The sequence below is a fragment of the Novosphingobium lindaniclasticum LE124 genome (assembly GCF_000445125.1).
GTDB classification, from domain to species: Bacteria; Pseudomonadota; Alphaproteobacteria; order Sphingomonadales; family Sphingomonadaceae; genus Novosphingobium; species Novosphingobium lindaniclasticum.
Genome location: NZ_ATHL01000113.1, coordinates 1 through 57671, shown reverse-complemented (window position 1 = coordinate 57671; position 57671 = coordinate 1). Strand labels below are relative to the sequence as shown.

Sequence of the window (57671 nt, the reverse complement as noted above, 5' to 3'; positions counted from 1 at the left end):
AGCCCATCATGGTGCGTGCCCGTACCGGGTCCGATATCGCCGCAATCGCCCGCTCAATGCTGCGTTCGCTTGGCACTTCACTGGCTTCAAAACGATAATCGCCGTTGTCGGCGATTAGGAGTCCGCGAACCTGACGAGCAGTTTCCTTCATGCTCGCGCCGGCCTTGCGCAAGTGAATCTCGCCGATGAGCGTGTCGATCGCAGCCAGCACGGTTGGGCCACCACGTCGGCTTCCTGGTTTGGGTCCTTTGGGCAACGACGCCAACGATTCTGCGACGGGGTGATCTCGGAATCGCCGGGCGAGTTCGCGAATTCGTCGTTCCTTGAGTCCGGTTACGGTCGAAATTGCCACGACTGCCTGCGCCGTCAAAGGCGCATCAAGCGGAACGTACTGGCGAAACGCTGGATACAGCGCCGTGCCTGTTGCCAATGCAGCTTCTGAACGACGAGCCGAAGGCGGCGGCTTGCGTGCAATCATGGTGCTGAATTCCACCAGAAATTTCACGCTCAATGTCATCTATTATGGCACAGTGCGCAAATAGATTCGCACGTGCGTCATTGAATGCTGCGATACCTTTGATGTATCTGGTTGTTTTTACGTAATTTATGCTGCTTGCAGCCTTCTTTGGCCGGCGACACTAAACCACAGCGGTTGGGCACCGATGGCCGAGTTGGCGCGCGCTATGTTGCCGGCCCTGCTTGCGCCCGCCGATCATTTCGAGACGGCAACCTCGAGCGAAGATGCCCATCAGGAAGTCCACGCTGTCCTCGCGGTCGCCCGATCTCTTCTGACCAGCATTGGCGTTCGGCAAGAGCCTGACCCCAGCGCGGAACTTTGCGAACTTCACGACGCGATCGGAGCCGATGTGACCTTCACACATCAGGAACCAATCTTCTCTTCCCTGCCTCGCGGACCAATCGGAGCGAAACCGCGACACTTGGTCTCGCGTCCACCGAGACCTCCATTTTGGGCGCTCGACCTGCTCTGGGGTGAGCGCCTGTTCGCACAGGGGTTGATGTCGGTGCCCCTGCCCTTCCCCGGCCTCGTCAAGCCCATGACCGAAAACGTGGACGATTTGGATCAGCCCGATCCGGTCTCAGAGGTTGCAGCAGCGTTACGCCACAGCGCTGAGCGCCTGATCGCCGCATTGAAGGATGCCGACGTGGCCGTTCGGACCATAGTCGATGGACAGCTATGTCATCGCAACACGTCCAGAGCACCGACGATCTTTGGCATTCTTGCCGGGTTTGGACAACTGCGCGGGGCTCAGCTCGAAGCGATCATCGGCGCCTCACGGCTCGGAACCCGAAAGATGCTTTCCACGCTTGAGAAGAGTGGTTTGCTACATCGGACCAGAACGGCCGGCGCAGATCTTTTCTCCGTCCGCCTCAAAGCGGAGGCTCGCTCTGTCGTTGATCGAGGCAAGGACACCCCTGCCCTTTCTCGGGAGGCGCTCGACGATTATGATACTTCCATGGCCGCCATCGACGCCTTGCTCGCTCGCACTGGCGCTCATTGAGCATGCTCACAAACGAAGTGAACGCGCTCCAAGTGACGGGCTTCCAGAGCCTGAACCTATCCGTTATCAGGCCAAGCCGGCGACAAGCCGCAAAATATCGATCGCCGGAAAGGCCCCCTACAGCGCGCCGACGACGTCCGCCCTACCCACGGGGTGGTCCGCATGCAGGATGGTGCTCCTGAGCGCTTACAGGGCAAATCTCTCGCGATCCGAGGTCCGTTCCCGTTGGTGATGCTGAAATTCGCTGCGAACTGCGCACCCCTGCACACGAAACGAACGAGTTTCGAACTGCCGAAAAGAAACGCTGTGAAATTTGCAATGCACCGCGGCTGAGCGAGAAAGCCTGGTTGCTTCAAAACCCGGGACAATCTCGGTGAGCCATCGTCCGGCCCTCCTGATTGATGTACTCCACCATGGCGTCTTGAGTGGCACGATGGATCAGTGGAAATATTCGGCCGGGTCGCGTGCGTGAAGCCGTACTCGTTCGAGCTCCTTAGCGATGAGGTTTAAAGCCGGTCGTCCAAAAGTCGGCAACAGAGATCCTTGGTGGGTCGGTCTGCGCGCGCAGTGAGAATAAAAGCTCGGCCTCTAGCACAGCCTTCAGCAAGAATGACCTGAGCGGTTGATCTGACGATCGCTCGCCTGTCCCCTCCCCTTCTTCTTCTTCTCCCAATAAAATCAATCGATATCCGCCGCAGGCGTGGGAGTTAATGGGATTAGATTCTAAAGTTAAAGAAGTTAGTGCCTGTGCAAAATCGCTTAGAGCGAGAGATGAGGGCGAGTCGCGGCCTGTGGATAAAATCTGATAACACGCGAATCTGCATCTGATACCACGCACCCTTGATTCTAAAAACACGATGATCGCGATCCGATAGTACGTATCGCTTCGCACATGCCCTGTGGATAAGATTGCCGTCCACCACCATGGCTTCATCTGCAAGGCTTGGTTTTCTGCCTCTTTCTCCGGATCGAATCTTCGAAAACGCTGCCGCTAGGTGAGGCGCTAGCCCCTGGCGAACTTGGCGAATGGACGCTTCTCGAACGTGCTTTCAGTAATGTTGGCGCAGGCCGTGTCGTGTTATCGGGAAGCGCGGATGCACGGCGGGCCGAATTCATTTGTCAGCGGTGGACAGCCGTTACCCCGCGATCTCAGCCGTTCCAGCGGTAGATGGCTACTCTGTCTGACAGTCGCATGCGGTGCGAAAGTACTGGCGACCGCGATCACCGCTCAGTCTACTCCCCTGCCCCTGCCCCTTTCCCTAGCGTTGGTTGCAGGAGCGTAGGCATGCGTTGCTGAAGAACTTCGGCGCTGAGGGTTTACATCATCCTGCCCGGCACCGACCGGGATTACCGTGAGACAATGACCTCATTCGGACTGAGAAATGAGGGGGTTCCTCTGCGGAGACAGCCCAGCTGCCCAGTTCGGTGATCAGTCGGATCGACGTGCTTTTAGAATCACCGGGTCCGAGGGATTGCTACGGCGCGCTGGCTGACTTCTCTGCGAAGTTAGCGGGGTCTAGGGCCGCGCCAGCAGCTTAAAGCCGGATTTCCGAAAACACGTCGTACACGCCGTCTCGGCTCAATCAGCCTGAAAGCCGTTGTGAGGTTCGTTCATGACAATTGGCATCCAAGTCGCCACGCGATCTTACGGGCTGTCGAATTTCGGGCTCAGAGCTTTCTGATCGAATGGCGAACCCTGTTGCCGGCCTCGCGATCGAGCCGACAGGTTCACTCAGCGCAGATCTCACTCGATCGCCGAAAGCGATCACGCTGGCTGCACCAGCGGGTATTGGCCCGGTTATCGGTTGTAGATGGCGTGAAGGGCATCCTTATCGCCGCACCAGCGAGAACCAGAGCCTGGTGATAGGCTTGTCATGCATCCGAGCGGTCGATCGGCTTACCGTGGAGGAGCGCCCTTCGCGGTGGAGGTGAGCCACTGCCGACGCGATGGCATGGTTCTGTTCAATTGCGCGGGCCGGGGGCCACTTAAACCAGATGGGGCGGGGAAGGGGGCGCCTCGCGGTGGGGGCGCGCCCTTGCAGAAATCGGATAGGGCAGGGGTGTTGGTGCGAGCTTCGCGCCGACATGCGTCTGCTTAGCGCCCTGGTACGCAAGCCCTTGCGGTCAAAGGCCGCGCAGCTGGTACTTGTTGCGCTCGTGGTGCTTTTTCATGAAACCGTAGAAGCGCTTGGAATAGTTGCGTGGAATTTCGTTCGGGTTTCGATTGAGAAACGCATCAAAGGTTTTCATCAGGACATCGAGATCCCATCCGGGACATTCGCGCATGATGGTGGCGTACGTCTCCGGGTCGAGCACGTCGGCTGCCCGATCCCCACGGCGAGGTCTCGGCGCCTCTTCAGCGGCTCGCGCGAACTGAACATCATGCGGATCTGTATGTGGCAAACCAGCATCGGCGCCGTGGTCATACTTGAAGCGGGCGGCTGTCCGGGCAACCAGGCTGAGGGCGAGGCTGGGATCAACTAGGTCTGGCTGAGCCTGTTGCGAGCGAGTGGCGTCGCGATCGTGAGAATGCCCCGATGCCGGGGAGGGCAGGGGGGACGCTACTGGAGAGGGCTCATTTCGCTGCCCGATGCGCTTCTTAGTCGACGGCGCCGAGGTGCGATCGTCGAGAAACTTGCGCATGACCATCTTGAGCTTCGGTCGCGGGCTTTCCGCGTCGATCGCCTCGAGGTGAATTTCCGGCAGGTTGTTGGCCCGAGCGAGTTCAAGGATCTTGTTCTTGAACGAGGGGAGGGAGCTTTCGCTTCCGCTCTTTTGATGGAGCGTCTCAAAGCCGATAGTGAAGCCTTCGGCGCCGTTTCCGCCTGCGTGCTTGCGGCTTGCACGGTAGAGCCATTTCCCGAGCCCGCTTGTGATCTCGAAATAGAGCGGTGAGATCGCAAGGACGTTTCTCTTATCCATGACCCCATCGAAGAACCACCGCGATAGAGTTATCTCCATTCCAAGCGATCGCTGGGTCTTTTCGTCGACGAGATGCGTGTAACTGTCGATCCAGGAGAACGTCGTCTCGCGGGTCTTGGAGTTCGCGCGGATGTTGGTCTTGATCGTGGTTGCCTGCAGACGATCGAGGGCAGCTATGAGGCGTTCGTATGCGCGGCCGCTGACACCCCAGCATATCCGGCGAAGCAGGTCGCCGGGCTGTAGCCTAATGGTCGGTGAAAGATCATTGTCGCCGCGCTCTCGCAGCTCGTTGAGGTGCGAGGCCAGGTAGATCATGATGTCGGCATCCCAGATCGTGGCCATTCCGTACTCGGGATTGGCTGATACGTGAACACGCACGCTTTTGTCCGGGCTCGTATATTCGATTGGTTTGAGGCGCTTCTTCTTTGCGAGGCTGAAGAACGGGCGCTGCATGGTTTCCTGATAATCGCGCAGGGAGATGTCGCTGAAATCGGGCAGCGTGAAAAACATCTCAAATTGTACCTTGCGACCATTAGTGGTCGTCTGCGGCGTATCAGAGGCCACGCTTCTCACCCAACTCCGTTGCTGTGTCCCACGCGTGGGACTGTACGATTAAGATATTGATATAATTCGATAAAAGAGGTTTTTAAAGTTTGCAAAAACCTATCCGATGCTAGGTCACCGGGCCCGTCCCTTCAGAATCTTGGCGTTCTCGATCAGCGGCCGCAGAGCTTCGAGAATATCGTCGGCGGACAGGTCGGTAGGGGTGAGGGTGAAGGTCAATCCTCTGCCCTGATCACGATCGATCTGTCCTATGGTTGAGCCATTCGCCTCGATGACCAGCTTGCGAGCCCGTCCGCGCCGGGGAGAGCTGGCGGCCTTGACGAGGCGGGCGACAACCTCCGCGCCGCTGATCGGCTCTTCGTCGCCCGATTGGCGGAAACTTTGCTCGCTGGCTATATGCGCGGCTGCCTCTTCGATCTGCGGCCGGGTCGCAGCGTTGCGGATGAGGGGCAGCAGCTTGTCGCCATGGCGGACCTGAAGGTCCATCGGCGAATGAAATGCGCTGACGACTGACTTCGGGATTTCGGTAAGGCCGATATAGCGAGCGAGAGTTGAGGTCGAGAGTTTGACACGCTCCGCCATCCGGGCCTGGATGCCGTCATAGTAGGCTGCGACAGCCGCCCGGTAATTTTCGCCACGCTCGAGATCCGAAATGTCCTCCCGCTCGCGATTTTCGATATCAGCAAGACGGAAAGCGGCTTCATCGTCGATATCCTCGATGATCGCCACAAGTTCGATATCGGGGTAATGGTTGGCGTTTAGCCAGCTCACTGCCCAATGTCGGCGCGTACCAATGAGAAGTTCGTAACGCTTTTCGGCGTCTGGCGTGCGCCGAACTACGACAGGAATCCTGTTGCCGTTCTCTGCCTGAATGGAGTCGATGAGGCTGCGCAGCCGCTGCTCATTGAGCAGTTCATAGTCGCGCGCATTGCCCGACCAGATCGAGCACTCGGAAGGCTTGAGCCGGATGGAGGGCTTCTTCACCATCCGCGCCGACTCCCCGAATGCATCGAGGCGCTTCGTCGTGAACGTCGTGCGCGGTTTTGCGACAGCGACATCCTCAACGGCGATGACTGGCTCGGCCGGGGTGGAGGCTAGGGCCTCCGAAATCAGTGACCGCCGGCTCATGCTGCAGCACTCGCAGGTGCATCATGCCCAACGATGCTGGCTGATGGCCATTGCTGTCGCATCTGCTGGACGACCTCGCCGAAGACGAGATCGAGATTCTCGCGGCACCGGTTATACGTCGCGTGCGAGGCCGAGGGCTTGCTCTCGTAGACCGAGCGGAATGCTTGCGTGGCATTCTTGATTTCCTCTGAAGCCAGGATGGGCTGGCTCAGCAGGAAGTTGGCGTACGTTGCTTGCATCATCTTCCACATATCGTGCTCGCCAGGCTTGCTTGGCGTGTAGGCCGAACAGACGACGCGGATGAACCCATAGTCGACAGGCGTGCCGTTGGCTTCGAGCACTTCGATGTTCTCTGCGATCGTGTCCATGAAGTGAATCGTGGAGAGATAGTCCAACTGGCGGGCAGGTACCGGGATTAGCAGGCCGGTGGCCGACGCCATGACGTTGAGGCCGAGAAAGCCCATGGCTGGCGGAGGATCGAGTAGGATGACATCGAAGTCTTTGATGATCGTTGAAATCCCGATGCGCAGGCGCTGCAGACCTTCGCGCACCGCTTGGCCTCCCTCCCTGAGGGTGGATGTCAAATCCCACTCCGCATCCTGCAGGCCCAAACTGGACGGAATTATCTTGATCGTCGGCCAGGCGGTGTCGTGGATTGCCGCAGCGAAGTCGTCGAATGTGCTACGCGGAGACAGGAAATGCCCGAGCGTCTGCTCGTCATCAATCAGCGTTTCGGGCTGGATGTCGAACATCGTTGTGGTGGATGCCTGCGGATCGCAGTCGATCACCAGGACCTTGTAGCCGTGAAGAGCGAGATAATCCGCAAAGTGCTTGGTGATGGTCGACTTGCCAACGCCGCCCTTGAAGTTCTGAACGGCGATAACGACCGCATCTTCATCTTCGGCCTTGCCCGGGTGGATGCCGAGGGCGTCACGGATGCGGGTCAGATCTTCCAGATCGTAATACCGGCGACCATTAGCCTGCTGCTTGGGTGGTTCGAGCCGCCCGTCTTTCTCCGCCTTCGCCAACGCTTCGGGCGTCCGGCCAACCAGTTCCGCCGCTACGCCCGGGCCGAAGGTCAAGTCCAGAACCTTACGATCCTCCGGCTTGAACACGATTGATTTGACCCGGTCACGCATTTCCCCGCACGACCGCGTTATGGCTCGAAGGGTATTTACGGTATACGACATCTCTCGCCGGGCCCTTAGCTATGTCAGCGGAATCGGAGTTGGTTCGTGATTTATGAGCAGAATCGGCGCTAAAAGTCAAACCAGCCGGTTCGGCGTTGTCCGATTGCTAATGGCTACCTCGCCTATGTAACCAATTGCCAACTCGACAAGATGTCAGCGGCTGAAGCGCTCGCAGGCTGATTGGAGGTGGAATGCGGGTTCTGCGTGGCCTGTATAGATTTCCTGAAGCAACCAGTTCCGTTCGCTTTCCATGTCATTGGCAGCAATGGTCTTTGACCAGTAGCGCATGGCGGCATCCCATCGATAGCCGCGCGCCTTAAGCGCATCTTTGCCGTCGAACGGTGCATCCACGGCATTGACTTTGTAGCTTATGCGATCAGAGGCGGCGATGAGCTTTGCCAGTATCGTCTCGCCATCTGCGGCGGCGTGTCCAAGCAGATAGATGAGTGCCAGGATGTCGTTCTGGGCCCGGTGGCCTTCGAAGAACCAACCGCACTGGACGACGAGGTAGCCAAGCGCCCGGCCGTCGAAGCCTAGCTCAAGCCAATCGATTTCGGCCATCGAACATGCCCAGGGCCTGCCAGCGACGGCGGGCAGACGCCGATCGACGAATGGTCGGTCGAAGGCAGCGTTGTGGGCGACGATGATGTCGGCCGAGGACAGAAGCCCGATCGCCGCCTCGACGTCGATCGTCTGACCGGCAAGAATGTCATCGGTCAGCCCCGTCAATCGGGTGATCTGGGGGTCGAGCGGCACCCCGGGGTCTTCGCGCCATACGCGCGGTGTGCCGATCTGCACGATCCGCCCGAGCGCATCGAAGCGGAACCTCTGGATGGCCAGCTCGATGATCTTGTCGGCACTGTGATCAAGTCCGGTCGTTTCGACATCGATGGCGACGCCGACCCGCAGTGGAGGCTGCGGCTCGCCGAAGTACAATCGCTCCGCCGGCACCAGGCGGCGCAGCACCCTGAAGTCGGGATGGGCGCTAAGGAGGTCTGCCGCCTCGTGGCAAGCGGTTTGGGAGGCCGTCATGCAGCCCCCGATGAAAGGCCTGCGCGCTACAGGCAAGGCGCCCCGGGCGAGAAGCCGGGGACAGTCCTTCTCCAGAAGGCGCGTAGAACTGCTGTCGAACATCGGCAGGGCTGCGATTGCGTCCGAGGGGCAGAGGCACCGCGCACGCCGGATTCTGGGGGAGGCATTGCCGTAAGTTTGAGGCTAGCCGTGATAGGCAGTTGCATCGATCTGCTCGGCGACGTCATCGCCCGGAGCGCCGTACCCGTCATCGCCCGCCTCCTGCGCATGAGCGCGCACTTCCTCGATGCGCCGGGCAATCTCGCGCTCAAAGACCTTGAGCATAAGGCCAGAGCCCGCAGGCATGGCGGCGACCTCTTCACTGGCCCCCGGCAGTTCGCGCTGCAAACGGGCAGTCATGGCCTCCACGCGCCGGACTGTGGCCCTAGGAGAAAGGCCTGAGGCTTCGGCCATGCGCTGCCAGTGCTTTGCGTAGATGTGCCGGCCCCGACGCTGCCCGCCGATGGCCTGGGCATGGTTCTGGGTGATGTTCGCCCAGCCAAGTCCCGACATGAGATCGTAGAGCGGAGCAAAGCGGGGAGCGTGATGCGTGAGCAGGACCGAATAGTTCTTTGCGTGGGAATCTACATTGCCGATGGCGATATTGAAAATCACGGCGTCGAGCAGCTGCGTGATTTCCCGTGCAGTCATATGCGCGCGCACGGTCGCGAAAAAATCCGCGATCGAAGGGCCGCGCGTGCCCGTGCCGTTGTACTCGTACTTGGCGACGGGAGGGCGGCCCAGGGCCTGGCAAAAGTCCTCCTGATGAATTCGTCGCACCCCATCCGGCTCACCTTCACGGTCGTAGCGCGTCACCAGGAGATAGGATCGCTGACCAGCAACGCCTGTCGTTACGGGCGCTGTGAGGAGCCCAGCGCGCCGGGCCAGAACCATGCACAGCGCCTCGTTCTGGACGCTGCCCAGAAGGCGCGGGTTGTCGGGTTTCAGGATATGTGTGGAGGGCGCGCCATGGACTGGCACCGCGATCGCGTCGCCGAGCTTTGCCACCGGAAGCTTGTCCTGCGCGCCGGCGAGGCTCATCGAGACGCCTTCTTCGTCTACGAGAAAGGGGCGGGCAGGCAGATCGTTGATGATCCGCTCCAGAGCATCGCTGCCCGTGATCTCACGATAGCCGGGCGTCCCGCCCGATGCATCAAGGCCAATGCTGAGCGCGCCGGCAAGATCGGTCCCGGTACGCGCGATCAGCCCGAGAACATCGTCTGCAGTCGCACCCACGACGCGGGTCATTGCGCGCAGCGGATCGCCTTCTGGAAGCAGGTTCATGAGCCAGGGAAGAACGACACCGCCTGCATAGGTGCTGCCATCGACGGGCATCCTGAGCGAAATCGGGAAACGGTCCGGGGCTGCCTGCCAGGCGGCGCTGTAGGAAAGCCGGACCTCGTCATTCGCCGCCACGAGCGTGGCAAGATGACGACCCTCGAAAGTGATGGGAAGTTCCATTTGCCGCCTCAGTCAGACGAGCCCAAAGCCGTCAGTCGAAGTCCGACAGCCTGCGCAGCAGCAAGAGCCTTGCCCAATTGGGCAGTGGCCTTGCCCGCCTCAAGATCCACAATGAAACGCTCGCCGGTATTGATTGCAAGCGCGAGCTCGCGCTGGGTGAGGCCGAGGCTCTTGCGAGCGGTCGCAATCGCTGTGCCAAATTGTTGAGCTGTGTGTATCATGTCTTCCCGCTCGGTAAGATGGCATCTTTATCATCTGGAGGCAAGGTCATATCTTCCCGATCGGTAAGAATACTAGCGTTGGCTGAAGCGCGCCGACGGCATCTTACCGAACGGGAAGATGAAATTCAGTCAAACGTCGGACGAGCCTGCAATGGAGCGGTGTAGGCGCGCTGCAATTCACAGTGCTGCATGTGTCGCGAGGATGGCCATGCAGCAGCGCGATATGCGGTTATTTCATGCTGATGCCCGTCATCGATGTATCAGCATGAAAGCCTGGCTAGCGCGGAGTTTGAAAAGCAGGGTTACCAAACCCTTCAATCCTAAGCGAATGGTGGGCGATGCGCGGCGGGTGCAAAAAACTGCTCAAGGATCGTGTTAGCTGAGCCGACCTCAGTGCCGGTATACGCATGCATCTCGGAAAGCACACTGGAACTGCTCGGACTTGTCCGGCAAAGGGGCGGATACATATGCCTTGCATGGTCTCGCGAACGAGACTTCAAAGACGAGTTGACGACCCAAGTATGAGCAGAAGCGAACGCGGCAAAGAAATGGAAGAGCCAACCATTGAGGCGAGCCGAGGTTCAGTCGCCAAGTTCATCGCCTATGCCAAGCGTCGCGGTACGATCACCGTCGACGAGCTGAACCTCGCGCTGCCGCAGGACCAGATGACCGCCGACCAGATCGAGGACGTCATGGCGGCGATGTCGGAGATGGGCATCAGGGTCGTCGAGAACGAGGACGATCCGGATGCCGATGACGCGCCCGCCAACGCTGCCTCGTCGGACGACAGCGACGAGGATCGGGTGCCTGCCGACGAAGGGGCCGATGATGGCGCCGACGATGGCAGAGAGGGCGTTGACGGCGGCGCTGTCTTCGAGAGCCGTGAGCCGCGACCGAAGAAGGCCGAGAACCTCGGCAGCACGGACGATCCGGTGCGCATGTACTTGCGCGAGATGGGCGCTGCCGAGATGCTCACCCGCGAGGGCGAGGCCGCTATCGCCAAGCGAATCGAAGCCGGCCGCGACATGATGATCCAGGGCCTTTGCGAAAGCCCGCTGACGTTCCATGCGATCATCCAATGGTCCGAGGCGCTCAACGCCGGCCACATGCAGCTGCGCGAAATTCTCGATCTCGACGCGATGCTGGCGAAGGAGCCGCAGGTCGAGACGTTAGGCGAAGACGGCGGCGAAATCAGCGAGAAGACCGCAGGTCCCTCGTTCAGCGATGACGAGGAGTCCGAGGAGCAGGACGCCGCCGAGGTGGACGAGGATGGTAACCCGATCGCCGGCCCGCGCCGCGAAGAGGCGGATGCGGAGGAGGGCGGCATTAGCCTGGCGCAGATGGAAGCGATGCTGATGCCCGAGGCGCTGGAGAAGTTCGCGCTCATCGCCGTGCTGTTCCACAGCTTCGAGCGCCTTCAGGCCGACCGTACGGAAGCGGCGGGGCTGGGTATCGTCTTCCCCGAAGCGCGCGAGGAACAGTACCTGCAACTGCGTGCCGAACTGACCGCCGAGGTGGAATCGGTCAAGTTCCATGCGGCCAAGATCGAGCAGTTGATCGACAACCTCTACGTGTCCAACCGTCGTCTGACGACGCTGGGCGGCCAGATGCTGAGACTAGTCGAGCGCCACAAGGTGAAGCGCGCCGATTTCCTCGAAGCCTATGTTGGCCGTGAGCTGGACGAGACCTGGGTCGCCGAGATGGCGGGCCGGGACAAGAAGTGGGCCGCGTTCGCCGCCGCCGAAGCCGGCCCTGCCGAGCGGATCCGCAACGAGGTTTCGGAAATCGCCGCGTCTATCGGCATGGCGCTCCCGGAGTTCCGCCGCATTGTCAACATGGTCCAGAAGGGCGAGCGCGAGGCGCGCATCGCCAAGAAGGAGATGGTCGAGGCGAACCTGCGTCTGGTGATCTCGATCGCCAAGAAATACATCAATCGTGGGCTGCAGTTCCTCGACCTGATCCAGGAAGGCAACATCGGCCTGATGAAGGCGGTGGACAAGTTCGAGTACCGCCGCGGCTACAAGTTCTCGACCTACGCGACCTGGTGGATACGCCAGGCGATCACGCGCTCGATCGCCGATCAGGCCCGCACCATCCGCATTCCGGTCCACATGATCGAGACGATCAACAAGCTGGTTCGCGCCAACCGCCGTTTCCTGCATGAGCATGGCCGCGAGCCTACGCCCGAGGAAATGGCTGAGCAGCTCTCGATGCCGCTCGAGAAGGTCAAGCGGGTGCTAAAGATCGCAAAGGAGCCGGTGTCGCTCGAAAGCCCGGTGGGCGACGAGGAAGACAGCTCCCTGGGTGACTTCATCCGGGACGAGAACGCGGTGATCCCGGTGGACGCGGCGATCGAGGCTAACCTCAAGGAGATGATCACGCGCAGCCTCGCTACGCTCACGCCTCGTGAGGAGCGCGTTCTGCGCATGCGTTTCGGCATCGGCATGAATACAGACCACACGCTTGAGGAAGTCGGCCAGCAGTTCTCGGTAACCCGTGAACGCATCCGGCAGATTGAGGCAAAGGCACTGCGCAAGCTAAAGCACCCTAGCCGCTCGCGCATCATGCGCGCTTTCCTCGACTGATAGCGCCGTCGGCGTTTGGTGAGTATGGGAAGAGATGACGTCAAGATTCAGAACGCCGACCGAGAAAGTCGTACGCGATGTGCTGGAGAAGCACGCCTGTCCGGTTCGTTACCATGAAGTGCGCACCCGGTTTCTCGGAGCAATCGCCTCACCACTGATGGGGACTTCGCCGCTTCCGGTGGTGAAAGGGCTGTGGGGCGGCGAATTCCCGCCGTTCGATTCCATGGATGATCTCAATCATCTGATCGATGTGCTGATCAATCAGCTTTGGAACAGCCTGACCTGGCACAATAGCCGTACAGCGTCCTTCAGGCTTTATCGCCTTGAACTCGATCCGTCGGCGGAGAATCTTGCGAGGTACGCCCGAGTGCGCCGACAGGAGCTGGAAGGCTTTGTTGAAGGTCTGTTCGGTGGTCATGAAGCCCTAGAGTTGCCGGAGCGAGCCCATATGTCCCTGGGGCACCTTGGTGAACTTCGCGCGATGATGGGCGGCATTGAGGACCTGGTTGCGCGTGACATCCAGGCGGAAAGCCGAACCCAGCTCGAAACGACGTTCAGACACGTGCGAGAACTCACCAAAATCATGGAAACCGAAATCCATGAGGCTGTGTTGTCTTGCGCCCGGGCTCAACATCAGATGCTCGAGGGATTTACGATCACAAAACCCGTCATGCACTGACCGTGCAACCAGCCCGGATCGAGTTGAGACTTTGGCTTCCAAGAAAACTCTGAACGCGAAGAACCTTGAGGACTTGGGGGCGACTCGCCTCGCCCAATTGCTGATCGAAATCAGCACGGGAAATGCCCTCGCCAAGCGTCGCCTGCGCCTCGAGCTTGCTGGCGCACAAAGCCCGGGGGAGGTGGCGCGTGAAGTCGACAAAAGGCTCAGCACGATCCGTCGATCGCGATCCTTCGTCGACTGGCAGAACCGTAAAGCCCTTATCGCGGATCTTCAGACGCAAAGGAAGGCCATTGTCGAGCAGGTCGCTCAATCGGACCCTGCCGAGGGTCTGGCGTTGATGTGGCGTTTTCTTGGCCTGGCCAATTTCATCTTCGGGCGCTGTGATGACAGCAGCGGGCTGGTCATTGCCATTTTTCACGAGGCTGTCGCGGATCTGGCGGAGATCGCCGTGCGGGCAAATCCCAGGCCGGAGGCGGTGGGTGACGCGGTCTATGATGCTTTGAACGCCAATGAGTATGGCCAGTACGACGGCCTGATCGGCACCCTTGCTCCCGTTCTGGGAGAGCGCGGGCTTACCTATCTGCGCGGTCGCATGACTGCGCTGGCAAAGACGCCTCTCAAAAGGCCGGCAGGCAAGGATCGGGTAGCCTTGGCTTGGGCATCGAGCTGTGCCATCTACCAGGATGAGATTGACGAGCGCAGCCGTGATAGCATGGTAAGGCTCGCCCTCATGGAGATCGCTGACGCATTGGGCGATGTCGATGCGTTCATCGCGCAGTATCACGAACCCACTCGCAAGGTGCCCCGGATCGCGGCTGAAATTGCCAATCGCCTCGTCGCCGCGGATCGTGCTGCGGATGCCCTTCAAATCCTTGATGCGGCAACGCAGAGCAATCCCGGTCACTCCAGCTTCAATTGGCCGGACCTCAAATGGGTTGATGCAAGGATCGCCGTCTTGGGCGCGTTGGGCAGGGGGCGTGAGGCACAGGACATGCGCTGGTCCTGCTTCGAAAGTTCGCTGTCGTCCGGGCACTTGCGTGAATATCTTAAGCAGCTGGCCGATTTCGAGGACATCGATGCTGAGACGCGTGCCTTCGACCACGCGCAAACCTGCAACAGCGTTCTTGGTGCACTGTCGTTCTTCGTGGAATGGCCGAAGCTTGACCGTGCCGCCGGCCTTGTAATCGGTCGTTTCGAGAAGATCGACGGCGACCATTACGAAATCCTAACGCCTGCCGCTGACGCGCTTTCGGCGAAATATCCGTTGGCAGCAAGCCTTGTGCTACGCGCCATGATCGATTTCACCCTTATCCATGCCCGGTCAACGCGTTACAAGCACGCCGCTCGTCATCTCCTCGAGTGCGCCAGTCTCTCGCGACAAATCTCCGATTTTGGCGCGCATGAATCTCACACCGATTATGAAGCGAGATTACGCAAGATGCACGGGCGCAAGAGCGGTTTCTGGGGCCTGGTCGATTGACATACCGCCGCCCTGGATTGGTTCTCGACCTTCTTGTGAAGCCCGCGTTCGTGACTGCTCATCCTCTTGGATGACCGGCCCCGACCCTTAGTGGACGCTCAGCACCCAAATTTTCTCTTACAGGTGCGGCCGGTCTGCTTTTCCAACTCGGATGCCAAAGGCTGGCCGATAGGCGAATGTCCGCTCAGGAGCCAAGTCGTCGGAGTAGCTGACCTTCAAGCGGCACGAGTTGAGGGCCCATAACGCGAGGTTCGATTGGTAGCTATTATGAAAGAGAGTCAAGATATCACCATCGCCGATACCGAAGGAATGCTAGCACACCTGCATATTCCTGAGAACCAATCCATTCTACGTTCCGACCTCACGACAGCAAATCTAGTTTCCCCCCAACGGGTTGCTTCGCAGAGGACATTTGAAATAGCCTCCACTCACCTCATGGAAGGAAAGCCAAAGGCTCTCAGGTACTGGCAAGCGGCCGACGATAGCCATCAAAAAACCCGGTAGCGAGTGTTCAGACGCTTGAACGGTCTCGGTGATGTTACGGACATCGGTATGCGACGGCGACGGGACGTTTTGAGGGTGGGTATGCCAATCGCCCACGTAATGGAGGCCTTCTTGGAAAAGAGCCAAGATTTCAGCCTTTTCTGCTTTGCGATCGGGACGGAAACCAAATCGTGACCGGAAGTCGGTAGTACGAGGACCGGTGGCTTTCGCGACAACCCAACGTTTATGCGTGATGAAAGCGAATAATTGGCCGCCGGCCTCGCGAGACCAACATTTATGTTGGGCGTTGCGATAGAGATGCTCGAGCACCGACTGCTCGACATGTATGATAAGTCCGCTCGGACCTTCGTAAGTAGCTGCTTGCGCAACGGCTTCCACCATCTCACTCCGTTCGCCATTGAGCAGCCATCATCTTCCCACCTTCAGCAGGATCGCCGACGATAGACTTGAAAGCAGCTGACCAAAAGCCTCCAGCTTGCTCAAGATCAGAAGAAAGTCCCACCCATACTCGCCATATCGGCGCAACGGCACTCCCGGATGCGATATCGAGCGCTGCCCGAGCTACAAGACTCTGTCCGGCTGCAAGATCAATGGCGCCATAAGGTGATGCGGCGCCTCCGCAACGAGGGTCTTGATCCTCCGACCACCAAGACGCGGCCGCTGTGAGTGGCCTGCCGGTATTATCAAAACCGTTGCGCAGGCTCACCGTTGGTCCTTGTAATACAACAACATGGGCTGCGATCGCATTGCGCTCCAGCCAAGTGTAAATCACCGGAATCTTCAACACACCAGCGGCTTGGAGATCGCTTAATGCGGCACTGGCTCCCCAATCGCCGGTTGCACTTATAATCACCGATACATTTTCAAATACCGATTGATCATTGTCGATAATGTTTCGCCAATCTGTCCCATAACTAGCTATATCTACGATGTCGGGTAAATCCGCGAGTAGCGTAGCCTTAAGGGCATCCGCCTTGTTGGCGCCGACGTGTCTGGCCCCCAGCTCATGTCGACCGATGTTTTCCCAACCAAGATTATCTGGGTCAAATAAGCTAAAATGCTTGATACCCTGCTGCGCCAGTAATTTTGCTGCTCCCGCACCTAACGACCCGCATCCAATTATCGCGATATGTGCAGAATCCGCGGCAGTTAATTGTGATAACGGGATTCTAGAAGCAGCAGCGTCAACCGATCTGATGGAGGCCCGATTAAGCTTCAGCGCGAATGGAAGAAGTGCGGCGGGTGTCCTACCGGGCCTGAAACCTTTATTCTCTCGGCGTTTTTCCCCAGACGATAGGATGACGGCACCACCAGCTGTGCGTCCTGGCGAGGACGGGCCACCTAGCAATACTACACCACCCGAACCAATGATGGGTTGCACCTCATCGAACGCCGAGGCCTGATCGGCCTTTTCAAATAAAGTGCGCAAATCTGAATACGATTTTGGGTAAGCGGAGGGCACAGGAAGGTTATCCATCCACAAAAAGAGTGAGCGGTCAAAGTCCCTCTTGTAAACCTCGCCTAACCTATGCTGGAGCCATCGGCGCAGACGTTCTTCATCGTCCGAGACAATTCGCTGACTGGCGTAGGTCCCGAGGAACAGCGATCTCGTAGGCGGTGCGATATCGAAAAGCGTCTGAACTGATTGACCCGTTGTCCTGCTGCGGGACCAATAAGCCTCGAAATCGACGACGTAGTCTTCTCCCAACTCACCGCGGTCTAAGGCCACTAGCAAGCTAGACGCTTTGGCTAGAAAATGCCCCACTACTCCTGCTGGATCGAGACTGTCCGTTGTTGTTTCAGACGCAACCAAGCACAGACGCCCATCGGCCTCAATATGTGGACCGTGTCTGGGTGCGCCAGGCCCAAAGAAGGCAGTAACCGGCTTCGTGTAAGGGAAGAACTGATCAACTGCGATGAGCAGTGATACGTCCTTCCGCAGGCGTAGGCACCAACCTATGAACGCCGAGCTGAAGCCGCTCCTATTAAGCTGCCAAGTATTAGCTCGGACCGCCTCTGGGAAGGCGATCCGAAGCCAATCATCGACGATCTTTACGGCATTAGCGCGAGTATCCATAACTGCCATCTAAATATTAGCGTACGTCCCGCCTCCGCTCTTATTTACAGGAGACTTCGGCTCTCCGTCATCGTCACTGCCTTCCGGCGGTTGCTCAGAAAACCAGCTTGTGCAAAAAACCTTATCCCAGGCCTTCATCGCCTTTTCATGAGTGCAATCGACCTCATCCAGTACGTCCAGATGACCGAGGTTCTCGTTCAAGCGATCCATAAAATACGTAGGCCGGGGATCGTCGTCTGATATGAGGTATTCATCCACTACCGGATGCTCCACGGTCTTATTGTATACAAGTCGATCCGCGATAGCCTTCATTGTACTGCGAAGCGCCTCGTCGTCGCGGTTGAGCCTGCTACCGAAACACTCCGACGCCAACTTCGTAAGCGCAAACCCACTTGGATTTTTCCCCTTCCACGAAGTCCGGCTCTTGCTGAACATCTTTAAGTATCGCACGATACGCCGAAACTGGCCTTCGCCAACCGATTCCGGGCTCAACTCCTTGTTTGTCTCCCGAAACCAAACGGTGACCTGCTTCGCGTCAGACTTTCGCCAGCTAGCTCCCGCTAGCTCGTAGCTGTATTCAACTTTGTTAGTCCAAATGTTGGTAGTCTCGATCCGTCGATATGTGGGAATATCGACGTGATATCCAGCATCGTAATAGACTCGCACGCAATTAGTTCGCACATCTGGCGGCGTGTTGAATTTGTCATCTTGCACAGCCGCACAAACCATCTTGCGCACGTCAAGGGCGGACATGGCGGCACCCTGAGCGCCGACTAGATCGCTAGCTTTGAAATACAGACCGTCATCGATATCATAATCAAGGTCGTCATCCTGGACCATCGTATGCATCGCATATGAACCCTGCGTATGCGATCCGAGCGGTTTTGGCTTTCCGTCTCTGACTAAGCCGGCCTTCAGGCGGTTGCGGTTGCTGTTTCGGCGGGTGCGCATATTGGTACGCTCATCTCCGACGATGGCGATCTTTTCATTATGAAATCTGCGCACTTGCTTCGATGTATTAAACATTATTTGCGTCACCCCCCCTGCACGGCATGCTTTCAAAAAGGCTCTTGATGATCTGGCCGGTTGCATTCGCGTTATCATCACAGGCACTTTTTGCCAGATTAACATCGGCGCGTGCTTGATCGATTAATGCGGTCATCGCCTGATCGGATGAATTGTCTAACTCGAGGTACGGGACAATATCCGGTCGGAGATCGCCTTTTGGGAAACGTATAACGTTTATGCTTCGCCCCAACTTCGTAAATTCTTCCGCGAACATGCGTGCCATGTTGTCGAATGCAAATTCCTGCGCAGCGATACTAAGGGAGGCTGCTTTAGCGCCGAACTGCCAGTCCACATAACCACGATCCAAGTCCGCTTTCGCGATACGTTCTCCGTCAGGCTTCGGATAGCTGCCAAGGGCAAAAATCTCTATGGGGCGGGTGCTGTCCATCTTAATGGCGTCGAGTAAGCCGACTAGTACGGGATTGTTGGCCCACAGTCCGCCGTCCGCAAAAACTCTGTAGCCGCCTAGATCGCCATCGGCATCAATTGCGGCCAATGAACGAAATATCGGGGCTGCACTTGTTGCCATGCATGCGTCGACCAGTGTCGTGTCATCATCACGCGTCCCTCCACAGTGGCTTGTCTTGAATACCCACGCTCTTTGCTGGCTCATCTCAACAGCTGGTATCGACAAGGCGATACCCCGCAGAGTTTCAATCTCTTTAAATGTTTTGGTGCCGAGCACAGCCGTAAGCGCTGCTTTCAACGCTGTGGCACCGCGCCGATTTATACCCGCGCGGCGTGGCATCTGGCTTAGCACCTTCGTCGTCGAGGAAGGCACTCGCTCTGGAAAAATTTTCGGCCCATTTTTACGGTACAGGTCGACGACTTTGGGCAGTGGCTCACCGGCAGCCAATGCGCAACCAACAATAGCCCCCGTGCTGGTGCCAACAATGAGGTCGAAGCCCTTACCAACATCCAGCGACTTACAGCCTATCTTCTTCGCGAAAAGCGACGAAAGCTCATGGAGAAACGCTGCGGAGTATATACCCCTCATTCCTCCTCCATCGATGGTCAGTACGCGCAGCGGCTTTTCTTCATTCATATTTTTCGTGTAACAAATTTATATTTGCGCGCCAAGGAGTAAGACAGCTTCCATGACGAAAAATGCCGTTTGGCGCATTTCCGACAAAGGACAGGACAGCTTGAGTATCGGTCATATTCGGGCCTCCGCTTTGAGTTTCAATCGAAAGGCACAAAAAAGGGGGGGGCGCATTGCCGCACTGCCGCAGCAGCCTACAGCATTTCCTTGGATGACCGTTTTCCTAAGTTTGCTTCCTCGAAGTCGACTTTCGCGATTGTCCCATTCTAGGCCGTTGACTTGGGCGCCCGCCACCGCTGAGCCAACGTCGGCTTTCCTTGGCTGGCCGCCAATAAGCCGACAGACCGGAAAGTCCCACACCCGCGTCAGTCCTGAGCAACTATCCGATCGCGCTTCACAGGCCGACTATACCTTTGGCTGTTTGCGATCTTCTGACTCCCAGCGTTCGCCACGTCGTCTGGGTCATCGCGCCCCAGGCGTTGGTTTCTCGCCCACTGACCAAATGGAAGGGTGGGAACGTCTTGGGCAAGGCCAACCAGGCCAGCGGGTCCATCCAGTTTCGATAGCGTTGGCATTGTCTGACTTTGCTCCAAGCCCAAGCGTGTGATGCTATGCTTCACGGACACTCCCCACAATCCTGCAGGATGGTAGTGAGCCCGGTGATTGCGCCGTGTGCACAGGGTTGTCCTCATGCAGGGCGCTAGGGCCGATTTAAACTGGTTGACCGCGAGGGGTTGAGAATGAGAACATAAAAGGAACAAGTTCGAGTCTCAAGAATCACCATGAACCCTGTTTCATCTCATGCGCAGATGGGCATTGATGCCCTTCGCGCCATGGCGACGCCGCTCGCCGACTTTCGGATCATGCCCTTCGGCGCCGAAGCGCTGGACGCGCGTTTGGCCAGTGGTGGTCTGCGGGCCGGCGCTTTGCACGAAGCGACGGCGCTGACCTGCTCGCTGGTCGACGACGCGGCAGCTACGTTGTTTTTTGCCGGCATCGCCGTGCGGGAAGCGCGCTTAGCGTCAGCGCCGGTCCTTTGGGTCAGTTGCCGCAATGACCTCTATGCGCCCGGCCTCGAGCAGGCGGGCCTTGCCTCGGCCGATGTGATTCATGCACAGCCGCGCGACGATGCGGCGCTGCTCGCCGTGGTCGAGGACGCTGTGCGCGATGGAACGCCGGCCGCCGTCGTCGCTGAAGCCAGCAAGGTTTCGATGGTCGCCACCCGCCGCCTGCAGTTTGCCGCTGCCGAGGCGGACATGCCGGTGCTCCTGCTGCGGCGTCACCGAGGCCGGGACCGCGACCCGCTCTGCGAACCGTCGGCGGCGTGGACACGCTGGCGGATCGCCAGTGCGCCCTCCGAGCGGCTCGGCGTAGCCGGCGTCGGACGCCCGCGCTGGCTGGTCGAACTCGCACGCCAGCGCGGCGGCGAAGGCTTTTCCCTGATCGTGGAGGGCTGCGATGCGACGGGTCGTCTCGCTGTTCCTGCCGTTCCTGGCCATCGAACGGCTGAGACGGCAGGATCGGTTCGCCGCGCCGCGGCCTGAGCCGCGCGTCCTCCAGCTTCCCGTCGACGACAATCCTGGTGCCTGCTCGGTCCCTCGCGGCGGCGGATGGCGGCCGGGCGCACGCTGGGCACGCCAGGCGCAGAGCGGGAGCGGGAAGGGCGCTGCTGCGGCCGGGGCTTCATCGCGTTCCGATGTCGAGCGGCAGATCGCTGGCTTGCCGCTACATGCCAAGCCGCCGATGCGCGAATTGGGTCGGCGCTCCGAGATGGCAGAGCATCCGTTCAAGCGGATGGCCTCGTCAGCAGCGTCGGAACAGATGCGCGACGTGCCGCAGGTCGCGGTCGCTCCGCTGGCGCTCATCGGCAAGGTCGGCCGCCGCGACGAGATCGTTGCGGCCTGTCCGGCGGCGAGAGCATTGGGCATCCATGTCGGCATGGCGGCAACCTATGCCCGTGCGCTCGTCTCCGATCTCGACTTCCGCCCGGCGGAGCCGGAGGCGGATGCTGCGCTGCTCGATCGCCTCGCCCTGTTCGGCATTCGCCGCTGGTCACCGATCGTGGCGGTCTCGCCGCCCGACGGAATCTGGCTGGACCTCACCGGCGCCGCGCACCTGCATGGCGGGGAGGAGCGCTTTTGCCAGCGGCTGCAGTCCTTCTGTCGTCGCGCCGGGTTCACCGCGCGCATCGCGATAGCCGACACGCCCGGCGCCGCGCATGCGCTGGCCCGCTACGGCCGCCATGACATTGCCATCATTCCGCACGGCGGCGTGCTGAAGGCGCTGTCGCCGCTTCCGGTCGCCGCGCTGCGTCTCGAAAGCGGCGCACTGGCCGCTGCGCGCAAGTTCGGCTTCGAGACGATCGCCGACCTGTTGCCTGTCGCGCGCGGTCCGCTGGCGAGGAGACTGGGGCTCGCCACCATCGACCGGCTCGACCAGGCGCTGGGAGGCAACGCCGAACCGATCACCCCGCGTGAGGACGTGGTTATCCCTGCGGTCGAGCGTCGGGTGCTCGAGCCGATCGGCACGGCCGAAGCGATCGCGCAAGTCATGCACGACCTGCTGAAGGACTTGGCCGAGGTGCTTCAGCGCCGGGGGCTGGGTGCGCGCTCGCTGCGCCTGATTGCTTTACGCATCGATGGCGGTGAGCAGGTGGTGGCTATCGGCACTTCCCGGCCGAGCCGCGAGGTGCCGCACCTGCTGCGCCTGCTGAAGCTCAGAATCGAGCGCATCGATCCAGGCATGGGTCTTGAACAGTTCCGGCTGCTGGCGCCGCATACCGAGCCGCTTGACGCCGAGAACCTGGGGGCGATCCTCGCTGGGGAAAGTACGCTGCGCGATCCGGCGCGCCTGGTCGACGTCGTGGCCGGCAGGATCGGACCGGGCGCGGTGTTCCGCATTGCGCCGGTCGAGAGCCATGTGCCTGAACGTGCCGTAAGGCCGACCAGACCAATCGAGACCGCCGGTTCCTGGCCTGCCTGGCAGCGGCCGGTGAGGCTGTTCGCGCGGCCCGAGCCCTTGTCGCGCGTCATCGCGCTGTTGCCCGACCAGCCTCCGCGCCGTTTCGAATGGCGCGGCCGGTCCTACAAGGTTGTCGCCGGCGATGGGCCAGAGCGCATTCATGGCGAATGGTGGCGGCGCAATGCCGAAGTCTGGGCCGTACGCGACTACTACCGGGTCGAGGACGAGGAGGGTGGGCGCTACTGGGTGTTCCGCCGCGGTGATGGCGTTGCGAGCGAGACCGGCGATCTCTCGTGGTGGATGCACGGGGTCTTTGCATGACCGCCTATGTCGAACTCCAGGTGCTGACGCACTTTTCGTTTCTGCGCGGGGCTTCGAGTCCGGACGAGCTGTTCTCGGTCGCAGCGAAGCTGGGATATCCTGCCATGGGCATTGCCGACCTTGGCAGTGTCGCGGGCGTGGTGCGCGCCTGGGAAGCCGAGAAGGCGACCGGCGTGCGCCTCATCGCTGGCACCCGGGTCGATCTGTCCTGCGGTCGGCGCCTGCTGCTCTATCCGACCGACCGGCCCGCCTGGTCACGGATCACGCGCCTCCTTACCATCGGCAAGCGCCGGGCGGGGAAGGGGGCCTGCCTGCTGCACTGGCCCGAGCTCGAAGCCTGGTGCGAGGGCGTGATCGCCATTCTCCTGCCGCACGAGGCCGACGCCAAGAATGCTGCGGCGCTGGCCGATCTGCGGTCCGTCTATGGACGGCGCGCGCATATGGCGCTGTTCCAGCGCCGTCGCCCCGACGATGCCGTGCGCATCGATGCCCTGGCGCGCCAGGCGAGGGAGGCCGGCGTACGCGCGGTCGTCACCGGCGACGTGCTTTACCATGCGCCCGATGCCCGGCTCCTGCAGGACGTGGTGACCGCGATCCGGCACAACTGCCGGGTCGATGACCTTGGCTATCGCCGCGAGGTCAACGCCGACCGCGCGCTCAAGTCTGCGGAGGAAATGCAGCGACGCTTTGCGGCCTATCCTGATGCCCTGTGCGCCAGCGTCGATATCGCCGAGGCTTGCACCTTTTCGCTGAGCGATCTCACCTACCACTACCCGCAGGAGAAGGTGATCGAGGGGCTGACCGCCCAGCAGGCGCTGGAGGCAATGGCGCACGAGGCGCTGGGCGTCATGTTCGGCGGCGATCCGCCGCAGGACTACCGCGACCAGATCGCGCATGAGCTGAAACTCATCGCCGAGCTGAACTATGCGCCCTACTTCCTCACCGTCCATTCCATCGTCGCCGAGGCGCGGCGGCGCGGCATCCTGTGCCAGGGGCGCGGATCGGCAGCGAATTCCTGCGTCTGCTTCGTGCTGGGCGTCACCTCGATCGATCCGCTCAAGCACGAGCTGCTCTTCGAGCGCTTCGTCTCGGGCGAACGGCGCGAGCCGCCCGACATCGACGTCGATTTCGAGCACGAACGGCGAGAGGAGATCATCCAGTGGATTTTCGAGACCTACGGGCGCGACCGGGCGGCATTGACCGCCGTCATTACCCGCTTCCGCGCGCGGGGCGCGGTGCGCGATGTCGGCAAGGCCATGGGCCTGCCCGAGGATCTGACCTCGTCGCTCGCAGGTCTCGTCTGGGGCTGGTCGGCCGAAGGCGTCGGTGAGAAGCAGGCCGAGGAACTCAATCTCGACATGTCCGACCGGCGTCTGCGCCTGACACTCGATCTTGCACGCCAGCTGATCGGCGTGCCGCGTCAGTCGAGCCAGCACCCCGGCGGCTTCGTGCTGACCCACGATCGTCTCGATGATCTGGTTCCGATAGAGCCTGCCGCCATGGTCGATCGCCAGATCATCGAGTGGGATAAAGACGACATCGATGCCCTCAAAATGATGAAAGTCGATGTTCTGGGGCTCGGGATGCTGGGCTGCATGAACCGCGCCTTCAACCTGCTCGAGGAGGTGAAGGGGCTGAAGGTTGGGCTTGCAGACCTGCAGAGCGACGACCCCGACGTCTACGGGATGATCCAGAAGGCCGACACGCTGGGCACCTTCCAGATCGAGAGCCGGGCGCAGATGTCGATGCTACCGCGCATGAAGCCGCGCCGGTTCTACGACCTGGTGATCCAAGTTGCGATCGTGCGGCCCGGCCCGATCCAGGGCGACATGGTCCATCCTTACCTTCGCCGCCGCGAGGGGCTGGAGAAGCCGGAATACCCGCGCCCGGAACTGCGCGCTGTCCTGGAAAAGACGCTTGGCGTACCCCTCTTTCAGGAGCAGGCGATGAAGGTCGCGATCGTCGGCGCTGGCTTCACCGCCGTCGAGGCCGACCAGCTGCGCCGGGCGATGGCGACCTTCAAGATGACCGGCGGCGTCTCGCATTTTTCCGAAAAGCTGATCGAGGGCATGGTGGCGCGCGGCTATCCGCGCGACTTTGCCGAGCGTACCTTCCGCCAGCTGGAAGGTTTTGGTTCCTACGGCTTCCCGGAAAGCCATGCGGCAAGCTTTGCCAAAATCTCCTACGCCTCGAGCTGGATGAAGCATCATCACCCGGACGTCTTCTGTGCCGCGCTCATGAATGCGCAGCCCATGGGGTTCTATGCGCCTGCCCAGATCGTCGGCGACGCGCGCCAGCACGGGGTTGAGGTCCGGCCGGTCTGCATCAATGCAAGCCGATGGGATTGTTCGCTGGAGCCGACACGGGGCCGATACCATGCGGTCCGGCTGGGCTTCAGGCAGGTGCGCGGGCTGTCCAACGCCGATGGCGCCAGCATCGTCGGTGCGCGTGGGCAAGTCCCGTTCGAGTCCGTCGAGGACGCCTGGCGCCGCTCGGGCGTGCCGCGCGCCGCGATAGAGAAGCTGGCGGACGCCGATGCCTTTCGCGCCTTCGGATCCGACCGGAGGCAGGGGCTATGGAAGGTGCGGGGCCTTGGCGAAGCGCCCTTGCCGCTTTTTGCTGCGGCGGATCGTGCAGCAAAAGTGATCAGCGCGGAAGGGATCGAACCCGACGTTGCCCTGCGCCCACTGACCGATGGCCGCGAGGTGATCGAGGATTATCGTTCGCTCCAGCTGTCGCTGCGCGCCCATCCGCTCACGTTCGTGCGCGAGGACCTCGCCCGGCGCGGGGTTACGCGCTGCGCCGACCTTGCGAACATCCGCGATGGCCGCAAGGTCGAGGTCGCCGGGATCATCCTGGTCCGTCAGAAGCCGGGCTCGGCCAAGGGCGTGCTCTTCATCACGATTGAAGACGAGACCGGCATCGCCAACGGGATCCTCTGGCCCGATCGCTTCGAGGCCCAGCGCCGCACCGTGATGTCCGCCTCGATGGTGGGCCTCAAGGGGCGGGTGCAGAAGGAGGGCGAGGTGATCCACGTCATCTGCGACCGGATCATCGATCATGCCGATCTGCTCCATAAGGTTGGCGAGATGGCCTTCCCGCATCAGACCGGCAGGGGAGACGGAGCGCGCCATGCAAGCGCGCCGGATCGCGGCGACGTTACCCGCGGCAAAGATCAATGGAGCCCAAGGCCGCATGACAGCTACTGGCCGCCGCACGCAGAGGGCCGCGATCCCGAGGATGTCGTGCGTTTCAAGTCGCATGATTTCCACTGAGATGGATGCAAGCCTGCCGAAACATCAGCGCATCGTCATTGCGCTTTCAGTGCATATCCTGCGCAGCGGTGTAACCCGCTGCGGTGAAGCGCGGGTCGATACGGTCGAAGTCCGCCTGGCGCTTCGTTGTCTGCTCCCGCATTGCCGCGAGCGTTGGCCGCTTGAACTGTACTGGGATGCGGCGCGTCAGGAGAACGAGATTGGACGTGCCCAGGGTGTGACTGCGGCGTTCAACGGAATTGTGCGTCAATTGCGGCTTGCCGGACGGTATGAGGATACGGCGTCGTCATAGTCGCAGGAACGATACCGGGCCTTGTGAGCGGAACAGCCCTGGCGCCCTACAGCGCGCTGGATCGGAACCGCAAACCAATGCCAGTAAAGTCACCGGTCCTTGTGACCATTGTGATCCTTGTGCGTTGACGGGAGCGATGCCTGAAATCGAAAGCTCCCTCCTGATTGCCGCGAATCGCCTGCACCATCGCGGGTTCACGACCCCGATCATGTATTGCCGAAACGACGACGTTCTGATCGGCAGGATCGAGGGCATAGCGCACGACGTTTCCTGGCGCACCGTTGACCTGGTGGCTTTCAAGAGCGCGTTCATGGCTCACGTCGACGCTTACCTTAAGGGGCCAGGCCGACCGGTCTACGCAGATCGAGGGGCTGGGCCCGTTCGTTTGATGTGAGCGCCACGCGCAGCGAGCCAGCCGCGAGGCGGGAAGGCGCATCACCCGGTGTGGAAAGGATCACGAAGTGCTCGAACACGTACCTGCCTGGCTGGGCAAATTGCTCAAGGATGTCCGCGCCGGACACTCGAAACTGGCAATTGTTCGTGAAGACATGGGTGACCGCCTGTTTCCCTTGTCGAGCCCCGCATTCGCGGACGGTCAGCGGCTCCCGATCAGGTTCACTGCCGACGGAGAGGGCATTTCCCCGCCGCTGAGCTGGGGACCTCTTCCTGAAGGGACAGCCTCATTGGCGCTGCTCGTCGAAGATCCCGATGCACCTGCCCCCCATCCCCTCGTGCATGCCCTTGTCTGGAATATCCCGCCCGATGTTGGAGGATTGCCCGAGGGGGCGATCGTACCTGACGGGGACGGAGCGGCGGACGGCAGCGACGTCGGACGAAACAGCTATCTAGCCGAAGGCTGGTTGCCGCCCGATCCCCCCAAGGGCCACGGTGCGCATGATTACGTGTTCCAGCTTTTCGCGCTCTCCGAGGTTCCTGTCATCGAAGCCAACCCGGGGCGCTCCGCGTTTCTCGAGGCGATACACGGTAAGGTCCTTGCCGCCGGCTTCCTCATCGGGACCTACTCCCGCGATGAGCCGGCAGGTTCGAGTACCGCCGGGGCAGGGCTGCGGCCTGCGGGCGTCTAGGCCGCCATGATCGACGACAACGACAGGGCCTGGATGCGTGAGGCCATCAACTTGGCGAAAACGAAAGGCACAGCGCCGCAGGATACGCCGATCGCGGCCATCATCCTGCTGAATGGTCGCGAGCTCTCCCGTCCGTCAACAAGACCGAGGAGACTTGCGACGCAACGGCGCATGCCGAAATGATGGCATTTCGCGGAGCAGGACCGGCGCACGGCGACATGGACCTTCGCGGCGCGACGCTCTACTCGACCCTGCAGCCGTGCGGCATGTGCACGATGGCCTCGATCTGGGCCAAGGTGGGTCGCATAGTCTACGGTGCGGGTCGTGACGACGTTCACCAGATGTATTTCGAAGACCGACACCTCGACACCATGGACTTCATCAAGGACGCATTTCGTGACGACCTTGCGCTTGAAGACGGATGCTTGCGGGCGGAATGTGCCGCCCTCTACTTCGCGCCGGGCGACGAGGTTCTGGTGGAAGAACAGGGCAATCTCTGAGATGCCAAGCTGGGAAGGACCAGCAGCCGGACATAGAAGGCTATCGTCTCGCAGGAGTTGAGCAATGTGTAACCGCGCCCGCATGAAAGGTGAAATCGAGACGATCTGGGGATCGGTCGCCCAGCTTTTCAGCGAGCGCCCGCGCGACAATCGCTTCGATCCCCATGAGCTTCGGCCCAAGGGGAGAGCGTACGTTATCCGCGAGCAGGATGGCGGTCGGGCATGGGACATAATGAACTGGGACGTCCTAGGCGGCAAAGCGCCCTATCCGATGACCAACGTTCGCAACCTTTCCCTCCCGCAATGGAGGCGGCTTGCCGACCAGCCGGAAAACCGGTGCGTCGTGCCGCTCACCGAGTTCTGCGAATTCACGCCCCAAAAGCATGACCTTGGCGATGGCAAGCCGCCGCTCAAAGGCGAGATGTGGTTTTCGGTGATCGACCAGCCTGTCTTCGCCGTGGCCGGGTTCTGGCAGGGCACCGGACAGGGGAACGGCTTCACCATGGTGACGTGCGATGCCAATTCGCTGGTCGAACCGGTCCACCCCAAGGCAATGGTGACGATCCTCGATCCTGACGACATCGATATCTGGCTCCGGGGCTCCTACGACGAGATCCGGTTGCTTCAGCGCCCCTTTGAAGCTGAGAAAATGACAGTGCGTGGCCCGGTTTTCCCTACACGGGAACCCGCGACCACGCTGCCAGACTAAGCGAGCGTGCGATTTTTTCGACCGTAGGGCCGTCCCGACATCAAGTCGCCGAACGCGAAAGAGCCCGCATTACCGGTTCGGTCACGACATAGACGGCCTGTCGCTTCGCGCCTCGATTATGGTGATCGACCCGAAAGCCCTGGTAGTGTCGCTTGACCAATCCGGCTCGGACCAATTCGCTCACGGCTCGGCTTACGTTTGTACGGCCTGAGATGCGAATACGCTCAAGGACCATTTCATCAACCAAATGTTGTGCGGCAACGGGATCCGGCGGGAGTGCAGACGCGTCTTCGAGCATATGACGAACGCGACCTTCGATCGAAAGGCGACGCGGATCGCGTTGAGCGACCGGCATCAAAGCATCGCAAAGCCAGTCGCGAACCGGCACTCGCAGATCACCCACGAGCACATAGGGTCCAGCAGAACCGGTCCGTTGGCTGGCTTCGACAAGCAGGTTGAGCACCATGAACGCGTAGCGCGGACGTTTGCAGGTGCTGGAGAGGCGTTCGAGGATGGAAACCGTGGTGGTCGGGGGCGGCGCAGCAAAACGTCTCGGTTCGGAAGGTGTGCTATCGCTGAAAAGATCGGCCTGGAACATTTCATGAATCAAGCACGACCGGTCCGAGATGTGAATCCCTTTTCCGCGCAGTAAGGCAGATGGGCCATTCGTGTCACTTTGCCGCCGGCAAAGTGACACCAGCGTTTCTTAGTTGGCGCTTTCGCCTTGAGAGAATCGCGTTGATATCGCGGGGTGGAACAGTCAGCACGCTCACATCTGCAATGGCGTGCCGCTCATACCAGATGCGCCTAGCGCAAAAGCCTTGGCGCATACGGTCCCTCAAGCAACCCTTATGCGCCATGCCCAAAATGCCCACAATTTCCGCCTATTGAACCAATGCTCGACAGGCCAAGGCTATTAGGTCATGCTCTTTCTATGATTGCTTCCATGGCCTTCATTCTGCTTGCCAGCACATCGCCGGAAGTCGACCAGGCGGCACGCAATCACTGCGCCGCCGTCTCGAAGGCGCAAGTGGCAAGATTACGAGCAATGGCTGATGGGATCGAAGCCGATGCCCAATATACCGAGACGCATAACAACGAATTTTCACCGGAAATGATACAGCGATACGTTGTTTGGTATCGCAAACGACAATCAGAAGGCGCAAAATATCCAGCTTTGCACCTAACTAAACTCTCCGCCAGCGAGCGAATTGCTCGACAGAAGTCAATTGATGATTTTCTGGATCATGAGAAGGCGGAGAGAGATAATATTCTAACTGACTTTAGAAACACCCTACTTCAGGCTTGCCCTTGGCGAGCAGCGGAAATTAAAGCAAGAAGCTGGCCTGAGGGACTTTAGGCCCATTTTGCGTAGCGCAATCGCACGTCCGGCCCCTAAAGCAAACTGAAGCCTTTTGCGGCAATAGGCGGTCGCGATCAAAGTGGAAGGCTTGGCTTTCTGCGGGAGCACTTAAATCAGTGTGGAGCGAGAGAGATCAAAACCATCGCAAGCGAGGCACAAAAAAGGGAGAGCCAGATCGCTACCTGACTGTAGATGTGCAGTGCGACCCCAATCCAGGAATATCGACGCCGTAAGATAGCTCCGCTGCCCACTGCAATAAAGAAGGCAGCGATGACCGGCGCCGTGATGGAAGGGGAGCGCTGCAGCGACGCCTCCGCTAGCGGAAGTAGGCCCAGCACTGACACTATTAGCCAAGAGAATCCAAGCGTGCAGAAGCATACTGGATCATTGATCACTTCTGAGGAAGTGGTGTCAGGCTTCAAGGTTGCCAATTTTGCACCTTTGTGAGATTCATGGCTAGAAGGAACAAGCCATGAGTATGATCGATCTAAATCTATATAGTGCGACCTCAAGCCGTGAAGAGGGGCCATTGATCACTTATGATCTAAGTGCCCATGATCGGGTGATCGAACCCTACACGGACGAAGAGGGGAATGAAACCCTTGGTGGTCAAATCGGTTATGTAATTGCATATCTACTGATGGTCGCATTTATTCTTTTCGGATTTGTATTTTGGTAACTATTCTCTCAGTTTTGGGTCGTTGAAAAATCCCTTGTCCAAATCATGATTGACAGAGGTTTGGACAGCGGCCGCTTTACCGACATGGCCTTGGCGCAAGACGCGCTTCGCTTCCCCGATAGCCTCCACTTCCTGCCTACCAGCCTCGATCTTTGCGCCCACATCCCCAGGCACGGCGGGGCCCGATAGGGTCGGCACGGTTCCTAGACCATGCGGTTGGTAATGAGCACGAACGTCATCAGCATCCGGAATTTCTGAAGCAGGATCGACCTCATTCAACGGAGACGCCGCAATCTCTGGGCCGACAGATTCCCAAATCGCCTGGCTCCGTTCATCGAGGAAGCGAGAAATCATCGCATCCCTCATTTTTCTTTCGTCATTCGAGAAAACCGTTTGATGAAGTTCAGGGACCAGACCAGGCGCCATGGTAGCAGCTTTCTGTCGATACCATTGTGCAAGTTCCTGACTTAGGTTCTCGCTGAATTGCATATTATGACTTTCAGCATAGCTGATGTCGTTGGAAAGCTGCTCGGCCAACTCATTGAGATGACGCAATCTGTTCTCATGAGAATATGCGTCAGTTAGTGAATCTTCGCTTGCAGCATAGCGGCTGTTAGTCATCGACGAGCGTGCGAACGAGCCGCCGCGATTATAGGAACCATCGGTCGCGGCGTAGTTTTCTCCGTTTCCATGATCGTTACGAATGCCGTCAGTAGCCTGCGAGTTCTCATCGTTAGTTACTGTTCTGCCTGAGGCATGCTTCAAGTCCCAGGTCTGATTAGCAGCCCAGGTTTTAGATCCACTCACACCGGGGAGAGCGTCCACAACCTTTCCAAGCATACCCTTCTTACCGCGGCCTGCGCCTGCGTCCGCACTATTGCCTCCGGCTCCGGCTCCGGCTCCAGCCCCAGCTCCGCCCTGATCCTTGCGACCACCGTTACCTCCAAGGGCGGCATTAAAACCGCCAGTAACGCCGTCAATTTCCTGCGAACCACGAACGTAACTGTTATCAACCTTCAGCGTATCTGCAATGCCAGATCGGTTTTCTATTCCATCGTGAACACCATGAGATGTACGATCAAACAATTCATGGCTCGTGCCCGATTGGGTTCCACTTGCACTTTCGGAACCTCGCGTGCTTTCTACTGACGCATTTGCGCCGGACCTGTTTGAATGGGCCGCAGTTAGAGTGTGTCCGTAGCTCTCTTCTTCGCTCTGAGCGGCGCGACGAACGGCACTAAGCTGCTCACGCATTTCAGCAACGCGGGTACTGTTCATGGTCGCACCGAACGCCAACTTCGACATGGCCCCCGACGTATCAGTGACGATCGACCCGTCAGCTTGGTAGGTCTCTGTCGCACCATTGGCCATGCGGTTCGTGACCGACGACGCGCCCGTTGAATACGTAGGCGCATCTGACCATTGATTGCTCTGACGCATGTTCGACGTCAGGTTCGCAAAACTGGTATTCCCGTAGGAATAGTTGCCGGTGGTCTGCTCGACGGCTGCTGCTTCGGCCGCGTTCTGCGCCGGCGCAAGGATCGAGGTTGCCTGCCCGGAAATACTCATAGCACCGCGGGCCAAGCCCGCTGCGATGAACGGCACACTCATGAGCATGAAACCGGCGATCGTCGCCGTCTCGGCATTCACCGCGCCGATCCCGGCGAAACTCGAGAGCGTGAGCCCGCCTTGGGACACCGCATTGGAGGCGCTCTCGGCGCGCGTCATGCAGATCATGTGCAGGATGACGTAAAGCGGCCCCCAGGCAGCGAGGTAGAAGAATCCCGTCACATACCCCTTGAGCGCCTGGACCCCGGTCTGGGGCATCAGGAACAGCGGAAAAATCACCGGGAACATGGCGTAGAAGACCACGGTCAGCACGATGTTGAGTATGGGCACCCACGACATCGCCTGCTGGGCGATCGAGTTATAGGTATTGCGCGCCTGAATGTCGGCCCGGGTTGTGGCAAAGGCGTCCATCGAGGCGCCGCCGGTGCTGCCGCCCATAGCGTCGCGGGCCTGCATGAAGGCATTGATGGCGCTATTCTGCCGCATCGATGAGGTATAGTCGCTGGACGACCCGGTGAAGGTCTGGTTCACGATCGGGACGTCTTGCCGCAATTTCGCTGCCGCAGCCGTCTCACTCAGATTCGTGTAGGTCTGACGGCCCCAAAGCGGGGTCGAGGCGTCGATGATGCTATTCCATTGCCCTGTAAGCGCTTGATAGGCGGCTTGACAGGTAATGATGGTGTTGCTGACGGAGCCACCACCGTCGCGCTCAAGCCAAACCTGCGACCTGGCCGGAGATCCGGGCCCGATGGACGTCCACAGATCGGTGCTGCTCGCGAGATCCGTCAGGGATTTGAAATTCAGCAGCACATCGCCGAACACGCAATTCTTGTAGTGGTTCTGCAGGTTGGTCGCGAACTCGGCGTCGCGGATCTGGAAGTTGCGGGTCGCGTCGAACAGGCGCGATCCGTAGATCATGCCATTGTTGGAATAATTCAGCTGGCTCGGCATCGTGAAGACGGTTTCGGCCGTGCGGGTCAGCCAGTCACCCACCTGGCTGGAGAAACTGGCAATCACGCCAAGTCCCAGCGGCACGTTGGCGACCGTAGCGGGGGCGAGGGACGGGTTGATCCGGTCCGTCACTTTCACATCGACGGTCGGAACCATCAGGCAGGAATAGATCAGCGTCGAGCCAAGGAACCAGTTCATCCAGACACGGAAATTCAGCGTGAACGCCACGGAGAGGAGGGCGTAAATCAGGCCGATCACCATGACGACTTTGATGAGCGATCCATAGCCGCCACCACCCGTCCAAGCCGCCACGGCGTTGAAGGTGTTGACGATGTACTCCCCGCCACCAATCGTGAAGACCTCGACCATGCCTGTTTCCTACCCGCTTAGTTGAGACCCTGGACGTTGAGGCCGCGCGAGAAATTCAGCGCGGCCGCCATCCCCGGCGACATTGCGTTCTGCAGCGTCGATTCCAGCGCAATCGACTTGTTGATGAGCGCGATCGAGATGTTGAGCGTGTTCTTCACCTTTACATCACGCTCGGCGTACTTGGAACGCGCCTCGCCCAGCTGCTTGCGCCATGTCTCGGCGGTCGCCTGATCTGCTGGCTGAAAGTGGACCTGCGATTGCGTGACCCGGTCGAGCATGTTCTCGATCATCGAACTCAGGAGATTGACGGCCACGATCTCCGCGAGGGCATCGGACTCACTTTCGCTGAAACTGCCATGTGCCATCGCCTCGACGGCAAGCAGCTTATAGAGCGGCACGGTGGTCAGCGACAAAAGCTGCTGCTCGGCCGACGAAAGCGCAGCATCTGTGCGGATCTTGTCGCGCATCGAGGTGATCATAGCCTTGATGCGCGGGCGCAGGGCCACATTGGTCGGGATCGACAGGTTCTGCTCGGAGACCTGAAGGCACTTGTCATCATCGGTGCAGGTCAGGATCTTCGCCGTATTCCCGGTCTGCGTACCATCCAGAAGCGCTGTCACCACAGCATCCTCAGCGGGACCGATGTACTGGATCGAGGCCGGATTGCTGCCCTCAGCCTTGTTGACGATGATCGTCCCGACGACGGTCATCAGGTATTCGGAAAACTCGGCGTCGAAGGCACCGAACTTCTGCGACCGCTTCAGGGCCTCCCAAGTGTAATTGCGCGGCTCTCCCGGAATATGCTCGTTCATGGTGGCATCGCTGTTGTTGGCGAGCACGTCGTCGATCTGGCCGTCAGCCCCGCAGCCCTGCCTTGAGCGCGCCCAATCGGAGAACACACCCTGGCTGTTGCCGACGGCAGCACAGATTGTCGATCGCGCGCCCTGCATCTGAGGCCATACCGCACCGACCAGACCCTGCGCCGCCTCGCACGACGATATGTTCATCTGGTTCATCTGCTGGGCCGCCTGCTGGAACTCGCCCATGATCTTGCCGATCTCGGGCGAGACGCTGTCGATCGCCAGCTTGAAGGCGAAGCCAAGCGCATTGTTGGCCGTGGCCTTGAGCATCGCCACCATTTCAGCGGCGTTGATGAACGAGAATGAGCCAGTGAACAGGTCGATGCCGCCGCATCCCGCACGGGCGCTGGGCAGCTGCAGGTTGAAAGGCGACACGCTTTTCTGCGGGAAGCGCGTCCATGCGTTGCCAAGCGAATAGTAGCCGGCTGACTGCCCCTGATAGGCTGTCGGACCCGTTACGTTCGCGGCGCCACCGGCATCGTTGAAGAACGAGTTCATGGAGCTGGCAACATCCGCACGCGCTATACCGATGGGCACCATGCTGGCGGCACCGAGGGTCAAAGCAGCGGCGGCAAGCCGCCGACGAAATGCGCGGAAGCGGGAGGAGGGTTGGGTTTTACCGCGAGGGAAGGGGGCCACGTCGACCATCAGTAATCACTCCCGACCTTGGTGTTGGTGAGCATGAAGATCCGATCCATGATTTCGTCGGCCGAGAGGATGCCGAAACCGATAGGCACGGTCTTCCGGGTCGCGGTATCGAACAGGACCAGCGCCGGCGTCGCGTTGGGGACGCCCATGCGCTCGCGTTGGCCGGAGTCGACCACGTAGTTCGGGAAGTCCTTGCTCGGCCCTCCGTCCGTCGAGACGGCCATCACAGCCAGGCCATGAGAATCTGCAACCGAACGCAGGATCGGCGCGAAGATTTCGCAGGCCCCGCAGCTCTGCGCGAAGAAATAGAACATGCCGTAGCGCTGGCCGAGATGCGAAAGCACCTGGCTACGATCGGACGTGCGGTTATCGGTCCATGCCCGCTTCGCGACCGTCGAGACGGGCCGCTGCAGCGTGTAGTCGATGTCCGGGTTCTGCCACAGGGCACGCTGCCAGGTGTCCGAGAAGGTCGAGGCGCGATCGAGTTGTTCGCGCTGGAAGCGCACGTAGGCGATTACGTTCTCCTCGCTTGGCTCGAGGATGGCGCGCGCTTTCAATTCGTCGAGCTGCCTGGCGATCGCTGCCATGCGCTCGCTTGCGGACTGCGTCGGCTCGGCCGCCTTCTGCTCGCTCGGTTTCGGCTTTGGCTTCTCGCAATAGAACCACTGCCCCAGCTTGCGCTCGCGGCAGTAGAAATCGTCATCGCCTTCACCTGCCGCAAGCGCATCGTCAGCGGCAAGAGCCGGCACCGGCAGGGAAGGGGCCAGAGCCAGCAGAATGGCGCCAAGGCGGGCAATGCGGCCTCGCGCGCGGATCTCCAGAGCATTACGCTTATAGGTCGTCATCGACAGAGTGCTCCCCATCCAGTTCCTGCATTGCGATGCCCAGAACGGACATCATCCGGGCCACATCGAGCATGCTCGTGCCCTGATCCATCATCCGCACCAGACCGCGCAGATGCGCGCGGCCGTGCCGTCGCCCGTCGAGCGTCGGGCGAACACCCCCCGACCGCCGAACAAGCCAGCCCTTCTCGATCATCGCCCGCATCCGCTGCTCGATCTCGAAGGCGTCGAAGTGGCAATCGAACCAGTGCCCCAGCGTGGCAGAAATCTCGCCAGCTACGGCTGCCTTGCTGACGCGATGAACCCGCATGAAGATCGCAAGGTCGAGAACACTCATATCGATCAGGCATGGCACATTCGTCCCAAAGCCACCGGCGTCATTGGCTGGTGTGGATGTCATAGTAGTCCTGGATCTCGTCCTGGATTTCGCTCAGCGTGCTGACCTCATCGGGCAGCTTGGCGGCATCCACGAACTCGGAATAAACCTCGGTGAAGTCCATCACGGACAGATCGAGGCGCGAAAACTCGTCGATGGTGAAGCCCAGGCACTGCTCCTTCTTGGGCTTGCCCCACGGCTTGTTGAGCTGGATGCGACCCTGCTCCTGAAGGATGCGCGACAACTTGCTCTCAAAGCAGCAATAGGCCGTGCGCTTGGTCTTGCAGATGCCCAGCACGCTGGATGAGCAATATGTGCCAACCTTGTGGCAGAAACCCATGCGATCCTTGATGTCGAGCATCTTTTCGTCGGTCGAGCATAGGAACATCGTGAGGAAAGGCGTCGCCAGCGCGGCGATCGCCGTCGGCCCCCCGGCAATGGCTGCAGCACCGGCACCAGCGGTCAGAAGGCCCGACGTCTTGCCTGCGCAGCAATTGACCAGACCGAAAACCGGCTTGTGGCACGTGTCACGCTCACCGGAGAAGACCGTGAAATTCTCCTCGTCGAACTCTTCGCCTGCCTGGCCCAGCGCATGCAGCGCAACCAGCGCATCCTTGAACTCGGTCGAGGCTTCACGCTCGATCGTCTCGCAATCGCCATTGATGCAGTAGACGTCGTTACCACAGACATACTGCTTGGGATCGTCTGTCGCCGTCGTCGGCACCGGGCAGCGATAGACCTTTTGGCTGACCTTGCAGGCGCCCGGCGTGTAATCCGGGTCATCCTCGTCGTCGATGCACTCATCGCGGACGTAAGTGCATTCCGGCTTGTCATCCAATTCGCCACAATCATTGCCCTGCGTGATCTCATTACAGGTATAGTTCGTCTGCCAGGCCCAGCAGGGCTGCGTTACCGGAACACCGTTGATGATGCGTGTCTGTGGCTCGCTGTCAGTGCAGACCTCCGCGCTCTGCGCCACGCACTGCGAATTGTTCTCCAGCGCCGTGCAACCGTTGACCTTGTTGGTCGTGACCACCGGCGCCGCGTTATCGACCTTGAACCAGTGCTGGCCGGTCGTCCGTGAAATGACCGGATATACGGCGTTCGGGTTCGAGAAACTGAACATGTGGTTGCCAACCACGCTCGCCTGGACCGAGCATTCCATGACCTGCAGCAGTTGGTTGCCAAAGTCCCTGTTGCAGCTCCCCGCCGCCGTCGAACCATATTCTGCCATCGTGCCACAATAGGAGGCGGTCCCGACCGGCTTGCAGGTTCCTGCAGCGATTTCATCGGCCATGCTGTCAGGGTCCACATAGGGGCCGATAGTCGACATATGGTAATAGTAGAGGGTCCGGTTTTCGACCGAGACATTCAACGTCGATGTGCAGGTGCGCGGCACCTCATCGAGCTTTGCCCCATAGTTGCAGGTCGCCTCGTAATAGCTGACATTCCCGCCACCGGGCGGCAGGGGCGTGCAGCTGCCCGCCTGTCCACCCATCTGTTCGCCCTGAAGGTAGGTGTCAGGGTTTGCTTCGATCTCGGTCGCGCGGCGCGTAGTATCAAGGATCTCCTGAGCGTCGAACTGCGGGCGCGTGTCATTGGCGTCGGTCGTGACCGAGAACGCCTCGTTGCTGCTCGCCTGCGCGCCGGCATCGGCCACGAGCTTGTCGGGATCGTCGAAGTAGCTGCTCTGCGGCAGATCGGTTCCCTGATAGCCGGGCACCTGATCGCGCATGGTTTCGCTGGGCACCAAGGCATCATTGGCGCGCATGTCAGTCGCGAAATTCTTCCCGTCCTCCTTGGCCTCCTGCACCGTGCTTTGCGCGAGAACGGCACCGGCGCCCGCGAACGCGATCGGCAGGATCAGAGAAAGGGCGAAACGGCGCATCTTAGCTGGCCTTGCCCATGTTGCGCAGTGCGACGGACGCAACACCGGCGCCGGGGCCATGGCCGTCGACGAAGGACTCGAGCACGTAGTTGACCGAGACGTTGCCGGTCATGCGATCATGCGGTGGAACCACCGTCTTGCAGTTGAAGCCCGCGCACAGATCGAAGTCGGACGACACCGCGACATAAGTCGGCACCGCCTTCACATCGAAAGCACGGAAGAGGCGAGGATCGATCCCGACGTTGGAAAGCTGATCCTGCTCTGTCACCACCTTGGAGAGCGCAGTCGTAAACGCCTTCAGGGAGTTGTTCGGGAAGCCCCGGAACACGATGATGCCACCGGCCTTTGACGTATCCGCGATCATCTGCCGAAGCGCCTTGGGCGGCATCGACAGGCTGGCGAAGACGATGAACTGCGGCGCATCACCCTTCTTGGCCGCCACGTTCTGCGAGGCGCCCTGGATGATCTCGTCGAAGTCGAACGGGCCATCGCCGTTCATTGGCAGATCGGCCTTGGCCAGATCGGTCAGGCTGTCGGTGCCCTGCTGCTGGACGGCCAGTGCCTCCTCGCGGAAGGCTTCGCCGCGCCCCTTGACGTGATCGGCAAAGGTCTGGGCGTCTTCCTGCATCGCAGCTGCGCGCTTGCGCACCGCCTCGAGGTCAAGGCCATCGATGTTTTGGGCGATGGCCTGGATGCCTGCGACTGCCGAAAGACCGGCTATGGCGGCAATCACAATGGTTCTGCGTCGCATCGGATATGTCTCCTAGAGCACACAACAGTTACGCTTGCGCCAGACGAGGTAGCCCATGTCCTCGCCCTCGACGGGGTAGGAGCGGCCAGTCTGGGGCGGCAGGGTGGAAGCACCGATTGGCGAGCAACCCATCTTCCCGCTCACCGTCGGGATCGGATTGGTCATCTGGATGCGGTACTGCTGCTTCTTCAGCACCGGCATCAGGTACTTGTCGCACATACCCTTGCTGCCCATGGTCCCCCATGCGAGGCCCTGACGGTGCATCTTGAAGGCGAAGCGCGAGAGCGCGAGGCGCGACGCCTGAACATGGCCGATCGAGGACGAGATGTTGCCGTTCATCGGGTACATCGAGCCTTGGCAACCCGCGCACCAGAACGTCACATCGAGCGGGAGGCGGGCGGTTGCCGCAATGCAGTCGCCGGCGCAGGCCGCCTTGGCGATCGGATTGGCGAAGATCACGACCTCGGGATTGATGATCGTCGTCAGCGTGTCGTCCTGCCAGAGCGGGTCGACCTCGGTCATGTAGGCGATGTCGAACGACGCCTGCTCGAAGCAGAGGAATTCCGTGAGGATTTCCATCCAGTAGAGGAGGGGATAGACGTACCAGTGGACGTGCCACTTCGAGGTATTCTGCGCTTGTCCGCCGACCTGCGAAGGGCCCGTGAACTGGCCCTGGCCGATGTCGAAGCCCGGCGCGATTTTCATGCCGCCAAGGTTCACGAAGCACCACGGCTTTACCGAGACGTCAGCGAGGCGCACCGGCTCCCAGAAACCCGCGGCGATGCCGATACGCGGAATCGGGCTGCCACAGGCGCAGATCGGAAGGCTCGGGTTGTTGGTGTCAGGCCGCGTGCTCGGCCAGATGCTGAGGCCACCGATCGACAGCGGGAACAGGCAAGACCAGCAGACGTCCGTGATCGGGTTCACGAACTTGCCAGTGCAGCGCGACTGCGCCTGCGCTGCCGGGGCGAGCATGGCCGAGGCGAAGAACATCGCGAAAATCGCGATGAGGCAGCGCAGCGATTTCATGATGCCGTCTCCTGCGACGTCGCCGCCTCAAGCCAGGCCTGATCGGCACGGTTCTTCCGAACCACATAGAAGGCCGTGTAGACGGCCGTCGAAATCAGAAGCGCGGCGATCCAGATGGGGACGAAGCGGCCAAGCATCGCGGTAAGCGGCGAGACGAACGCCACGGTCAGTGCGCAGAGGATGCACAGCACCTGAAAGGTGCGCCGCATGACCCTGAGCCTTGGCGTCTCCGGCGCTGCCATCGGCGTTCTCAGCAGGTCGAGCCACAGCGGCATCAGCTTGCCCCCTTCAGCTTGATCTCGGAAAGCTTGATGACCTTGCCATCCTGTTCTGCCACGGCCGGCGTGTGGCGCACCCCGAACTTGCCGGTCAGGCGGCCCTCCTGGTCGAAGTAGAAGCGGCGCTTGCGCGCGGTCATCTGCTCGATCGGCGAACCCGACACGAGAATGATCTTGGCCTTGAGGTCGGAATACTGGCTGGTCGCCCATTCCATCTGCGCCTCGTCGTCACCGTCGACGAAGACGAGGGCTTGATGCATCGCCACGAAGTCCAGCGGGTTCACCGTCTGCCCAGCGCGGGCGACATAGTTGCCCTTCTGATCCTTCACATCCTTCTCGATGACGATCGTCGGATCGAAGGCCCAGATCCGCGCCTGCGTTGCCGGCGTGATCCCAGCAACCGGCGTCGGACGACGAACCTTGGCCTCGGCGCGCCGCGCGAACTCGGCATTCATCCGGTCGATCCCACCCGATGCCTGCAGCTTTGTCAGGCGCTGCTCGATCACCGAAAGAAGATCCGTCTCGATGATCGGGAACGTCTGGCCGACAACGCCGTGATCGCTTGCCTGTCCCGCCGACGAAAACGTCAGGGCACACAGCAGGATGAGCGATCCGTTGTGGAGGAGCCGCTTCACAGGATCGCCTCCCCGACACCGACGATCTTCTTCGCGCAGGCATATCCGATCGCGGCATACCGGCTATCGAACCCATCCTTGTGCGGTGTTCCGACATAGTAGCAGCCGCGCGGGATGATGCCGGTAGGGCCCGCAGCGAGCGGCTCACCGAACCGGGTCAGGGGCTTCATGCGACCGACAACGCGGCCATTTACGAGAACCTGCGTCCCGCGGTGCGCCACAGTATCACCCGGCATGCCGTAGACGATCTTGCCGAACATCTGCTTTTTCTCACCGAAATGCCGGATCACCAGCGGATCGGCAGGCGGCACGAAGAACACGTACTGACCGCGCTGAGGCGTAACCGTCTTATGGATCACGAAGGCCCAATTGGGCAGCGATTCAGAAGTGTTGATCAGCAGCCCATGAGTGTCACGCCAATCGCAGATGGCGGAATAGGCGATACTGCCGGCGATGAAGAGGCCGAGCGCGCCCCACAGGCGCTTATTCGGCCGCCAGCCTTTGGGCCTCTCCCCGATCGTCAGACCCTCACTGACCGCCTGCGCCATAAGGCCCTCCAAAGCTGGAGGGATCACCCATCGGTGCCGCCGCCGCCGAAGCCTGCTCAGGCATCGGCCCGAATGCCGAGGGACCAGCAGCGCCTTGCGGCGGCGCGGGACTTAGCGGCACCTGCGGGATCGGGCCTTCCGCCCCGCTCTGCATGACCTCTTCTGCGGAGGCAGGCTTTGGCCGCTTCACGCCCGAGGCATAGACGGCCTTGATCACATGCGGGGTGATGTCCTCGACGCCTTTGGAAAGCACCGCTTCCCCGACAAGGATGACCTGGCCCGATGCACTGCGCCGCTGCAGCTCGCCATCGAGCGATGCCATGAACTTGCGCATTTCCGCTTCGACTTCCTGCGGAGGATTGGCGCTGCGGGCCTGCGCCTGCACATAGTCGCCAACGATAGCCGACAGGTTGGCCTTCACGATCTTCTGCGGCGGCTCCATGATCGCCCGCGTCACCCACATGCCCCAAATCAGCATGGCGATTATAGCGAGCCCCACAACCAACTGGCCTGCCGTGTAACCGGCGAACACCGTCTTGCGAGGCTTCGCAACCTCGATCGCAGGGCCGGCAACAGCCGGTGCCGGCGAGGGCGCCGCTGCCGCCTCGCCAAGAGCCTCGCTCTCGGATTCGATGGAGTTATTCCAGGTCGGTTCGCTCATGCGCCTTGCTCCAGACTCAAGGTGTCGCGCGGCACGATGGCGTGCCGGCGAAAAAAGACGATCACACCGGCCACAACGAGATGCAGGACGGCGACGAGAACTTTGAAATCAGCGATGCGGGGCGCGTCGGCCGCGGCGTAGCGGCTCGAGAGATTGGCCAGCTGGTGCATCATGCCATCGAGGCTGAACCCGCCGATTGCGACGAAGAACAGCACGAACGCGCCCCAGGTCATCAGCAGCGTCACGGCAAGGAAGCCAACGGTGTGAAGCAGCACGAACAGAAGGAACCGAAGCCCCGCTCCAGCTTCCGCCCGAGCCTTACGTTGCACGCTGATGCTGGCCATGCCGCTTACTCCGCTGCGATGGGGACAGCGTCGTCGCCGCCCCACTTTTCAGGGTTGTTTGGGAACGCGACCCGCTCGATCGCCTCATCCATGGAAACCCCATGTCCGAGCAGATCGTGGATCATCGCGAAGGTCTTGGGCGAGGACGAGAAGACGGTCGCGGAATAGGGATCGAGGACGAGCCTGCCCGTTGCCTGCATGTCAGGCCCCTTGATGAACACGTCCGAATATTCGATGCCGCTGCGCTTCAGCGAACGCACCAGCGCATCGGTATGGTCATCCATGTCGAAGCGGCCGAGCCGCTTAAAGTCGTTGCTCGTCTCCTCCTTCTGCGCGAGGATGACCGACCAGTCGCTGTTCTCCAGCGCCGCGCGCGATCCGTCGGACTTGTAGTAGTCGTTGAGGCTCTGGGTGGCCGTCACCAGCGAGGCCCCATACTTGCGGCAGGTACGGGCGTAGGCTTCGATGAAATCGGCCATCGAGCCGCCCTTGAGCATCTGCCACGCTTCATCGAGCAGCAGGGCTTTCGGGATCGAGCGATCGACACGGCGCATCATCTGCGACGCCATGAACATGATCGCGGTCAGCACCACCGAGCGCAGTTCCTCGCGCGAGGACAGATCCGACAGTTCGAAAACCGTCAGGTTCGCCTTCAGCTCGAAAGAAACCTCGCCCTGGAAGAAGCGTCCATAGGTGCCATTTGACGAGAAGGGACGCATCGCGATACCGAGATCCGCGCCGAGCGCGTTGCCGGTGTCGGTCAGCGCCGCGATTACATCGTCGATAGATCCCTGACGGCCCTTGGCGCTCCAGACCTCGTTGACCGCACCGTCGATAAGGCCGCGTTCGGTGTCGTTGAGCTTGTCGACGTGACGGGCCATCTGGTTGACGATCGACTTGAGCATCGCGAAGCAGTCCATGAGGTAGTCCTCATCCTGCTCGGCCATCTCCGCGTCGATCATCGAGAAGGGGTTGATGCAGAACCCCGAGGACATGGTGAACTCGACGAAAGCACCGCCCTGCAGCTTGGCCGAGTGCTCGAACGAGCGGCCATCGTCGATCACCACCACCTTCGCCCCGGCTCCGCACAAGGCGGAGCACAGCTCCTGCAGGGCCACCGACTTACCCGAACCGGACTTGCCGAACACGGCGACGTTGTGATTGCCCGAGTTGTTCTCGAACGGGGACCAGAAGAAAGGCTGTCCGCGCCGCCCGATCAGCATCATGTGAGGCACGTTGGCGCCGAGATATTCGCCCTGGATCGGCGCGAGGCTCGCCGCCGTCGTCGTCAGCACGGAGCGGAAGCGCTTCATGTTCTTGAGATCAAACGACAGCCCATTGGCCATCGTCATCGGCATTGCCGCCAGCAGGCCCTGGATCTGTAGGTAGCGATCGTCGAGAAGATCCCACCCGGCCGCCCGGTACACGGACTTGAGAACCCGCTCGTTGGCATCCCCCTTGCCCTTGGGCGAAAAGGTCGTGACCGAGTAGAACGCCTGCACGAGCTTGCGACCCTGCCGAAGCTCATCCTTCACGAACTCCCATTCGCGCGATTGCTCCTTCAGTTGCGGAAGCATGCGCGCGGACTTGGAATCGGCAAGGCTGGTCGTGCGCATGAACTTGCGCGAAGCGCGCATACTCTCGGCTTCTGCGTCGGGGAAATCGAGACACAGGTTCGTCGATACCGGGCAAGGCATGCGCAGCTTGTCGGCGAACATATCGCCGATCAGCTTTGCCATGTCCCATGGCGCCCAGCGCTGCGGAAGGTTGCGAACCGAGAAGGAGCGCACATCGAAGACGTCGGGATAGATCTCTCCGATCTCGGGCGCATCATCGACCATCTTGCCCGTCGGGCGAAAGCGCTCGGTGCGAAGCAGGATACGATCCGGCTCGATCTTCATCTCCAGATCGTGCCGCACTGCCTGATCCGCGATCGGATCGAATGGGTTGTAGATGATGTTGTCATCGCCCGGTGCCGTCGTCGGGGAAGTGATGTCGTCGATCCAGGCAATCAGCGCCTGCGGGTCCATCGGGCGCGCATAGATGCCAATCGACTCCAGCGAAGACACCAGACCTTCGAGAACCGAGACGATTTCCTCGATCGTGACCCGGCTCGATTCCGGGGTGGCGTAGGAAATCGCAAGGCGATGATTGCGCAGGTGGAACGGCGCGGCCGACGACAGCGAGTTCCAGACACCATCGAGCAGGTACTCGGTGCGGTGCTTGGCCATGCGCTCGTAGACGCTTCCGGCCATGAAACGCGGCAGATACCATTGCGACAGGCGCTCGCCCACACGAGGGCTCATCCAGCCATGGAACTGGAGCGTGCCCGGCGTCGGAATGCCTTCGGACAGGAACTGCGTCAGGATTTCCGAGGTGCGCTCATTGGCCCCCATCATCGGCGTCGCCTCAAGGACGAAGCCACGCGACGAACTGTTGTAGAACAGGTGCGTCTTGGGATCGTAGCTGCGATAGGGCAGCCAATGGACGAGACGGGGAACGGTTGTGTCGGGCCGATTGGTTTCGGGCTTGGCGTTGTCGCCAAGCAGCGTGCCCATGATCTTGCTGAACATATTCATGGCTGCACTCCCGGAAACGAGCCAGCACGCATCACCGGCAGCGGACTGGCGTCCTTCGCGGCAGCCTTGGCTTCAGGCACAGCCCGGCCAAGCGCCGAACGGATCGCCGGATCAGCCTCAACAGCAGCAATTGCGGCCTTGCCCTTGGCGGTCGCGTGCTGAGGCACCGAGATCATCGGTCCCGTAGCCACACCATCGCCGCCCGCGCCGCCTTTGGCGGCGGAGGTAGGAGACGCGGGTGTGAGGGGGGAGGCAGGCGCCGGTTGGGAGGCAGGCGCCTGCGCGACAGGCTTGGGCTCGGCCTGACGCTGGGGTTGAGGTTGGGGAGTAGGAGAGGGCGTGGAAGCCGCAACCGGCTTTGCGGTCGCCGGCTTCGCTGCCCTTGGCCTGCGCGGCGTGGTCAGGGTACGCGAGACCTGGTCCTTGATGTCCCCGACAGGATCGGGCGACTGGACTTCGCCGCCATTGCCGGCAGCCCGCGCCATGGCGACGGCTTCCGGCGTTGGCAGATCAGGATCTACCGCCAGCGTCTCGATCATCGGCGGTTCCGCGCGCTCGACAGCGGCGAGAAGGGTGTCACGCCCTGCAGACGCCGCCACTTCATCGGGCGATTGCGCTACGGCATTACCGGCCAGAGCCTCGGCCCATTCGCCGCGCTCGACGACGGCATGAACCGCCGACTGTTCATGAAGCCTGCCCGAAGCGTCGATCTGCGCCGGAAAGACGATGCGAAGCACTCGCTCGCGTGTGCGTACCGGCGAGCTGACCTTCTGGTAGCCACGCCCCTCCGCTGGCGGTTCCACATAGGGACCAGCAGGCGCGATCATGCGATCGCCTTCCTCGCCCGAGATCATGGCAAGAGCGCGATCGTCGATATTACCGCTTGGGGCGCAGATCCCGTCCGGCGCGCGGCAGGCGAAATGGCCCTTCACATTGCCGCCCAGCGACATGCATCCCGAAAGGCTGGCGCTGGCCAGCAGCACGCCGGCAAGGCCGATGCGCCCCCGGATCACGACTGGCCTCCCTTGAGCCAGTTCTCAAGGAACTCCTTGGGCCTGTAACCCTCCAGCACGCTGCCATCGTCACGCACGATGACGGGCGTACCGCCCAGACCATGCAGCCTCGCAAACGCCTCGTTGGCATCCAGGCCCTTGGTATCGCAGGGACCGGTCCCCTTGATGTCCTGCCCGGAATAGGCGGCATGAAGGGCCTTGGCCTTGTCCTTCGCACAGTAGACCTTGTCGGCAATATCGCGGCTGCCCAGAACCGAGATCGGCCGCTCGACGACGCGCACGTTCATCGAGGAGAGCGTGTTGCTCAGAGCCCGGCAGTAGCTGCAGCGGAAATCGCTGAATACCGTGACCGTCTTGCCCGACGAATTGCCCCAGACGATAGCGCCATCCTTGGGCAGTTCGCCCAGCGGCAGTTTCTGCAGAGGGGCCGCAGCGGCGGCCTTTGCAGCTGCAGCGGGCCTTGCTGCAAGTGCAGGTTCATTGTCCTCGGCGCCAGCAGCGTTGGCCTTGGCCGATGCGCCCAGCAGCATGTCCGGGTTCATCTCGAGCAGGCGGGTCGCCGTCAGATCCTGGCGCGTCTCCATGTCGTAGACGCGGCCGATCACCAGATAGCGCGCGGTGCGGTCGATGTAGAACAGGTTGCTGCCGGCAGTGACTTCGCACAGGCCATCGACCTTGTCGCAATTGACGCTCGTGACCTTGGTCTTGGGAAGGCGCGCCTTCAGCAGTTCGGCCACGCTTTTGCTCGGCGGCGCGATGTAATCACGCGCATAGGCCAGCGTGGCGATCCCTCCTCCAACAAAAGCGAGCCCGCAGGTGAAATAGAGGAATGCGCTACGCATCCACGGGCGCTTCAGTTCGGTGTCCAGGTCGGAAACGACGCTCTGGGCACTGCCATCATGATGTTCAGTTGCGGACATAGACACCCTCCAGGAAGACGATTTCGACATCGACGCCGGTCGGCATTTCGATGACAGGCTGGTACTGTTCGGCGCGCTCGATCAGATACTTGCTGACCATGTCGCCGGTTTGCGAGACGCCCTCGCCAAGGCCGCCTTTCGCGATGTCGCCCATCGACAGATCCTGTCGCTTGCCATCGACGATGACGTTGGGCTGCGTGAGGGCATTGTTGGAGTTGGCCGCGAAACCACGACCGAAGCCGCCGACGAGCCCGGCAATGAATGCCTGGCTGACAAGGCTGCCCTCGCGGCTCACAACGCGGCCGCGAACGCCCGTTTTGCCGCCGAAGGCGATGAAGCCCTTGACCTCGGATACGGCGTAGCGCCCACCCGGCTGCGGGCAGGTCATCTTCTGCAGCTTGACGTAGACCTTCTCGCTCGACAATTCGCCGCGCGCCGCGCCGTTGATGAGGCAACCCTGAATCTTGGTCGTCAGCAGCTTGCCATTCTGCAGCACCGACCGGGCAGGCCCGGTGACACGCAAGACAACCGGGAGCGGATCGGTCTGGCTCTGTACGCCTGCGGCAGCATCCACACCCACGATAACCTTGGCGGTCGCGAAGCTGTTGGGCGGCAGATAGTTCGGGCTATCGGAGTAGACCGTGTTGCCCTTCTCGACCTTCTTGGCATTGCCCGTCTCACCGCTGTTGAAGGAGACCATTTTGACTTCGCTGGACCGGACGGGGGGCGAGTCCGGCCCAGCTGCGCCACCAGCGTCAGGACGCTGATAAGTCGGTGAGTTCGGTCCATAAAGGGCGGCGGGACCGGGCGGTGGAGCCACCGGCGTCGCCCGCTCGTTGATCTGGCGCCGGAGCTGCTCGTTCTCGGTCTGGTAGGCACTGACCACCCGCTGTCCATCGGCCGTCATGGACTGGTTCTGCGCGCGCAGCGCCTCGATCTGCTCGGATAGCTGCGCAACCTTGGCATTGGTGCCGCCGACCGACTTGAGCTGGTTCTCCTGGCTCTGGAAGCGGTTTTCCGACTGCGCCATCCACTCCTGCTCGGAGAGGTTGCGGTTCATCATGTCCTTGGTCGAAACCTGAACGTCCTCGATCTCGTCGTCGGCCTGGCCTGCGACCTTCCCGTTGTCGGAGAAGATCCACATGCTGGCCGCGACGACACCGACAACCGCGACACCGCTCAGAAGCATGCGCTGCTTGCGCCGCGTCTCGGTGTTGCCGTCGAGTTCATTGCCGACTGGCGAAACGCCATCGCCGCCCCCGGGGCCGTCGAGCGATTTACGCGAGCGCGAGAAGATACCCTTCAAGTCCATGGCTCAGTTCCCGGTGCGAGAGACAAGGTACGCGGTCGTGACCTTGCCGGGCGCGAGGCGCGGCTCGGCGATCGAAACCGCAAGCGAGGAAGCCGGCGCAACGCTGGCCTCGGTAAGGGTCGTTTCCTGAGCGCCGTTGTTCTCGATGCGCAGGACGCGGCCCGTCATTTCCGAACCGCGATATTCGGCGATCATCTGGACCTTGAGGTCGCCCACGTAGACGGGACGCAGCGAGCGCTGGCGCATTTCGTAGCCGTCCACGATCTGACCGCCGTACATCGCCTGCACCAGCTCGATCGCCCGATCCTGCGAGCTGGCCTGCTGGACGTTCTGCGGACCTGCCTCGGCGGCATCGGCCTTGGCGATTGCCGGGTTCGAGATGAACACCTGCACCGCCTGATCGCCGGAAATCCGGCAGATGAACTTGTAGACATAACCCCGCTTGGAGGTTGCGAAGAACGAGAGGGCAGGGCGGGCAAAGCCGTCGGGCACCGACAGGTAGATGTCGCCGCGCACCGGCTCGTTGACGACGCTGAAATCGTCGGCCGGGTTGCCCGTATTGATCTTCGAGACCGAGGCGAACTCGTCTTCGACAAGGCTGATCCGGGTCAGGTCGCGTGCCGAGGCGCTGCATTCGACCTGGCTGCCGTCCGAAGCCATCAACGTCTGGTCGCCCAGCGCCATCGCAGGCGCCGAAATGCCCATTGCCGACGCGGCAATGAGCAAGGCGCCCGTCGTGCGGCTTACAATACACATGCGCGAGCAAAGCGCGGCGCCGGCGATGGCCGAGCCGATCAGGTATTGGGTGGGTGTCATGACAGCCCGCCTTTCTTCTTTTCTGGCTGGACCATCCCGAAGCCGATCAGCTTCAGCGAGAGCCCCGAATATTCCCAGTTGAACTGGAAGGTGCGAATGTCGCTGGAGACCACCTTCTGGCCGACCACCGTGTTGAGCTTGCCGGTGACGGTCGATCGCAGGTTCGCGGTGTCGATCTCCATCGACTGGATCTGGAAATACTGCGAGATGGTCGAGCCGCGCTGCTCGTTGACGATCTCCAACAGGTCCGCCTTGATCTTGCCCTGCGCGCGCGGCGAAACGATCTCGAGCACCGACTTCATCCAGTAATCCAGACTGCCCGGTGAGCGATCCAGCGTCAGGATCGCGGTGTCGCGGGTCATCAGCTCCAGATACTCGCGAGAGACGCCCGCACTCGACAGCGTCAGCGGCGAGCGCAGGACGGGCTGGAGCACGATCTCGCGGCTGCGCGTGACCGAAAAGAGGAGGAGGAGGGCGACGACGCCCGCAAGAACGAGCGCAGTGACCCCAAGCATATTACGCTGGCGCAGGATGCGTTGGCTCTGCGCGTGCTGATAAGAAAATTCCATGTCAGCCCACCATCAGTCGAAGGTAGGAAGGCGGCGTGGCTCGCAGCGACGGAAACCCGCCTGGCAGGTGCCAGTATGCGAGATGGATCAGCCACGATGTTGCCCGTCCCGCCTTGGCTTTCCGCAAAGCCCACCATCCCAGGAAGGCAAAGCCAATCCCGATGACAATGTGTTGGGACAGGATTCCCCAGATGAACGGGAGAACCATCGCGAGGAACTCATCAAGCGTCCAGAAGCCGATCAACTCGGGATCATCCAGATGAGAGGGGATCACATACTTGTCGGCTGCCATGCCATGCCACCTTCCAAAAGGTGCCGGCGAAGCTGCTACTTCGCCGGCGTTCGGGATCAGATCGTGGCGGTGACGGTCGAGGTGACGATCGGAATGCCGGTGCCGGCGCCAACACCGACGCCGACCGGGATGGCGACCTGGCCGAGGCTGAAGCGGCCCGAGGCGAGACCGACGATACCGCCTGCGAGCGAGAGCACCGTGATGATCTTGCCGCCGGAACCTTCGAGGAAGCCGGTGAACTGCGTCAGCGCGGTGTCGAAGGTGGTGTCGGCGCCGGCGAAAGCCGGACCGGCGAAAGCAACGGCAGCCGCGGCAAGGCCGATAACTGCGGCTGCGGTGGCTTCACGGCTCACGCCGCGGTTGAGCAGGGTCTTCATATAAGAGTCTCCTTCAATCGAGCGCATTTGAGCGCGCCCAAGGGAAGGCTGCGAAACACCCAGGCACGGGATCAAGCTGGAACGGTCGGAACGATTAGGGAGTTCTGCTATTTTCTTGTGATCGGATGGATTAGCTGGCCGAATCACTGTTTTGGTCCGCGATGGCGGACTTCGGTCCTCAATCGAGGACAACCGTCCTCATTTCAGGACCACCATCCTCGTCCTGGGACGCCTGTCCTTGCACCGGGACCCGTGTCCCTACTCGAGGACGCTCGGTCTCACGTCCGATAATGGCGTCTTGAACGCCAAGCTGTGTTGATTAGAGGCCGTCGTCCGCGCTGGTGATTGGAAAGTCGGCGTTTTGACGTACTGTGGCAAGTCAGGGAGTAACGCGACCGATGATTCGACCGGCGGGGGGTGAGTAATCATGGATGATGAGAAGAATATCTATAGAATGGATGTTTCTGAATACTATTTCAGAATGACAACTGAATGTATTCGTCTCCATTCAAACCTGCGGCATCGATATACGGCATTAAACGACGTTGTTGATGAGCGAGTTAAGTTTGCGGACGGCGCTTGTCGTAACCACCCGCCTTCGACGCTCAAAGAGCATCTCAAGCTAATACCTGCTCAGGGAAACATACCTCTCGAAATCGAGATATTGGAAACTAATGCTGGAAAGATAAACGATGTAGCTATCGATCTTTCATCGATCATAGGGACTTCGGTTGGATTTTCTGAGGCCCTTTCCGTAATCATGTTTGACTTTATGGTTGAGGCCAATCGGACAGAAGTTCTTACTAAAATCGGATTTACGTCGCAAGAGGCGACGAGGTACCGGCAGTTACTAAAGCCAAATGCTCCCGGAGTTAAATCCATTAACTGACAGGCAATTTTTATTTCTGAGCAATTGCGGCATTGCAGTTGCGAAGGGTTTGCAATCGCTCGTTCTTTGAGTAACCCTGCAGGGGCATTACCGGAGGATTGGCGATGGGGGCACCAACAACCGAAGGGGATTTCCCTGTTAAAGGCGAAGTCCAATCGTTTGGTTTCGTTGACTATGTTCGATGGCGAATGGGCCAGGAGGGACTACATTACCGCGATCTTGCGGTCAGGGCCGGACTTTCAAAGTCCCGCACCCATACTGTGTTCCACCCGGAACCGTCCAAACGAAGACCCATCTATATTTACGAGTTCCACGCGGTGGCTGCTGCTTTGGATCTTTCGCCGCTAGAGGCAGCACTGGTTAGCGACCTGTGTGCTGGGGGTGGTGTCGACACGGAAGGTGTCGAAACTGAGGTCAAATTCTATGCCGGCATCATCAACCGCTTCCGAAAGGAAATGCGACAGATGATGGAACGCATTGCAAGCCTCGAGTGGAATGACGTCCGGCCCGCGCATGGCGACTTGATTATCGAGCGTGTCTGGGCGCAAGTCGAGGACGCGTATTCCGACGTCGCGGATAGAAAGGAACTGCGCCGCCTCAGAAACGATGAAATTTAATGCATACTGCGAATAGCTGTTTTTCGAACCGATCCATCGTAGCTCTGCTATAGATAGATCAACATCTGCATCTCGTAGTGATTAGACTTTCAGGGGTTTAATTTCTTCGAAGTAGTCGCAGGGAACCCGGCGTGGCCGCCGTTCAGCACTTTCGTCTGTTGCGACATCACTGCTGCACTCATGGAGCGCAGGCAGCGCATTCGCTCGCCGTCGCTGCGGCTGCGAAATCTTTCACTTTCGAAGATGCTATCTTCTACAATCAGGAGCTTTTGGCCGTGACCAAATAAAGGAAAACCCGGCGCTAAGGCCGGGCATCCCAATTTCAGCGATCGATAATCGATCGGACATATCAGCGGCGCCAACCGCTAACGGTCTCTACTACTAGACCTGACATAGCCGATCCCGATCCCGGACACAAGGATGCGCGTTTCGCGCCCCGGAATCTCTTTGCCTGGTCCGGCCTCCAACAAGGAGGAAGGCGATGGGGATCTATGCTGTCGGCGACACGGCACGAAGTGTGCTGTCCGGAGTCCCTGTAAATACCGAGAAGTCCCGTTCCGGCGCGAAGCATCGCACCGGGGCGCCCGTCAGGGCGGGCAGCCTCGAGGCGAACACCTTTGAAGACACATTCTTCCAGGTGCCGAGCAAGGGCGAGCCGGACAGGATGCTGTCCAAGGCCAAGTATGCCCTCGATGCTGGCAGGAAGCTGTTGCGCGAGTACAAGGCAGGTCTACGGACCCTAACTGCCTCCGAGAGGTTGCTCACGAGGCTCACGGCCTCGGCGGTGCGCATCTATGAAGAGCTGACAAAGCTGGCGCGCCTTTGTGCCGGCAAGATCTATCCCAGCTACGACCATCTTGTCGAGGCTACGGGGCTCGGCCGTTCGACTGTCAGGCGCGCTCTCGCCGTGCTGGAGGCCGTCGGCTTCATCATCCGGCAGCGCCGTTTCAAACGGGTTGAAGCCGACGGACCCGGCCCCCGTTTCAAGCAGACTTCCAACGTCTACCGCCTCCTGACGCCAAAGAGCGTGCGTCGCTATACGCCACGCTGGATGCGCGCTGCGCCGACACCTGTCGATGATGACTGGCGCCGTTCGGATGAGGCCGAGCAGGTCAGTGCCATGGTCGCTTCGCTCTCCTGCAAGGAATTTGCTCAGATGTCCGTAGGCGGCGCCCTGGGCCGGGTGCTGGCGCAGTTTGGCGCTGCGATAGACAATAAGGAAGACCGTGAACGCCGCGCATCGGTGAAAGCAAAAGCACGGCTTTCATGTGCCTGATAGCGCGAGGTCCATTTTGGTGCTCAACCGCTCCCCAACTCTATTAAAATAAGGAAAAATGGAGTTGGCCTAGGTCGGCCAACGCACTGATCTGACGATCCAAGGCCGCACTGACAGCATAAGAACGACACCCCAGGAACGGGGCCGCACCCTCAGGAGTGCCGGCTACGCCGTCACGTGCTACCAAGGGGAGCATGCGTCTTCTTCCGCCATCTTTTCGTGCCCTCGCGCTAAACGAGGGGTCAGCGAGGCGCGAAATCGAAAGGGATCAGAATGCCGAAACCGCTACGGTGCGGCCTTTAGGCTCGGGCACGAAACTGGCCTGTTGCTGACCCGCGCCATAACGACGCAGCCGCGCCCAATTATCGAGGATAGTTGCAACGTAGCCCTGCGTTTCCCTGATCCGGGGAACAACCCCGCCCTTAACCCGGCCCGGCCCGGCATTATAAGCCGCCAGCGCCAGATGCACTTGCCCAAACCTGTCGAGCTGGCTCCGTAGATAACGGGCGCCGCCGCGCAAATTCTGGACCGGATCATAGGGATTTACCCCAAGCTGTGCCGCAGTCCCCGGCATCAATTGCGCCAGGCCGTAGGCTTTCATCCTTGAGATCGCCGCTGGATTATATCGGCTCTCCTGAATGATCATCGCGTCGAACAGGCCCGTCGGAATGCCATGCTCGCAGGCGATCGCGCTCATCATCCCGTAATAGGCTGCGCGGCGCGCCTCCGCATCGGGCTTCAGGAACCCTGCCGGACGATAGGGAATGGAAGCGCATCCCGGTGTGTAAGGCAACGAGGCAAGCGTGCGATACTGTCCCTTCATCCACCCCGGCACCGCGATCGATGAAACCGGCGCAACGGCAGCCGCAGCCAGATCATAGGAACCGGCAAGATCGGGCTGATCGACCACAGGCGCGCTAAACTCCCGCCCCATCTGATATTCGACATAGCGGCGCGACAGGTCATGCACGCGAAACGCTTCGGGAATCCCCGCGGCAGGTGCAGCAACCGGCATCGCTGGCGGCGCGTCCGCAGCCAGTGCCGGTTGACCCATGACAACAAGTTCCACCTTGCGCGTCTTTTTTACTTCGCCCGCGCTTACACTATTAGGAATGACGCACAGTAAAGCGATCAGCCCTGACACACGATGTACACGCATATGAACCCTCCAAAGCCTTCATGAGATAATTGGAGTTCAGCGCCTTTACCCTTGTCAACGCCGTGATCCTCACGAACACATTTTTTTGAAAAAGGCTTTGGAAGGCTTTCGGCATGTGGCTCGTACCGCGCGACACCAACGGCAAAGGCTCAAATCGTATCCCGCTGCCGCCCGATCTGCGCGCAGCGCTGATCCGCTGGTACGTTGGAAAGGGCACCGTCCACGATGAAAAGGCGGGCATCACCCTCGTTCAGCAGGCGCGGATCGGACAAAAGTGGATCGCCTGCGACTGCCTTGGCGCCGATAAGGCCCCGGCCATCCTGACGCCGGCGTTCCTTTCCGAAGCGGAAACCTACTATCTGCGCCGGCTCACCAGCTCGAAACGCCCCGAACATCTGCCCGACTGCCCGTTTTTCCGCGACCAGGTGACGATCCGTATCAGCGAAGTGCGCTCACGATCGACCCCGCTCGAGCCCCCTGCAGGCTTCTTCGAGGTGCTCAAACCCGCGCCTGAGAAACTGGCGCAGCGCCCGGAAGACGATTCCAACGACGATCGGACCCGCAACGCCTCGATCCCGAGACTGGCCAGATTGCTATGGCGCCTGATGGCAGCAGCTGGCGTCAACCGCATCGCGCCGCTCGCCTACCGCGAAGAATGGTCGATCCGGCGCGAGTTTGCCGCGCTCACCAGAGCGGCAGGTCTGATCGAGATCGCACCGGGCATCCAGCTGGAGAAAGCCTTTTGGACACACCCCAAGCCCCTGCAGGCCCGCGCCGTCTACGCGACGCTGCGCGCACTTGAGGACAGGTGGCCGCGCGACCACGCCCCACAAGGCTTCGTCCTGCTCTACGCCAAGGGCATCCATGGGCAGGAAATCACGCTGACCGACGGCGATACCGTTACGATCGCCAACCGCATCCAGTCCCCATCGGTGCGCGGAAACCCGATTGAGGGGCCGTTCCTGGTCATCATCGTCGTCGGCAAATATCCCGAGGCCAAGGGCTATGCGCCGCTACGTGCCTATGCCCAGCCCATCCTCAATGGGCGGCTGTTCGCACCTGTCGATTCCGATTTCGAGCGAGACGTATTCCGCACGATCCTGCGCACCCAGCAGGAGCTTCACGGCCGCGGTATTGATCTCGCGATCGACAAACCCGTGTTCGACACCCTGACGCCGGATGGGCCGTGTCGTCCCGACTTCCTGATCGAAGCGCGATCACGCGAAACCGGCGAGATCCGCAACCTTGTCGTCGAGGCCATGGGCTTCAAGACCGAGGAATACGAGGCGAGTAAGGCCATCACCCATCCGCGTATGGCGCACCTGGGTCAGATCGTGACGATCGACAGGCAGGATGATGATGCCCACACAGGACGGCGGGCGCTTCTTGAAGGGCTTGGCCTCTGACGCTCTAGCGCCAGGACAAGCTGGCTGCGAAATAGCCGATGATGCCAAGCGTCACCGGCGTCGAGAGCAGATAGAGTTTCTGCCAGCGCCACCAGATCCGGGGCAACAGCAGCGCCGCTCCCTTCACGCTGCGCGCATCCTCCCAGACGGGATCCTTCCAGAGTTCATGCAGGGCAACGCTCACCGAAAGCACCATGGCAATCGCGCAGCACAGGCTGGTCGCGAGATAGATTGCCATCCAGTTGGCGATTTCGAGAGGCGTAAACTGAGACATCCGGCCTTTGTTATACCTGTAACTTTCTACCAGGGCACCCATATCCGACGAGCAAATTCTTACAGGGAAACCCTTAACCTCTGTTATTCACCGGAGCGCAGGCTTTCGGCGTTCTGGACCTGACTTTTGTTGAGGGCGTAGCGAGGGCGAGCGTCTTCCCCGGCGCTTTTCACCGGTTCAGGATCGATGGGCTTTTCAAGGTTGACGGACGGGGCTCAGGCTTTGGGCGGCATTGCCGCGCTGGTTATGTCGGCGCTGGGCGGAAGCCGGTCGCGATAGCTTTGAAGACGCCGGCATCGGGGCATGCCGACGCGAAGGCGAGACGGATGCGCGAAGCGGTTTCGATGACGCGGGCAGCCACCTTGATGAGCCGCAGACGCAATGTCGTGAACTCAGCGGTGGCGAGCACGGTTGCCTTGGGGATGGCCTGCTGGATGCGCCACAGCAGCCAGTAAGCGGCGGTGTGGAGGATGAGGCGCATCTGGTTGGCGTTTGCCGAGCGGCACGAGGTGCGATCGCTGGCGAGTTGGGATTTGTGGCGCTTGATCAAGTTCTCGGCCTGGCCGCGCGCGCAGTAGAGCGTATCGTAGATGTGCTCGGCCGAACCCTGGGCCAGAGAGGTGACGACGTAGCGGATGTCCATACCCAGGATACTGGCCTCGATCCGGGCGACGACGCGGCGCTTGCAGTTCCAGCTCTTGGCGCCGTAGCGGGTCTCGGCATAGGCGCGCAGCACCGGATACTGGGTCTTGGCCCGCTTGACCGCGCAGGCATCGGCGGCAGCGACGATTTCGGGATCAGCACGCAGCGCAGCGTTAGTGGGCAGGCCGAACACGTAATCGACCCCGGCTGCTTCGCAAAAGCCCATGACTTCGGGGCGGCCATAGTGCCCGTCGCCGCGGATGGTGATGTGCGTTTCGGGCCAGTGCCGGCGGATGTGCCGGATCAGGCGCCGGATGTGGCCGGCCACTTCGGCGCCTGAGGGTGTCTTGCCGGTGCGCAGCAGCATGGCCACCGGCCGGCCAGTGGCGGTATCGTAAACATGGATCGGCAGGAAACAGCGCTCTCCATGATGACCATTCCAGAACGAGAGCTGCTGATAGCCGTGCACGACATCGCAGGTGTCATCGATATCCAGCGTTACCGCTGCCGGCGGGGCTGGATAACTGCCGCAGTAGATGTCGACCATTACCGCCAGCATCTTCGCCAGCTCACGCGTGGTCGGCGCATTCTCCCAGCGGCTCATGGTCGGTTGGCTGGCCAGTCCTGCGCCTGATCCTGGCAACTTGCCCAGCGCCAGGCGGAACCCCGGATCATCACGCAGAGCATCGAGATCGTCGGCATCCTCATAACCGCAGGCGATAGCGAAAACGCGGGCGCGCAGAATGTCATCGAGGCGATGGATCACCCGCGTCGGGTCCCGCGGATCGGCGATGCAAGCCGCAAGCCGTCGGCAGATCCCTATCATGCGCTCGGCCTGGGCCAGCAGCAGCACGCCGCCGTCAGAGGTCAGCCGCCCACCGTCGAACGCGGCGGTGAGCTTTTTGCCGCCAACCGCTGGAAACGAAAATCCCGGTGCGCTATCGTTGCTCTTGGCGGGTGTGGTCCGTGGCATAAATTGCCTCGCTGCAGGACTGGTCTAGACACCCATTTTCCTACCGCAAAGCAATCGCTTAAGCCACTCCCGCCAACCCGCTAAAAGCCGCCCGGTGAATATGATGGG

The 57671-nt window shown here is 60.6% G+C and carries 52 protein-coding genes and 1 pseudogene (1 of these 53 running past the window's edge); 17 read left to right on the top strand and 36 right to left on the bottom strand.

From position 1 onward, the window contains the following. Positions 1-505, bottom strand: the beginning of a protein-coding gene (locus L284_RS0124650; protein ID WP_235054488.1) for a Mu transposase C-terminal domain-containing protein. It extends 1193 nt beyond the left edge of the window; the window shows 505 of its 1698 coding nt (coding positions 1-505); the start codon lies at positions 503-505; the stop codon falls past the left edge of the window. A 157-nt stretch (positions 506-662) separates the two neighbouring features. Here L284_RS0124650 and L284_RS41335 point away from each other — a divergent pair, with 157 nt between their 5' ends. Then, the gene (locus L284_RS41335) at positions 663-1520 is read left to right on the top strand and encodes a hypothetical protein (protein WP_021235283.1); all 858 of its coding nucleotides are present in this window, start codon (positions 663-665) and stop codon (positions 1518-1520) included. A gap of 2124 nt (positions 1521-3644) precedes the next feature. On the opposite strand, the gene L284_RS41330 is transcribed toward L284_RS41335, so the two are convergent. From L284_RS41330 to L284_RS41305, 6 genes are all read right to left on the bottom strand, one after another. Beyond that, a complete protein-coding gene (locus L284_RS41330) occupies positions 3645-4952 on the bottom strand; it encodes a replication initiator protein A (RefSeq protein WP_021235282.1) in 1308 nt (435 codons plus the stop codon). Between the two features lie 168 nt (positions 4953-5120). Further along, on the bottom strand, positions 5121-6134 hold the full coding sequence (locus L284_RS41325) for a ParB/RepB/Spo0J family partition protein (RefSeq protein ID WP_021235281.1): 1014 nt from the start codon (positions 6132-6134) through the stop codon (positions 5121-5123). Further along, complete coding sequence (locus L284_RS41320; RefSeq protein WP_021235280.1) at positions 6131-7273, bottom strand: AAA family ATPase; 1143 nt, start codon at positions 7271-7273, stop codon at positions 6131-6133. The genes L284_RS41325 and L284_RS41320 overlap by 4 nt, the downstream gene beginning before the upstream one ends. A 204-nt stretch (positions 7274-7477) precedes the next feature. After that, positions 7478-8356: a 3'-5' exonuclease gene (locus L284_RS41315; RefSeq protein ID WP_021235279.1), complete on the bottom strand. Its 879-nt coding sequence runs from the start codon at positions 8354-8356 to the stop codon at positions 7478-7480. A 183-nt stretch (positions 8357-8539) separates the two neighbouring features. Beyond that, positions 8540-9856 (bottom strand): type II toxin-antitoxin system HipA family toxin, encoded by a 1317-nt coding sequence (locus L284_RS41310; protein WP_021235278.1) that lies wholly within the window; start codon positions 9854-9856, stop codon positions 8540-8542. A gap of 8 nt (positions 9857-9864) precedes the next feature. Then, entirely contained in the window at positions 9865-10077 is a 213-nt protein-coding gene (locus L284_RS41305) for a helix-turn-helix domain-containing protein (RefSeq protein ID WP_021235277.1), read from the bottom strand. A gap of 548 nt (positions 10078-10625) precedes the next feature. Here L284_RS41305 and rpoD point away from each other — a divergent pair. From rpoD to L284_RS41290, 3 genes are read left to right on the top strand one after another with little or no spacing between them, the layout of a single operon-like run. Further along, positions 10626-12662 (top strand): RNA polymerase sigma factor RpoD, encoded by a 2037-nt coding sequence (gene rpoD, locus L284_RS41300; protein WP_407635852.1) that lies wholly within the window; start codon positions 10626-10628, stop codon positions 12660-12662. Between the two features lie 34 nt (positions 12663-12696). Further along, entirely contained in the window at positions 12697-13341 is a 645-nt protein-coding gene (locus L284_RS41295; RefSeq protein WP_031342807.1) for a hypothetical protein, read from the top strand. Between the two features lie 31 nt (positions 13342-13372). Beyond that, complete coding sequence (locus tag L284_RS41290; protein ID WP_021235274.1) at positions 13373-14824, top strand: DUF6880 family protein; 1452 nt, start codon at positions 13373-13375, stop codon at positions 14822-14824. A gap of 375 nt (positions 14825-15199) precedes the next feature. Here the strand turns inward: L284_RS41290 and L284_RS47585 are convergent, their stop codons facing one another. From L284_RS47585 to L284_RS41285, 4 genes are read right to left on the bottom strand one after another with little or no spacing between them, the layout of a single operon-like run. After that, complete coding sequence (locus tag L284_RS47585) at positions 15200-15709, bottom strand: Mov34/MPN/PAD-1 family protein (protein ID WP_081674091.1); 510 nt, start codon at positions 15707-15709, stop codon at positions 15200-15202. Between the two features lies 1 nt (position 15710). After that, entirely contained in the window at positions 15711-17405 is a 1695-nt protein-coding gene (locus L284_RS47580; RefSeq protein WP_160172142.1) for a ThiF family adenylyltransferase, read from the bottom strand. Between the two features lie 9 nt (positions 17406-17414). After that, positions 17415-18431 (bottom strand): cyclic GMP-AMP synthase DncV-like nucleotidyltransferase, encoded by a 1017-nt coding sequence (locus L284_RS0124645; protein WP_152524726.1) that lies wholly within the window; start codon positions 18429-18431, stop codon positions 17415-17417. Then, complete coding sequence (locus tag L284_RS41285) at positions 18424-19518, bottom strand: patatin-like phospholipase family protein (RefSeq protein WP_021235271.1); 1095 nt, start codon at positions 19516-19518, stop codon at positions 18424-18426. Before L284_RS41285 ends, L284_RS0124645 begins: the two co-directional genes overlap by 8 nt. Before the next feature lie 779 nt (positions 19519-20297). Here L284_RS41285 and L284_RS41280 point away from each other — a divergent pair. Genes L284_RS41280 through L284_RS0124635 form a run of 4 tightly spaced genes read left to right on the top strand, consistent with a single transcriptional unit; the run spans position 20298 to position 26364 of the window. Then, a complete protein-coding gene (locus L284_RS41280) occupies positions 20298-21059 on the top strand; it encodes an ImuA family protein (protein WP_031342804.1) in 762 nt (253 codons plus the stop codon). Continuing rightward, positions 20974-22797, top strand: a complete 1824-nt coding sequence (locus L284_RS0124640; RefSeq protein ID WP_021235269.1) for a Y-family DNA polymerase — start codon at positions 20974-20976, stop codon at positions 22795-22797. Before L284_RS41280 ends, L284_RS0124640 begins: the two co-directional genes overlap by 86 nt. Further along, positions 22794-26072: an error-prone DNA polymerase gene (locus L284_RS41275; RefSeq protein WP_021235268.1), complete on the top strand. Its 3279-nt coding sequence runs from the start codon at positions 22794-22796 to the stop codon at positions 26070-26072. Before L284_RS0124640 ends, L284_RS41275 begins: the two co-directional genes overlap by 4 nt. A gap of 1 nt (position 26073) precedes the next feature. Beyond that, positions 26074-26364 (top strand): hypothetical protein, encoded by a 291-nt coding sequence (locus L284_RS0124635; protein ID WP_031342801.1) that lies wholly within the window; start codon positions 26074-26076, stop codon positions 26362-26364. Positions 26365-26410: 46 nt separating this feature from the next. On the opposite strand, the gene L284_RS48050 is transcribed toward L284_RS0124635, so the two are convergent. Further along, positions 26411-26683, bottom strand: coding sequence for a hypothetical protein (locus L284_RS48050; protein WP_152524725.1), 273 nt, complete (start codon positions 26681-26683; stop codon positions 26411-26413). A gap of 142 nt (positions 26684-26825) precedes the next feature. Between L284_RS48050 and L284_RS0124630 the strand changes: the two genes are divergently transcribed. The 3 genes and pseudogenes from L284_RS0124630 (at position 26826) to L284_RS41260 (ending at position 28658) form a co-directional block, all read left to right on the top strand. Then, positions 26826-27449 (top strand): YbhB/YbcL family Raf kinase inhibitor-like protein, encoded by a 624-nt coding sequence (locus tag L284_RS0124630; RefSeq protein ID WP_031342800.1) that lies wholly within the window; start codon positions 26826-26828, stop codon positions 27447-27449. Between the two features lie 6 nt (positions 27450-27455). Then, positions 27456-27949 (top strand): annotated as a pseudogene (locus L284_RS41265) (nucleoside deaminase). Between the two features lie 64 nt (positions 27950-28013). Further along, positions 28014-28658 carry an SOS response-associated peptidase family protein gene (locus tag L284_RS41260; RefSeq protein WP_031342799.1) on the top strand — a complete coding sequence of 215 codons (645 nt, stop codon included), beginning with the start codon at positions 28014-28016 and terminating at the stop codon, positions 28656-28658. A gap of 40 nt (positions 28659-28698) precedes the next feature. Here the strand turns inward: L284_RS41260 and L284_RS41255 are convergent, their stop codons facing one another. Further along, positions 28699-29256 carry a hypothetical protein gene (locus L284_RS41255; RefSeq protein WP_021235261.1) on the bottom strand — a complete coding sequence of 186 codons (558 nt, stop codon included), beginning with the start codon at positions 29254-29256 and terminating at the stop codon, positions 28699-28701. A 348-nt stretch (positions 29257-29604) separates the two neighbouring features. Here L284_RS41255 and L284_RS48045 point away from each other — a divergent pair, with 348 nt between their 5' ends. Together L284_RS48045 and L284_RS48040 are read left to right on the top strand one after the other, a co-directional pair. Continuing rightward, positions 29605-30018, top strand: a complete 414-nt coding sequence (locus L284_RS48045) for a hypothetical protein (RefSeq protein ID WP_152524724.1) — start codon at positions 29605-29607, stop codon at positions 30016-30018. Positions 30019-30493: 475 nt separating this feature from the next. Further along, the gene (locus L284_RS48040; protein WP_021235260.1) at positions 30494-30700 is read left to right on the top strand and encodes a hypothetical protein; all 207 of its coding nucleotides are present in this window, start codon (positions 30494-30496) and stop codon (positions 30698-30700) included. Here the strand turns inward: L284_RS48040 and L284_RS41250 are convergent, their stop codons facing one another. From L284_RS41250 to L284_RS41160, 20 genes are all read right to left on the bottom strand, one after another. Then, complete coding sequence (locus tag L284_RS41250; RefSeq protein WP_021235259.1) at positions 30701-33589, bottom strand: conjugal transfer protein TraG N-terminal domain-containing protein; 2889 nt, start codon at positions 33587-33589, stop codon at positions 30701-30703. A gap of 17 nt (positions 33590-33606) precedes the next feature. Then, entirely contained in the window at positions 33607-34947 is a 1341-nt protein-coding gene (locus L284_RS41245) for a conjugal transfer protein TraH (protein ID WP_407635851.1), read from the bottom strand. 149 nt (positions 34948-35096) lie between these two features. Further along, positions 35097-35942, bottom strand: coding sequence for a conjugal transfer protein TraF (locus tag L284_RS41240; RefSeq protein WP_021235257.1), 846 nt, complete (start codon positions 35940-35942; stop codon positions 35097-35099). Continuing rightward, positions 35929-36339, bottom strand: a complete 411-nt coding sequence (locus L284_RS41235) for a hypothetical protein (RefSeq protein ID WP_160172141.1) — start codon at positions 36337-36339, stop codon at positions 35929-35931. Before L284_RS41235 ends, L284_RS41240 begins: the two co-directional genes overlap by 14 nt. After that, the gene (locus tag L284_RS41230; RefSeq protein ID WP_021235255.1) at positions 36317-38203 is read right to left on the bottom strand and encodes a conjugal transfer protein TraN; all 1887 of its coding nucleotides are present in this window, start codon (positions 38201-38203) and stop codon (positions 36317-36319) included. The genes L284_RS41235 and L284_RS41230 overlap by 23 nt, the downstream gene beginning before the upstream one ends. A gap of 1 nt (position 38204) precedes the next feature. Beyond that, positions 38205-38954, bottom strand: coding sequence for a type-F conjugative transfer system pilin assembly protein TrbC (gene trbC, locus L284_RS41225; protein ID WP_031342796.1), 750 nt, complete (start codon positions 38952-38954; stop codon positions 38205-38207). Positions 38955-38966: 12 nt separating this feature from the next. Continuing rightward, positions 38967-39983: a conjugal transfer pilus assembly protein TraU gene (gene traU / locus L284_RS41220; RefSeq protein WP_021235253.1), complete on the bottom strand. Its 1017-nt coding sequence runs from the start codon at positions 39981-39983 to the stop codon at positions 38967-38969. Continuing rightward, the gene (locus tag L284_RS41215; RefSeq protein ID WP_021235252.1) at positions 39980-40258 is read right to left on the bottom strand and encodes a hypothetical protein; all 279 of its coding nucleotides are present in this window, start codon (positions 40256-40258) and stop codon (positions 39980-39982) included. The genes traU and L284_RS41215 overlap by 4 nt, the downstream gene beginning before the upstream one ends. Continuing rightward, on the bottom strand, positions 40258-40896 hold the full coding sequence (traW, locus tag L284_RS41210; RefSeq protein ID WP_021235251.1) for a type-F conjugative transfer system protein TraW: 639 nt from the start codon (positions 40894-40896) through the stop codon (positions 40258-40260). Before traW ends, L284_RS41215 begins: the two co-directional genes overlap by 1 nt. Continuing rightward, positions 40893-41444 (bottom strand): S26 family signal peptidase, encoded by a 552-nt coding sequence (locus tag L284_RS41205; protein WP_021235250.1) that lies wholly within the window; start codon positions 41442-41444, stop codon positions 40893-40895. The genes traW and L284_RS41205 overlap by 4 nt, the downstream gene beginning before the upstream one ends. Continuing rightward, a complete protein-coding gene (locus L284_RS41200) occupies positions 41425-42105 on the bottom strand; it encodes a type-F conjugative transfer system protein TrbI (protein WP_021235249.1) in 681 nt (226 codons plus the stop codon). The genes L284_RS41205 and L284_RS41200 overlap by 20 nt, the downstream gene beginning before the upstream one ends. Then, positions 42102-42449, bottom strand: coding sequence for a hypothetical protein (locus L284_RS41195; RefSeq protein WP_021235248.1), 348 nt, complete (start codon positions 42447-42449; stop codon positions 42102-42104). The genes L284_RS41200 and L284_RS41195 overlap by 4 nt, the downstream gene beginning before the upstream one ends. 5 nt (positions 42450-42454) lie before the next feature. After that, the gene (gene traC, locus L284_RS41190) at positions 42455-45028 is read right to left on the bottom strand and encodes a type IV secretion system protein TraC (RefSeq protein WP_021235247.1); all 2574 of its coding nucleotides are present in this window, start codon (positions 45026-45028) and stop codon (positions 42455-42457) included. Further along, positions 45025-46041 carry a TraV family lipoprotein gene (locus L284_RS0124615; protein ID WP_021235246.1) on the bottom strand — a complete coding sequence of 339 codons (1017 nt, stop codon included), beginning with the start codon at positions 46039-46041 and terminating at the stop codon, positions 45025-45027. Before L284_RS0124615 ends, traC begins: the two co-directional genes overlap by 4 nt. Beyond that, positions 46038-46961, bottom strand: coding sequence for a DsbC family protein (locus L284_RS41185; RefSeq protein ID WP_021235245.1), 924 nt, complete (start codon positions 46959-46961; stop codon positions 46038-46040). The genes L284_RS0124615 and L284_RS41185 overlap by 4 nt, the downstream gene beginning before the upstream one ends. Beyond that, the gene (locus L284_RS41180; protein WP_021235244.1) at positions 46948-48273 is read right to left on the bottom strand and encodes a TraB/VirB10 family protein; all 1326 of its coding nucleotides are present in this window, start codon (positions 48271-48273) and stop codon (positions 46948-46950) included. The genes L284_RS41185 and L284_RS41180 overlap by 14 nt, the downstream gene beginning before the upstream one ends. A gap of 3 nt (positions 48274-48276) precedes the next feature. Further along, entirely contained in the window at positions 48277-49089 is an 813-nt protein-coding gene (locus L284_RS41175; RefSeq protein ID WP_021235243.1) for a type-F conjugative transfer system secretin TraK, read from the bottom strand. Then, positions 49086-49658, bottom strand: coding sequence for a type IV conjugative transfer system protein TraE (locus L284_RS41170; protein WP_021235242.1), 573 nt, complete (start codon positions 49656-49658; stop codon positions 49086-49088). Before L284_RS41170 ends, L284_RS41175 begins: the two co-directional genes overlap by 4 nt. Before the next feature lies 1 nt (position 49659). Further along, positions 49660-49950, bottom strand: coding sequence for a type IV conjugative transfer system protein TraL (gene traL, locus L284_RS41165; RefSeq protein WP_008831575.1), 291 nt, complete (start codon positions 49948-49950; stop codon positions 49660-49662). A gap of 56 nt (positions 49951-50006) precedes the next feature. Beyond that, positions 50007-50327 (bottom strand): hypothetical protein, encoded by a 321-nt coding sequence (locus L284_RS41160; protein WP_008831576.1) that lies wholly within the window; start codon positions 50325-50327, stop codon positions 50007-50009. Positions 50328-50754: 427 nt separating this feature from the next. Here L284_RS41160 and L284_RS48035 point away from each other — a divergent pair, with 427 nt between their 5' ends. From L284_RS48035 to L284_RS41150, 3 genes are all read left to right on the top strand, one after another. Beyond that, positions 50755-51216 carry a hypothetical protein gene (locus tag L284_RS48035; protein ID WP_152524723.1) on the top strand — a complete coding sequence of 154 codons (462 nt, stop codon included), beginning with the start codon at positions 50755-50757 and terminating at the stop codon, positions 51214-51216. 104 nt (positions 51217-51320) lie between these two features. After that, positions 51321-51833: a hypothetical protein gene (locus L284_RS46980; protein ID WP_146037222.1), complete on the top strand. Its 513-nt coding sequence runs from the start codon at positions 51321-51323 to the stop codon at positions 51831-51833. A 481-nt stretch (positions 51834-52314) separates the two neighbouring features. Next, positions 52315-53109, top strand: coding sequence for a helix-turn-helix domain-containing protein (locus L284_RS41150; protein WP_021235238.1), 795 nt, complete (start codon positions 52315-52317; stop codon positions 53107-53109). A 268-nt stretch (positions 53110-53377) separates the two neighbouring features. Here L284_RS41150 and L284_RS0124610 read toward each other — a convergent pair whose 3' ends face one another. Then, a complete protein-coding gene (locus tag L284_RS0124610) occupies positions 53378-54268 on the bottom strand; it encodes a lytic transglycosylase domain-containing protein (RefSeq protein WP_081674088.1) in 891 nt (296 codons plus the stop codon). Between the two features lie 113 nt (positions 54269-54381). Here L284_RS0124610 and L284_RS41145 point away from each other — a divergent pair, with 113 nt between their 5' ends. Then, positions 54382-55674 (top strand): hypothetical protein, encoded by a 1293-nt coding sequence (locus tag L284_RS41145; protein ID WP_021235236.1) that lies wholly within the window; start codon positions 54382-54384, stop codon positions 55672-55674. 4 nt (positions 55675-55678) lie between these two features. Here L284_RS41145 and L284_RS41140 read toward each other — a convergent pair whose 3' ends face one another. Both L284_RS41140 and L284_RS41135 read right to left on the bottom strand, forming a co-directional pair. Further along, positions 55679-55948 carry a hypothetical protein gene (locus tag L284_RS41140; RefSeq protein WP_031342791.1) on the bottom strand — a complete coding sequence of 90 codons (270 nt, stop codon included), beginning with the start codon at positions 55946-55948 and terminating at the stop codon, positions 55679-55681. Between the two features lie 244 nt (positions 55949-56192). Next, positions 56193-57563, bottom strand: coding sequence for an IS1380 family transposase (locus tag L284_RS41135; RefSeq protein WP_021235234.1), 1371 nt, complete (start codon positions 57561-57563; stop codon positions 56193-56195). Positions 57564-57671 lie beyond the last annotated feature (108 nt).

Coding starts and splice junctions, on each gene's coding strand:
- L284_RS41335 (WP_021235283.1), top strand. CDS start 663: ATGGCCGAGTTGGCGCGCGCTATGTTGCCGGCCCTGCTTGCGCCCGCC.
- L284_RS41330 (WP_021235282.1), bottom strand. CDS start 4,952: ATGTTTTTCACGCTGCCCGATTTCAGCGACATCTCCCTGCGCGATTAT.
- L284_RS41325 (WP_021235281.1), bottom strand. CDS start 6,134: ATGAGCCGGCGGTCACTGATTTCGGAGGCCCTAGCCTCCACCCCGGCC.
- L284_RS41320 (WP_021235280.1), bottom strand. CDS start 7,273: ATGCGTGACCGGGTCAAATCAATCGTGTTCAAGCCGGAGGATCGTAAG.
- L284_RS41315 (WP_021235279.1), bottom strand. CDS start 8,356: ATGACGGCCTCCCAAACCGCTTGCCACGAGGCGGCAGACCTCCTTAGC.
- L284_RS41310 (WP_021235278.1), bottom strand. CDS start 9,856: ATGGAACTTCCCATCACTTTCGAGGGTCGTCATCTTGCCACGCTCGTG.
- L284_RS41305 (WP_021235277.1), bottom strand. CDS start 10,077: ATGATACACACAGCTCAACAATTTGGCACAGCGATTGCGACCGCTCGC.
- rpoD (WP_407635852.1), top strand. CDS start 10,626: ATGGAAGAGCCAACCATTGAGGCGAGCCGAGGTTCAGTCGCCAAGTTC.
- L284_RS41295 (WP_031342807.1), top strand. CDS start 12,697: ATGACGTCAAGATTCAGAACGCCGACCGAGAAAGTCGTACGCGATGTG.
- L284_RS47585 (WP_081674091.1), bottom strand. CDS start 15,709: ATGGTGGAAGCCGTTGCGCAAGCAGCTACTTACGAAGGTCCGAGCGGA.
- L284_RS47580 (WP_160172142.1), bottom strand. CDS start 17,405: ATGGATACTCGCGCTAATGCCGTAAAGATCGTCGATGATTGGCTTCGG.
- L284_RS0124645 (WP_152524726.1), bottom strand. CDS start 18,431: ATGTTTAATACATCGAAGCAAGTGCGCAGATTTCATAATGAAAAGATC.
- L284_RS41285 (WP_021235271.1), bottom strand. CDS start 19,518: ATGAATGAAGAAAAGCCGCTGCGCGTACTGACCATCGATGGAGGAGGA.
- L284_RS41280 (WP_031342804.1), top strand. CDS start 20,298: ATGAACCCTGTTTCATCTCATGCGCAGATGGGCATTGATGCCCTTCGC.
- L284_RS0124640 (WP_021235269.1), top strand. CDS start 20,974: ATGCGACGGGTCGTCTCGCTGTTCCTGCCGTTCCTGGCCATCGAACGG.
- L284_RS41275 (WP_021235268.1), top strand. CDS start 22,794: ATGACCGCCTATGTCGAACTCCAGGTGCTGACGCACTTTTCGTTTCTG.
- L284_RS0124635 (WP_031342801.1), top strand. CDS start 26,074: ATGGATGCAAGCCTGCCGAAACATCAGCGCATCGTCATTGCGCTTTCA.
- L284_RS41260 (WP_031342799.1), top strand. CDS start 28,014: ATGTGTAACCGCGCCCGCATGAAAGGTGAAATCGAGACGATCTGGGGA.
- L284_RS41255 (WP_021235261.1), bottom strand. CDS start 29,256: ATGTTCCAGGCCGATCTTTTCAGCGATAGCACACCTTCCGAACCGAGA.
- L284_RS48045 (WP_152524724.1), top strand. CDS start 29,605: ATGGCCTTCATTCTGCTTGCCAGCACATCGCCGGAAGTCGACCAGGCG.
- L284_RS48040 (WP_021235260.1), top strand. CDS start 30,494: ATGAGTATGATCGATCTAAATCTATATAGTGCGACCTCAAGCCGTGAA.
- L284_RS41250 (WP_021235259.1), bottom strand. CDS start 33,589: ATGGTCGAGGTCTTCACGATTGGTGGCGGGGAGTACATCGTCAACACC.
- L284_RS41245 (WP_407635851.1), bottom strand. CDS start 34,947: ATGAACTCGTTCTTCAACGATGCCGGTGGCGCCGCGAACGTAACGGGT.
- L284_RS41240 (WP_021235257.1), bottom strand. CDS start 35,942: ATGACGACCTATAAGCGTAATGCTCTGGAGATCCGCGCGCGAGGCCGC.
- L284_RS41235 (WP_160172141.1), bottom strand. CDS start 36,339: ATGACATCCACACCAGCCAATGACGCCGGTGGCTTTGGGACGAATGTG.
- L284_RS41230 (WP_021235255.1), bottom strand. CDS start 38,203: ATGCGCCGTTTCGCCCTTTCTCTGATCCTGCCGATCGCGTTCGCGGGC.
- trbC (WP_031342796.1), bottom strand. CDS start 38,954: ATGCGACGCAGAACCATTGTGATTGCCGCCATAGCCGGTCTTTCGGCA.
- traU (WP_021235253.1), bottom strand. CDS start 39,983: ATGAAATCGCTGCGCTGCCTCATCGCGATTTTCGCGATGTTCTTCGCC.
- L284_RS41215 (WP_021235252.1), bottom strand. CDS start 40,258: ATGCCGCTGTGGCTCGACCTGCTGAGAACGCCGATGGCAGCGCCGGAG.
- L284_RS41205 (WP_021235250.1), bottom strand. CDS start 41,444: ATGGCGCAGGCGGTCAGTGAGGGTCTGACGATCGGGGAGAGGCCCAAA.
- L284_RS41200 (WP_021235249.1), bottom strand. CDS start 42,105: ATGAGCGAACCGACCTGGAATAACTCCATCGAATCCGAGAGCGAGGCT.
- L284_RS41195 (WP_021235248.1), bottom strand. CDS start 42,449: ATGGCCAGCATCAGCGTGCAACGTAAGGCTCGGGCGGAAGCTGGAGCG.
- traC (WP_021235247.1), bottom strand. CDS start 45,028: ATGAATATGTTCAGCAAGATCATGGGCACGCTGCTTGGCGACAACGCC.
- L284_RS41185 (WP_021235245.1), bottom strand. CDS start 46,961: ATGTCCGCAACTGAACATCATGATGGCAGTGCCCAGAGCGTCGTTTCC.
- L284_RS41180 (WP_021235244.1), bottom strand. CDS start 48,273: ATGGACTTGAAGGGTATCTTCTCGCGCTCGCGTAAATCGCTCGACGGC.
- L284_RS41175 (WP_021235243.1), bottom strand. CDS start 49,089: ATGACACCCACCCAATACCTGATCGGCTCGGCCATCGCCGGCGCCGCG.
- L284_RS41170 (WP_021235242.1), bottom strand. CDS start 49,658: ATGGAATTTTCTTATCAGCACGCGCAGAGCCAACGCATCCTGCGCCAG.
- traL (WP_008831575.1), bottom strand. CDS start 49,950: ATGGCAGCCGACAAGTATGTGATCCCCTCTCATCTGGATGATCCCGAG.
- L284_RS41160 (WP_008831576.1), bottom strand. CDS start 50,327: ATGAAGACCCTGCTCAACCGCGGCGTGAGCCGTGAAGCCACCGCAGCC.
- L284_RS48035 (WP_152524723.1), top strand. CDS start 50,755: ATGGATGATGAGAAGAATATCTATAGAATGGATGTTTCTGAATACTAT.
- L284_RS46980 (WP_146037222.1), top strand. CDS start 51,321: ATGGGGGCACCAACAACCGAAGGGGATTTCCCTGTTAAAGGCGAAGTC.
- L284_RS41150 (WP_021235238.1), top strand. CDS start 52,315: ATGGGGATCTATGCTGTCGGCGACACGGCACGAAGTGTGCTGTCCGGA.
- L284_RS0124610 (WP_081674088.1), bottom strand. CDS start 54,268: ATGCGTGTACATCGTGTGTCAGGGCTGATCGCTTTACTGTGCGTCATT.
- L284_RS41145 (WP_021235236.1), top strand. CDS start 54,382: ATGTGGCTCGTACCGCGCGACACCAACGGCAAAGGCTCAAATCGTATC.
- L284_RS41140 (WP_031342791.1), bottom strand. CDS start 55,948: ATGTCTCAGTTTACGCCTCTCGAAATCGCCAACTGGATGGCAATCTAT.
- L284_RS41135 (WP_021235234.1), bottom strand. CDS start 57,563: ATGCCACGGACCACACCCGCCAAGAGCAACGATAGCGCACCGGGATTT.